Annotated in this window: 51 protein-coding genes (2 of these 51 only partly in view); 17 read left to right on the top strand and 34 right to left on the bottom strand. The window is 61.8% G+C overall.

Going from position 1 to position 57,671, the window contains the following annotated elements:
* Both hflC and BM321_RS11915 read right to left on the bottom strand, forming a co-directional pair.
* A protein-coding gene (gene hflC, locus BM321_RS11920; protein ID WP_092442655.1) for a protease modulator HflC crosses the window boundary here: on the bottom strand, positions 1-711 show its 5' portion. It extends 330 nt beyond the left edge of the window; 711 of the gene's 1,041 nt are visible here — the first part of the coding sequence; its start codon is at positions 709-711; the stop codon falls past the left edge of the window.
* The gene (locus BM321_RS11915; protein WP_092442654.1) at positions 708-2,669 is read right to left on the bottom strand and encodes a protease modulator HflK; all 1,962 of its coding nucleotides are present in this window, start codon (positions 2,667-2,669) and stop codon (positions 708-710) included. The genes hflC and BM321_RS11915 overlap by 4 nt, the downstream gene beginning before the upstream one ends.
* Positions 2,670-2,890: 221 nt before the next feature.
* On the opposite strand from BM321_RS11915, the gene lpdA reads away from it, so the two are divergent.
* Positions 2,891-4,291 (top strand): dihydrolipoyl dehydrogenase, encoded by a 1,401-nt coding sequence (lpdA, locus tag BM321_RS11910; protein WP_092442653.1) that lies wholly within the window; start codon positions 2,891-2,893, stop codon positions 4,289-4,291.
* A gap of 138 nt (positions 4,292-4,429) precedes the next feature.
* On the opposite strand, the gene BM321_RS11905 is transcribed toward lpdA, so the two are convergent.
* The 7 genes from BM321_RS11905 to BM321_RS11875 form a co-directional block, all read right to left on the bottom strand.
* A complete protein-coding gene (locus BM321_RS11905) occupies positions 4,430-6,580 on the bottom strand; it encodes a hypothetical protein (RefSeq protein ID WP_092442652.1) in 2,151 nt (716 codons plus the stop codon).
* On the bottom strand, positions 6,567-7,760 hold the full coding sequence (locus tag BM321_RS11900; RefSeq protein WP_092442651.1) for a DUF3142 domain-containing protein: 1,194 nt from the start codon (positions 7,758-7,760) through the stop codon (positions 6,567-6,569). Before BM321_RS11900 ends, BM321_RS11905 begins: the two co-directional genes overlap by 14 nt.
* A 161-nt stretch (positions 7,761-7,921) precedes the next feature.
* On the bottom strand, positions 7,922-8,734 hold the full coding sequence (locus BM321_RS11895; RefSeq protein ID WP_072407604.1) for a class I SAM-dependent methyltransferase: 813 nt from the start codon (positions 8,732-8,734) through the stop codon (positions 7,922-7,924).
* Entirely contained in the window at positions 8,728-9,882 is a 1,155-nt protein-coding gene (locus BM321_RS11890) for an acyltransferase family protein (RefSeq protein WP_092442650.1), read from the bottom strand. The genes BM321_RS11895 and BM321_RS11890 overlap by 7 nt, the downstream gene beginning before the upstream one ends.
* Positions 9,879-10,748 carry a class I SAM-dependent methyltransferase gene (locus BM321_RS11885; RefSeq protein ID WP_092442649.1) on the bottom strand — a complete coding sequence of 290 codons (870 nt, stop codon included), beginning with the start codon at positions 10,746-10,748 and terminating at the stop codon, positions 9,879-9,881. The genes BM321_RS11890 and BM321_RS11885 overlap by 4 nt, the downstream gene beginning before the upstream one ends.
* On the bottom strand, positions 10,745-12,037 hold the full coding sequence (locus tag BM321_RS11880) for a glycosyltransferase (RefSeq protein WP_092442648.1): 1,293 nt from the start codon (positions 12,035-12,037) through the stop codon (positions 10,745-10,747). Before BM321_RS11880 ends, BM321_RS11885 begins: the two co-directional genes overlap by 4 nt.
* Complete coding sequence (locus tag BM321_RS11875; RefSeq protein WP_092442647.1) at positions 12,031-13,650, bottom strand: glycosyltransferase; 1,620 nt, start codon at positions 13,648-13,650, stop codon at positions 12,031-12,033. The genes BM321_RS11880 and BM321_RS11875 overlap by 7 nt, the downstream gene beginning before the upstream one ends.
* Positions 13,651-14,074: 424 nt before the next feature.
* Between BM321_RS11875 and BM321_RS11870 the strand changes: the two genes are divergently transcribed.
* The 8 genes from BM321_RS11870 to BM321_RS11835 are packed head-to-tail and all read left to right on the top strand — an operon-like array spanning position 14,075 to position 23,078.
* Positions 14,075-14,989 carry a GDP-mannose 4,6-dehydratase gene (locus BM321_RS11870; protein ID WP_092442646.1) on the top strand — a complete coding sequence of 305 codons (915 nt, stop codon included), beginning with the start codon at positions 14,075-14,077 and terminating at the stop codon, positions 14,987-14,989.
* On the top strand, positions 14,986-15,954 hold the full coding sequence (gene gmd, locus BM321_RS11865; RefSeq protein ID WP_092330857.1) for a GDP-mannose 4,6-dehydratase: 969 nt from the start codon (positions 14,986-14,988) through the stop codon (positions 15,952-15,954). The genes BM321_RS11870 and gmd overlap by 4 nt, the downstream gene beginning before the upstream one ends.
* Positions 15,955-15,957: 3 nt before the next feature.
* Complete coding sequence (locus BM321_RS11860) at positions 15,958-17,400, top strand: mannose-1-phosphate guanylyltransferase/mannose-6-phosphate isomerase (protein WP_092442645.1); 1,443 nt, start codon at positions 15,958-15,960, stop codon at positions 17,398-17,400.
* Positions 17,400-18,197, top strand: coding sequence for an ABC transporter permease (locus BM321_RS11855; RefSeq protein ID WP_092200260.1), 798 nt, complete (start codon positions 17,400-17,402; stop codon positions 18,195-18,197). Before BM321_RS11860 ends, BM321_RS11855 begins: the two co-directional genes overlap by 1 nt.
* Positions 18,197-19,462: an ABC transporter ATP-binding protein gene (locus BM321_RS11850; RefSeq protein ID WP_092442644.1), complete on the top strand. Its 1,266-nt coding sequence runs from the start codon at positions 18,197-18,199 to the stop codon at positions 19,460-19,462. Before BM321_RS11855 ends, BM321_RS11850 begins: the two co-directional genes overlap by 1 nt.
* On the top strand, positions 19,459-20,826 hold the full coding sequence (locus tag BM321_RS11845) for a glycosyltransferase family 4 protein (protein ID WP_092442643.1): 1,368 nt from the start codon (positions 19,459-19,461) through the stop codon (positions 20,824-20,826). Before BM321_RS11850 ends, BM321_RS11845 begins: the two co-directional genes overlap by 4 nt.
* Entirely contained in the window at positions 20,817-21,947 is a 1,131-nt protein-coding gene (locus tag BM321_RS11840; protein WP_092442642.1) for a glycosyltransferase family 4 protein, read from the top strand. Before BM321_RS11845 ends, BM321_RS11840 begins: the two co-directional genes overlap by 10 nt.
* Positions 21,948-23,078: a glycosyltransferase family 4 protein gene (locus BM321_RS11835; protein ID WP_092442641.1), complete on the top strand. Its 1,131-nt coding sequence runs from the start codon at positions 21,948-21,950 to the stop codon at positions 23,076-23,078.
* Positions 23,079-23,229: 151 nt separating this feature from the next.
* Here BM321_RS11835 and BM321_RS11830 read toward each other — a convergent pair whose 3' ends face one another.
* Together BM321_RS11830 and BM321_RS11825 are read right to left on the bottom strand one after the other, a co-directional pair.
* Positions 23,230-23,856 carry a glutathione S-transferase family protein gene (locus BM321_RS11830; RefSeq protein WP_092442640.1) on the bottom strand — a complete coding sequence of 209 codons (627 nt, stop codon included), beginning with the start codon at positions 23,854-23,856 and terminating at the stop codon, positions 23,230-23,232.
* Positions 23,857-23,981: 125 nt separating this feature from the next.
* Positions 23,982-24,884, bottom strand: coding sequence for a LysR family transcriptional regulator (locus BM321_RS11825; protein ID WP_092442639.1), 903 nt, complete (start codon positions 24,882-24,884; stop codon positions 23,982-23,984).
* Positions 24,885-25,220: 336 nt separating this feature from the next.
* On the opposite strand from BM321_RS11825, the gene BM321_RS11820 reads away from it, so the two are divergent.
* On the top strand, positions 25,221-27,434 hold the full coding sequence (locus tag BM321_RS11820; protein WP_175534919.1) for an LTA synthase family protein: 2,214 nt from the start codon (positions 25,221-25,223) through the stop codon (positions 27,432-27,434).
* A gap of 54 nt (positions 27,435-27,488) precedes the next feature.
* Here BM321_RS11820 and BM321_RS11815 read toward each other — a convergent pair whose 3' ends face one another.
* A complete protein-coding gene (locus tag BM321_RS11815) occupies positions 27,489-28,478 on the bottom strand; it encodes an aspartate-semialdehyde dehydrogenase (protein ID WP_092442637.1) in 990 nt (329 codons plus the stop codon).
* A gap of 131 nt (positions 28,479-28,609) precedes the next feature.
* Here BM321_RS11815 and ftrA point away from each other — a divergent pair, with 131 nt between their 5' ends.
* Positions 28,610-29,635, top strand: coding sequence for a transcriptional regulator FtrA (gene ftrA / locus BM321_RS11810; RefSeq protein ID WP_092442636.1), 1,026 nt, complete (start codon positions 28,610-28,612; stop codon positions 29,633-29,635).
* On the opposite strand, the gene nudK is transcribed toward ftrA, so the two are convergent.
* From nudK to BM321_RS11790, 4 genes are read right to left on the bottom strand one after another with little or no spacing between them, the layout of a single operon-like run.
* Positions 29,592-30,188 carry a GDP-mannose pyrophosphatase NudK gene (gene nudK, locus BM321_RS11805; protein ID WP_092330828.1) on the bottom strand — a complete coding sequence of 199 codons (597 nt, stop codon included), beginning with the start codon at positions 30,186-30,188 and terminating at the stop codon, positions 29,592-29,594. The two genes, ftrA and nudK, sit on opposite strands and share 44 nt — an antisense overlap.
* A 42-nt stretch (positions 30,189-30,230) precedes the next feature.
* The gene (gene nadE, locus BM321_RS11800; protein ID WP_092442635.1) at positions 30,231-31,064 is read right to left on the bottom strand and encodes an ammonia-dependent NAD(+) synthetase; all 834 of its coding nucleotides are present in this window, start codon (positions 31,062-31,064) and stop codon (positions 30,231-30,233) included.
* 1 nt (position 31,065) lies between these two features.
* The gene (gene pncB / locus BM321_RS11795; RefSeq protein ID WP_092442634.1) at positions 31,066-32,295 is read right to left on the bottom strand and encodes a nicotinate phosphoribosyltransferase; all 1,230 of its coding nucleotides are present in this window, start codon (positions 32,293-32,295) and stop codon (positions 31,066-31,068) included.
* 9 nt (positions 32,296-32,304) lie between these two features.
* A complete protein-coding gene (locus BM321_RS11790) occupies positions 32,305-32,952 on the bottom strand; it encodes a nicotinamidase (protein ID WP_092330821.1) in 648 nt (215 codons plus the stop codon).
* Positions 32,953-33,134: 182 nt separating this feature from the next.
* On the opposite strand from BM321_RS11790, the gene BM321_RS11785 reads away from it, so the two are divergent.
* Together BM321_RS11785 and BM321_RS11780 are read left to right on the top strand one after the other, a co-directional pair.
* A complete protein-coding gene (locus BM321_RS11785; RefSeq protein ID WP_092442633.1) occupies positions 33,135-33,692 on the top strand; it encodes an adenylyltransferase/cytidyltransferase family protein in 558 nt (185 codons plus the stop codon).
* Entirely contained in the window at positions 33,682-34,389 is a 708-nt protein-coding gene (locus BM321_RS11780) for an NUDIX hydrolase (RefSeq protein ID WP_072407643.1), read from the top strand. Before BM321_RS11785 ends, BM321_RS11780 begins: the two co-directional genes overlap by 11 nt.
* Before the next feature lie 282 nt (positions 34,390-34,671).
* Here BM321_RS11780 and BM321_RS11775 read toward each other — a convergent pair whose 3' ends face one another.
* The 5 genes from BM321_RS11775 to BM321_RS11755 all read right to left on the bottom strand — a co-directional run bounded on the left by BM321_RS11775 (position 34,672) and on the right by BM321_RS11755 (position 39,481).
* Entirely contained in the window at positions 34,672-35,979 is a 1,308-nt protein-coding gene (locus BM321_RS11775) for an MFS transporter (protein WP_092168137.1), read from the bottom strand.
* A 144-nt stretch (positions 35,980-36,123) separates the two neighbouring features.
* Positions 36,124-36,747 (bottom strand): N-carbamoylsarcosine amidohydrolase, encoded by a 624-nt coding sequence (locus BM321_RS11770; RefSeq protein ID WP_092442632.1) that lies wholly within the window; start codon positions 36,745-36,747, stop codon positions 36,124-36,126.
* 11 nt (positions 36,748-36,758) lie between these two features.
* Entirely contained in the window at positions 36,759-37,511 is a 753-nt protein-coding gene (locus BM321_RS11765) for a maleate cis-trans isomerase family protein (RefSeq protein WP_092442631.1), read from the bottom strand.
* A 15-nt stretch (positions 37,512-37,526) separates the two neighbouring features.
* On the bottom strand, positions 37,527-38,336 hold the full coding sequence (locus tag BM321_RS11760) for an alpha/beta fold hydrolase (protein ID WP_092442630.1): 810 nt from the start codon (positions 38,334-38,336) through the stop codon (positions 37,527-37,529).
* Positions 38,333-39,481 (bottom strand): FAD-dependent monooxygenase, encoded by a 1,149-nt coding sequence (locus tag BM321_RS11755; protein WP_092442629.1) that lies wholly within the window; start codon positions 39,479-39,481, stop codon positions 38,333-38,335. The genes BM321_RS11760 and BM321_RS11755 overlap by 4 nt, the downstream gene beginning before the upstream one ends.
* 313 nt (positions 39,482-39,794) lie before the next feature.
* On the opposite strand from BM321_RS11755, the gene BM321_RS11750 reads away from it, so the two are divergent.
* The 4 genes from BM321_RS11750 to BM321_RS11735 all read left to right on the top strand — a co-directional run bounded on the left by BM321_RS11750 (position 39,795) and on the right by BM321_RS11735 (position 45,562).
* Positions 39,795-40,847 (top strand): 2,5-dihydroxypyridine 5,6-dioxygenase, encoded by a 1,053-nt coding sequence (locus tag BM321_RS11750; protein WP_092442628.1) that lies wholly within the window; start codon positions 39,795-39,797, stop codon positions 40,845-40,847.
* A gap of 101 nt (positions 40,848-40,948) precedes the next feature.
* The gene (locus BM321_RS11745) at positions 40,949-41,389 is read left to right on the top strand and encodes a MarR family winged helix-turn-helix transcriptional regulator (protein ID WP_092330798.1); all 441 of its coding nucleotides are present in this window, start codon (positions 40,949-40,951) and stop codon (positions 41,387-41,389) included.
* Positions 41,390-41,496: 107 nt separating this feature from the next.
* Complete coding sequence (locus BM321_RS11740) at positions 41,497-42,006, top strand: (2Fe-2S)-binding protein (RefSeq protein WP_092442627.1); 510 nt, start codon at positions 41,497-41,499, stop codon at positions 42,004-42,006.
* Positions 41,999-45,562: a molybdopterin cofactor-binding domain-containing protein gene (locus tag BM321_RS11735; RefSeq protein ID WP_092442626.1), complete on the top strand. Its 3,564-nt coding sequence runs from the start codon at positions 41,999-42,001 to the stop codon at positions 45,560-45,562. Before BM321_RS11740 ends, BM321_RS11735 begins: the two co-directional genes overlap by 8 nt.
* 6 nt (positions 45,563-45,568) lie before the next feature.
* Here BM321_RS11735 and BM321_RS11730 read toward each other — a convergent pair whose 3' ends face one another.
* The 13 genes from BM321_RS11730 to BM321_RS11670 form a co-directional block, all read right to left on the bottom strand.
* The gene (locus BM321_RS11730) at positions 45,569-46,210 is read right to left on the bottom strand and encodes a TetR family transcriptional regulator (protein WP_092442625.1); all 642 of its coding nucleotides are present in this window, start codon (positions 46,208-46,210) and stop codon (positions 45,569-45,571) included.
* Between the two features lie 229 nt (positions 46,211-46,439).
* Positions 46,440-48,272: a glutamine--fructose-6-phosphate transaminase (isomerizing) gene (glmS, locus tag BM321_RS11725; protein ID WP_092442624.1), complete on the bottom strand. Its 1,833-nt coding sequence runs from the start codon at positions 48,270-48,272 to the stop codon at positions 46,440-46,442.
* A 1-nt stretch (position 48,273) separates the two neighbouring features.
* The gene (locus tag BM321_RS11720; RefSeq protein ID WP_060739917.1) at positions 48,274-49,050 is read right to left on the bottom strand and encodes a DeoR/GlpR family DNA-binding transcription regulator; all 777 of its coding nucleotides are present in this window, start codon (positions 49,048-49,050) and stop codon (positions 48,274-48,276) included.
* A 205-nt stretch (positions 49,051-49,255) separates the two neighbouring features.
* Entirely contained in the window at positions 49,256-50,623 is a 1,368-nt protein-coding gene (gene glmU / locus BM321_RS11715; protein WP_092442623.1) for a bifunctional UDP-N-acetylglucosamine diphosphorylase/glucosamine-1-phosphate N-acetyltransferase GlmU, read from the bottom strand.
* 115 nt (positions 50,624-50,738) lie between these two features.
* A complete protein-coding gene (locus BM321_RS11710; protein ID WP_072407653.1) occupies positions 50,739-51,164 on the bottom strand; it encodes a F0F1 ATP synthase subunit epsilon in 426 nt (141 codons plus the stop codon).
* A gap of 45 nt (positions 51,165-51,209) precedes the next feature.
* On the bottom strand, positions 51,210-52,586 hold the full coding sequence (gene atpD, locus BM321_RS11705) for a F0F1 ATP synthase subunit beta (protein ID WP_003187186.1): 1,377 nt from the start codon (positions 52,584-52,586) through the stop codon (positions 51,210-51,212).
* A gap of 27 nt (positions 52,587-52,613) precedes the next feature.
* Positions 52,614-53,474 (bottom strand): F0F1 ATP synthase subunit gamma, encoded by an 861-nt coding sequence (gene atpG, locus BM321_RS11700; protein WP_072343713.1) that lies wholly within the window; start codon positions 53,472-53,474, stop codon positions 52,614-52,616.
* 50 nt (positions 53,475-53,524) lie between these two features.
* Positions 53,525-55,069, bottom strand: a complete 1,545-nt coding sequence (gene atpA / locus BM321_RS11695; protein ID WP_053126819.1) for a F0F1 ATP synthase subunit alpha — start codon at positions 55,067-55,069, stop codon at positions 53,525-53,527.
* 21 nt (positions 55,070-55,090) lie between these two features.
* Positions 55,091-55,627, bottom strand: coding sequence for a F0F1 ATP synthase subunit delta (locus BM321_RS11690; protein ID WP_060739913.1), 537 nt, complete (start codon positions 55,625-55,627; stop codon positions 55,091-55,093).
* A gap of 12 nt (positions 55,628-55,639) precedes the next feature.
* Complete coding sequence (locus BM321_RS11685; protein ID WP_047230097.1) at positions 55,640-56,110, bottom strand: F0F1 ATP synthase subunit B; 471 nt, start codon at positions 56,108-56,110, stop codon at positions 55,640-55,642.
* A gap of 58 nt (positions 56,111-56,168) precedes the next feature.
* A complete protein-coding gene (atpE, locus tag BM321_RS11680) occupies positions 56,169-56,426 on the bottom strand; it encodes a F0F1 ATP synthase subunit C (RefSeq protein ID WP_003097235.1) in 258 nt (85 codons plus the stop codon).
* A 131-nt stretch (positions 56,427-56,557) separates the two neighbouring features.
* Entirely contained in the window at positions 56,558-57,427 is an 870-nt protein-coding gene (gene atpB / locus BM321_RS11675; RefSeq protein WP_039593180.1) for a F0F1 ATP synthase subunit A, read from the bottom strand.
* A gap of 16 nt (positions 57,428-57,443) precedes the next feature.
* Positions 57,444-57,671, bottom strand: the 3' portion of a protein-coding gene (locus BM321_RS11670) for a F0F1 ATP synthase subunit I (protein WP_053126821.1). Its footprint extends 180 nt past the window's final position; only the last 228 of its 408 coding nucleotides appear in the window; its start codon lies beyond the right edge, outside the window; its stop codon occupies positions 57,444-57,446.

Here is a 57,671-nt window from a genome sequence, read left to right as displayed (position 1 = left end):
GCGCTCGGCCCGCATGCGGTCTACCGTTGCAGTCAATGTTACCGAGGGCAACGTCAGGCGTTCGATACCGACTTGCAACACTCGCACACCGTAAGTGGTGAGCAACTGTTGATCGATCTGCTGACGCAACTGCGCTTCGAAATCGGCGATACGCACTTGGCTGGCATCGGTGTTGACCAGGTTCGCCAGGTCAAAACTGGCGGCCGTGGTTTCCAGCGCGGAGCCGACAAATGTGCGGATCTGCCGCGCAGCTTCGTCCGGTTGGTTCTGCACCGCGCGCATGAAACGCTGCACGTTGTCCGGGTCACCCTGGACCTGCCAGGCCACGTAGGCCTGGACAATGATCCGCAGTCCATCGCGGGTACCGACATCCTGCAGGCCGCTGGACGTGGTGCGCAATCGCAGGTCCACCGGGATCGCCGCCTCGAACGGCGCCGGCCAGCGCCACCCCAGGCCAGGTTGCAGCAGCACCCGGGCCGGGTTGCCGAAACGGGTAATGACCGTGGCCTCCCCCGACCGCACTTGCACCAGGCTCGCGGCCGCGACGGCAAATGCCACCAACAACACCGCCCAGCCCATCCGCCGCCAAGGAAACGGACCGGCTTGCTCCGGGTCGCCGTGATGGTGGTGATGATGACCATGGTGATGACCGGCATGGCCGTGATCGTGACCGGCGTGGTCGTGGTGACCGTGTGAAGAGGACTGGCTCAATGGGCAGCTCCTGGCGGGACAGGGTTACGCGGCGACGCGGGGTCGGCCGGCAGCGTGAAGGTTCGCAAGTCGATGGTCGGCGCGTTGCTGCTACCGCCCAGGCGATGATCGAGAATCAGCAACTGGGCATTGCCGAGGCCCTGGCTCAGTTGGCTCAAATAATGTTCCAGCACAAAAGCGTGCCCCGCCGTGGCGTAGGCTTTGCGGTCGGCGTTGAAACGCAAATCGGCAGCCTGGGCGGTCGCGTTGATTTCCCGCGCAGTGGCACTGGCCCGGTCATGGGCGATGCTGGCTTGCAATTGCGCCTGGTTGGTCTGTTCCGCCGCCGCGCCACGCTCCCGGGCGATCAATGCCTGGGCGCCGATCTGCGCGGCCTGCACGCCGTGGTAAGCATTGGCCGCTCCGGCCGGCGGATGAATCGCCTCCACCACCGTCGCCAGGATTTCCACACCGCTGTCGAGGGATTGCAGATCAGCCTGGACAGCGCGCCCGATTTCGTCGGCCAGGCTCACGCGGTCGGCGCCCAACAAACCATCCAACGTACGCGAAGCAAACTCATGCACCAGGATGCGGCTGGCGGTGCTGCGGATCAGCGTCGGCACATCGGCGCTGTTGTAAGTCGCCGCCAGCGCCGCGGCATCCGTCAGGCCGATGCGATAGACAAAGCGCACATCCATGTTGACGATCTGGAAACTCTGCTGGTCGACACGACGGCTGGCAATGACCTGGGATTTGTCGTTCACATGACTGGCGTCCCACAACCGATTGGCAATGGCCGGTGCCGGTCCCTCCGCCGGTTCAGCTTCGACCTCTGTACGACTCGGCGCGACGCTGGTCGCCAGTTCATGCACAACGCCATTCTCGACGCTGAGCACCCTGCCCCACGGCCAAGGCAACGCGACATGCAAGCCGGGACCGAACACCTCTACCGGTTTACCGAAGCGCTCATAGATGCCGCGCCCCTGCAGCGGCACTTCGTGCACGCCAGTCAACAACCAGCCCACCAGCGCCACTGACGCCAACACCGGCAAAAAAGCCCGACGCATGTAGCTGAAGGCCCAGATCTGGCGCAGGTCGATGCCAAAACGGTTATGCAGTTCATGCTGCAAGGCCAGCAACGGTTGTGGCGGCCAGCGCAGCAGGTCGGCGATGACACTGCGGCCCAGCAGCGTCGGCTCCAGGGCGTCCCGGCGCGGGATGAACAACGATAGCACCGCGCGCAGCAACAACTCCGCCGCCACCAGCCCCGGCAACAGCCCCATCAGCACCGCCAGGCGCACCGGCCAGATGGACGTTTCTGCAGCGAACAGCAAGCACAAGGCGCCAAGCACCAGCACGATGATCGCCACCCGGGTCAGTTGCGCCAGCGCTGACGCTTCTGGCCATTCCACGGGGGGCTGCTGGGCCAATTGCCGCTCGAACACCAATAACCCGAACGCCAACAACAACGACAACACCGCCCCCACACTGGCCGAAGTACCAAGGGCGGCAGCCGGCAATTGCAAGTCCCAGGCGTGCTCCAGGCCCAGCAATACCAGCACGGCCCAACCGCCCAGCCACAACGCAGGCGCACCGATCTGCCTGAGCAGGCCGACCGAACCGGCACCGATGCGGTCCAGCAGCCGCTCATACCAACCCAAGTTATCAACAGGCTCGTTTTCCGTCGGCAGGTTATCCACAGCGGGCAACAACGCTCTGCTGCGCCATTGCGTCACCCACCAAGCGGATTGCAAGCCCGCCACCAGCACCACCAGTCCCGCGCTTTGGCTGACCAGCAAGACTGGCCACAGCGATTGCGGCGAAAACACGCCGATAAAAAACGCCAGGACCAGACCCAATCCCGCCACGCTTCCCAAGGCGCAGGCGATCAGCTTCAAGCGGCGCCCTTGAAACGACGCGCGCTGGAAACGCGGCCATTCGGCCACCTGTGCCCCCTCGATATCTAGATCGACTTGCATACCACCCCAGCTTTCGTGGCGATCAAAATCCGGGCCTGTGGGCAGACGCCACCGCCGCTTCGTTATAGGCCGTTACCTTATAACGATTACTGTGAAATTTCCGTTTTGAATTCTTCATGACAAGGCCCACGCCGACCTCTTGACTTAAGCCTTGACCGGAATCTCTGGAAACGCTCATATTACGACCATAATTTTTTATCAGACCAAGCGGGAGAATAGCGATGAGCAACTACGACGTGGTCATTCTGGGCGGTGGGCCCGGTGGGTATAACGCGGCGATTCGGGCCGGGCAGTTAGGGTTGAAGGCCGCCTGTGTCGAAGGTCGAGCCACCCTGGGCGGCACCTGCCTGAACGTCGGCTGCATGCCCTCCAAGGCCTTGCTGCACGCTTCGGAACTGTACGAAGCGGCCACGGGCACGGAGTTCGCCAACTTGGGCATTGAAGTCAGCCCTACCCTCAATCTTGCGCAAATGATGAAGCAGAAAGACGAAAGCGTGACGGGCCTGACCAAGGGCATCGAGTTTCTGTTTCGCAAGAACAAGGTCGACTGGATCAAAGGCTGGGGCCACATCGACGGGCCGGGCAAGGTGACCGTCACTGGTGCCGATGGCAGCAAGACCGAACTCACCGCCAAGGACATCGTCATCGCCACCGGCTCGGAACCCATGCCGCTGCCAGGCGTGACCATCGACAACCAGCGCATCCTCGACTCCACCGGCGCCTTGTCCCTGGGTGAGGTGCCCCGGCATCTGGTGGTGATCGGCGCGGGCGTCATCGGCCTCGAGCTGGGCTCGGTCTGGCGGCGCCTGGGCGCCCAGGTGACCGTGGTGGAATACCTCGATCGCATCTGCCCGGGCGTGGACGGCGAGGCCGGCAAGACCTTGCAACGGGCCTTGGCTAAACAAGGTATCCAGTTCAAGTTGAGTTCGAAGGTCACCGGTGCCACGACCTCGGCCAGCGGTGTGCAATTGCAGGTCGAACCGGCGGCGGGCGGCGAAGCACAGGCCCTGGACGCCGATTACGTGCTGGTCGCCATCGGTCGGCGGCCCTACACACAAGGGCTGGGGCTGGAGAGCGTCGGGTTGAGCACCGATAAACGCGGCATGCTCGCCAACCAGCATCACCGCACCGAAGCACCCGGCGTCTGGGTGATCGGCGACGTGACGGCCGGACCGATGCTGGCCCACAAGGCCGAAGACGAAGCCATGGCCTGCATCGAACAGATCGCCGGCAAGGCCGCCGAGGTCAACTATGCGCTGATCCCCAGCGTCATCTACACCCGTCCGGAACTGGCCAGCGTCGGCCAGACCGAGGAGCAGCTCAAGGCCGAAGGCCGCGCCTACAAGGTCGGCAAGTTTCCATTCACGGCCAACAGCCGGGCCAAGATCAACCACGAGACCGAAGGGTTTGCCAAGGTCCTGGCCGATGAGCGCACCGATGAAATCCTTGGCGTGCACCTGGTGGGGCCGAGCGTCAGTGAGATGATCGGGGAGTACTGCGTGGCCATGGAGTTCAGCGCCTCGGCCGAGGACATCGCCCTGATCTGCCACCCGCACCCTACCCGTTCAGAGGCGTTGCGCCAGGCGGCCATGAATGTGGAGGGAATGGCGACGCAGATGTAGGAACAACACTCGATCCACGGGCGATAACACCCGGCCCTGTGGGAGCGAGCTTGCTCGCGATGCGGTCACCATAGGCACTTGTAGTGCCTGCAATGCCGCTATCGCGAGCAAGCTCGCGCCCACAATGGGTGCTTCACCTCAGGAGGCTGATATCCGGGCCTTGCGCCGCCGACGACTGATCAACCCCAACCCCACCGCCACCACCAGCACGACCCCGCCCACTTCCAGCCCAGCCTTGTAAGGCCGCAGCGCCGAGCGGATCGGGTCCAGGGCCTGGGTCACGTAGCGTTTGTTCGCCTTGCCGAAGTCCGGCTCCTGGCATTGATGACCAAAATCCTCAGCCCAAGCCACGTACGGGCCTTCCTTCACATAGCGCTGGTACAACGCGCTTTGCTCTTCAAGGCTGGAGTTGTACCCCACCGCCTTGCACAGCACCGCCGCAAACGCCTGGCTGGTATGGGGCAGGTAATCCGCCGCCTGGCTCGCCAGCGCCGTGGCGACAAACCGATAGTGATAACGCACATCCGGCTGCGCGACGCTGGCCTGCTGGCGTTGCACTTCACCTTCGGCCACCAGTGGCCCGACGTTCAACTCGACCGGTTCCAGGCTGTAATTGCCGCCCAGGCTGGCGTAATCCGGCGCCATCTCATAGCCGAGCAGTTCCATACCCCATTTGCGCGCCATCCACGACGCTTGGAAATACGCCTCGGCCCGCCGGGTTGGCCACCACTTGGACTCGGCGTCCTGACGCAACTGCCCATAGGCACGGGCCTTGTTCTGCAGGTCCGGGTTATCGAAATAAGCCGGCGCCTCATCAAAGCGCCCTTCCCTCAGCAAACGCCTGCCCAGCAGATTGCGCAAGCTCGCGGCCACCGGCAGCGGCACGTAGTTGTCCCGGTCCTCTTGGCTCAACGCCGGTGGCGCCGGGACTTGAGCGTCGACGTACTGCTTGAGCTCATCCACTGTGAGCACCCGCTCGGCGACGGCGGCAGCGTCATACCAATAGTTGCTCTGGCCGCGATAGAGCTGATCGAAGGCTTGCAGGTAATCACCGCGCTGCAAGGCCAGGATCGCGCTTTCCCCTTCGACCCGGCACTTGGGTTGCACCGACTCGTAATTCCAATCCGGTGTGCGCCGGCTGCCCCAGGATTCATCGTTCGGAAACGCCTGGGCAGCCTTGGCATAGGCCGCCGCCGCGGCCACCTTGTCGCCGTCGCGCAAGGCCAACTTGGCGCGCACCCACCAGGCCAGGCCTGTGTCGGGAGCCTTTTGCACAAACGCCTGGGCGTTGGCGTAATCGCCGTGCTGGTAACTCACCGCCGCCAAACGGTCAGCATCGTCCAGGTTGTCCCGGGCGTTGGTCTGCAACAGTTTGACCAACCTTTTCTCACCCGAAGGTTCTTCATCGTCCCACCAGCCAACGCGGCTGAGCAGGTAGGCGGTGACCAGTCGCTGCACCGCTTTGGTCTTGAGCAGCTCGCCCAAGCGTTCATCCGACTCGACGCTCAGACCTTGTGCCAATTGCAGCAACGAGCTGTAACCGACCGGGGACCCTTGCAGGTTCTGGATCGCGTACAAGCCGATGGCGCTCTCCCAGTCGTCGGCGGTGTAGGCCACCCGGGCTTCTTCGCCAAGACTGGCGATGCCCAGTTCCAGCGGATCGCTGAAGCCGGCGATGCTCATTTCCCGGGCCTGGCGAAACGCCGCTCGCGCCTGATCCTGCAAGGCCACAGGGTCGCCGCTGCCCGCCTCGGTGCTCACGGCAAACAATGCCCGCCCAAGGGAATACGCAGCCCAGGTGCTGCGCAACCGTCGCTGGTCGGCCGGTAACGCCAGCAATTGCTGGAACGCTTCCACGGCGCGCTGATGCTCACCGACGTTAAAAGCCGTCGCGCCGAGCGCATACAGGCGCAGCTCATCGGGCAGGTTGGCCGCCTCGGCCGCCACCTGGTCGATATCGGTCAGCGCCCGCAGGCGCTCCACCACCGCTTGTTGCGGCGGGGTCAGGCCAATCTGCTCGGCCTGGTTGCGTTGTTCAACGTAGGAAGGCAGGTCGTCATAGTTGTAGTCCGGGTTGCGCGTCGCCTCGGTGGCCGGCTTGAGCCCGGCAATCGCCTGGCCGAGGCGGCTGACCTCGAAGCGAAAGCTGCCTTCGGGCAACTCCGCCAGGGTCTGGGCGCGGTTATCCAGCAGGCGCATCGGGAAATCCGGCCCGCAGGCCAACGCCGGGCCCAGCGGCAGGCACAGGCTCAGGCACAGCAGGTGACGAGGCCACTTACGGGTAAACATTGAAACCTCCTTGGTCGATTTTCGTACAGTGCGCCCAACCGATTGCTCGTTGGCTACCAGCCGCCAAGCGGCCTTCCTGAATGCGGGTGAAGGTAAGCAGTCCGGGAGTTTGTTGCAACGTGTAACCGGCCAAGGCATCGACGCCGTCACACGCCCCGACCGCCAATGTCAGGCGCTGGGGCCAGGGGCGGTCGAGATTGCCCTGGTTGACCAGGCGGATATCGTACAAACCGCCCTGCTCCTCCCACTGCAATGCCAGGCGACTGTCCAGGTGATCGCCCCGGGCGACGGCACCGAGCGTGGTCAGGCTCCACGCTCGCCGGTCGCCGGCCAGCGGCAGGCGAAACCAGATCAGCCCCGCGAGATGTTTCGGCGGATCAGCCCGCAAATCCGCCGCAAGCCCGGCCACTTGTTGCGGATCGGCCAGCAACTCCCGACGCTCGCCGCCGCGATCGATCGGCACTTCGCTCTCCACCACCGGCACGCCGCTCTCCTGGGTCAACAGCGCCACGCCGTAGGCTGGCAGGGCCAGATAAAACGGCCGCGTGGTGACCTCGCTCCAGCGTTGTGCCCAGTGCCGGGCCTGTTTAGGATCGAACAGCCCTTGCCGTGGATCGCTCACCGCGTGGACCTGCAGCACGCTGCTGTCCACCACGTCCAACAATCCCGGCAATGCGGGGCTGTCGAGCCAGGCCGGTAGTGCCGTGATGCTGAGCCGCAGGTTGGCCGGCAGGCTGTGCCGCAGTTGGCCGAGGAAGTTTCCATACGCCGGCAGCCGTGCATTGCCAGCATCGTGGTCGATCTCAACGCCCACCGGGGTCAGGCCTTGGGCTTGCCAATCGCCCAGCACTTGCTGGATTTGCGCAATGACCTCGCCCTGGTCCAAGGCCTTGAGCTGGCCGTCCAGGCGAATCACGGCGATCAGTGGACGGCCGTCCGCCTTGAGCAGGCCCGGGTCGATCCGCGCACGGCGCCAGCCCGCCCCGGGAAAAGCCTGCAACGCCAGCACCCGCAGCGTGGAAAAATCGCCCCGGCTTTGGCGCAGCGCCGGCTCATGAGCCTTTGTCCATTGGCGCTGCCAGATATACAACTGTTGATCCAGGGCTGGGAGTGGCGGTTGTTCGCAGCCCGCCAAAAGCAACACGGCGAGGGCCAGGGAGAGCCGGAAAAAAACAGTCATGAAGCCTTACCGCGCGCAAAAGATGTGCAGATTAACGCCGAGCGCGTCATTGTGGCAGCGAGCTTGCTCGCGATAGCGGTGGGTCAGTCAATCTATAGGCGGCTGAACCAACGCTATCGCGAGCAAGCTCGCTCCCACAGGGTTGAGGCCTACCCACGTCATCAAGGCTTACGCGCAATAATCACCTGACTCTTGGCCACCACCGCGTCCAGCGCCTGCTTGATCTGCGCCCCGCGCGGTGAGTTCAGCACCGCTTGCCAGGTGTCGGCCCAGTGATTGAGCAACGGGTGATCGGCGTTGCTGAAGTCGACCTTGGCCTCCCAGAACAACAGCATCCACATCGACCAATAGAACCCGTATTGGCTGTGGCTCAACACCTCCAGCCCGGCCTCGCTGACCATCGCCTTGAACTGCTCTTCACTGATGATGCGAATGTGATTGGGCTTGCGGAAGTACTCCGGCGCGGCGATGTCTTTTTGCAGGTCTTCGGAGCTGGGGTGCGGCACGCTCAGCAGGTACAGCGCGCCGGGCTGGCCGACCCGCACCAGTTCGGCGAGGAACTGCGCCGGGTCGTCGACGTGCTCGATGACTTCGGTGGACACCACCCGGGTGGCCGTGGCATCGGCAATGGGCAGCGGGTTGCAGTCGGTCACATGGCACTCGACGCCGCGCGCCGGGGTGTCGCTCAAGCGCTGGCGCGTGGCTTCGACCTTGGCCGCGTCGATGTCGGCGATGATGATCTTCGCCCCACGCATTCCGCAAAAATGCACGTTGCCGCCGTCGCCGCACCCCACGTCCAGCAACGTGTCCTCAGGCGTCACAGGGAAACCCGTGAACAGTTCGCCGGTTTGCTGGTTGAACCAGCCGCTGAGCATCGCATCGTGCAACCCGAGCATATACGGGTCGACTTTCTCGGCCACCGGTTCGGCGGGCGCGGGCGTGCCCGTGGTGAGTTTCTTCAAAAGGCTCAGCATGACGGGGCTCCAGAAACAGGAAGGACGGTTCGGGCGGCGGACAAGCGTTCAACCAACCGGGCGCCACGATTGCGCATGGGCATTTCGACCCAGCGGTAGTTGAGTTCGCTCAACAGCCCGATCAGCAACAACGCACACGCCAGGGCCGGCCAGGGATGACTTGCCGGGTCCGGCGAGCCCAAGGGGGCGAAACGAAACCACAACTCGCGCAGCAGGAAAAACACCGGGATGTGGATCAGGTAGATCCCATAGGAACGACTGCCCACCCAGGTCAGCGCCGTTTTCAGCCGACCGCGGGGCAACAAGTAATCCCGATCGTAAGAGGCCACCCAGACCAGCACGGCGCTGAGCACCGCAATGACCCCGAGACGGTAGAACGCCAAATTGAAGTGCTCGGTCGCGATCCAGGCCATCACGCCACCAAGGCCCAGCACCAGTAGCACACCCAGGGGCGGGTGGCGCAGCCACGTGGGCTCGAAGCGCCAGTAGCTGGGCCGCAGGCTCCAGATCGACAACAACACACCCAGCGCCAAGGCATCGGTACGGATCACCGACAGCCACAGGCCCCGCCAGGTGAAAAACTGCACGAGCACCACCGCCAGCAACACCCACACCAAATAGCGACGCGAGACGAACACCAACAGCGGCAGAATCAAATAGAACTGTTCTTCCAACGACAGCGTCCAGTACACGAAGCTCGCGCCGTATTCATACTGCATGAACGCATCGGCAAAACGCAGGTTGGCGAATTGCAGGAAACCGGCCAGGGTCGCCTGCAGGTTGGCCTGCACGCTGCCGAACGCGCCGGAGCGGTTCAGGAAGAACACCGCGAACAACACCAGCAGCAGCCAGAGCCAGGCCGACGGCAACAGGCGAAACGCCCGGCGAATCCAGAACTCCCGGGTGACGGCCCAGAATTGCCGGGGGCTGTCGCAGCGACGCAATTGCGGAATCAGGCTGCGCCCGATGACGAACCCGGATATCGCGAAAAACAGGTCCACGCCCCACCACAGCTGGAAACTGTCGGCCAGGGCCGCCAGGCGCGGCCATCCGCCAGGAAACGGCATGCCCTGCAGGTGATGGAACAGCACGCCGATCACCGCGACGGCGCGCAGCAATTCGATGTCCAGGATCCGCTTGCCGCTCATGAAGTACTCCCGGAAGAAAGATCGGGTTTACGCGCGATGATGACCTGGCTCTTGGGCATGAACCGGTCCAGCACCTGCTTGATCACCAGGCCGTCGGCTTGCGTCAACAAGTCCTGCCAGAGGCTCGCCCAACGCTCCATCAACGGCGGATACGGTGCCTGGATACGGTCGCGCACGGCACCCTCGAGGTCCCGGCCCGCCGCTCGTTCGCTGGCCCAGAAGAAAATCATGCCCATGACCCAGAAAAACCCGCTGGCCTGGCGATGCTCGATCACCAGCCCGGCGTCCTCCACCAGCGCGGCGAATCGTTCGGCACTGAAAATCTGCACATGGTTGGGCGCTTGAAAATAGCCCGGCGGCGCGATGCCTTGCTGCAAATGCTCGCCCACCGAGGCCGGCACGCTGAGCAGATACTGCGCCCCGGGGCGGCCCATGCGCACCAGCTCGGCCATGAACGGCTCGGGCTCATGGATATGCTCGAGCACTTCCATGCAGACGATCTTGTTCGCACAGCCATCGGCCAAGGGCAGCGGCAGGCTGTTGCTGACCAACCCCAGGAACGGCGCGGCAGCCTGGGCTTCGACTTGGCGAGCCAGGTCGCGCACCTTGTCCTGTTCGCTGTCGGTAAAGATCACGGACGCGCCCTGACGCATGGCAAACAGCGTCGCCACACCTTCGCCGCAGCCCACATCCAGCAAGGTATCGCCGGCCGTGATGGCAAAGCCCTTGAGCAATTCGCCGGTTTCACTGCGAAACCAGCCGTCGAGCATCGCGTCGTACAGGCCGGCATCCCGGGGCGAAACGGCCACCGGTGGCACTGGCGGAGGCGCCACTGGCCTGCGCCCGGCCAACCATCGCCGGATCATGGCTGCGCCGCGTTCCGGCGACGCTCGGACAGTTGTTCGAAAAATGCCCGCAAACGCTGCTCGGCGTTGGCCTGGCTGCAGAATTTCTCCAGGCTGCGCACGGCATGGGCCGACATGCGGCGATAACGCTCGGGGTCATTTTTAGCCACGTCGTAGCTGGCGCGGTAGGCCGAGCACAGCGAGTCCCAATCGGTGACATAACGCAGGGTCCGGTAAGCCGCACGCGGGTCGTGGGGCCAGGCGGTCAGTTCCTCGGTCGAATCCACCACGAAGGCATTGTCGTGATCGATGTAGTCGGCCATCGCCGTGTTCAACGGCGCAATCGCCGGACGGCCGCAGGACATGAACTCCATCAACGGCAGGCACTGCCCTTCGCCATAGGAACTGTTGACCACGTACCGGGTGGCTTCCACCAGCCGTTCGTAGTCCGCGTCCGCCAGGTAACCGTGAATCAGCACGATGCGGCAGCGGTACGACTGGTTTTTGTAGACGTGGTGGAGCATGTCGGTGAGCGCGGCGGTGACATCGTGGTGAGTCAGCTTGAGCACCAGGGTGGCGTCAGGAACATCGCGAAACGTCGCGCAAAATGCGCTGATCATGTCCTTCCAGTTCTTGCGCCCGTCGTAGGGGTTGAACACCGAGGTATAGATCACGCCGTCCAGCAGTAACTCGCAATCCCCGGCCGGGCCGTCCAGCACCAGCGGCGTGCCGGCCTGATGCACCGGTGGGCCATAAGGCCGCAGGTCGGTGGTGCGACTGTCGATCAGCAGGCCACGCAATTGCAGGCGCATGTGATCCACGGTCGGCCGCTGGGCCAGCACCGCGCCACGGGCGGCGAAGCGGTCCCATACCGGCGCGGCGACAGCGGCGATGGGAAAGTCCGCGCCCATCACCTCACGAACGGTGTTGACGGTGAAGCTGGAATGGGTGATCGCCATGCCGGTTGCGCCCAAGACCACTCGCCAGTCGTGCCGGGCCTCGCCCTGCCAGCTTTCGGTAGGGATGGTGCTGAATTCCCAGGCAAACACCGGAATCGTCGGGCAAGCGTAGTGGGCAGCGGTGCGATGAGGCGGTGAAAACGACAGGAATACGCAATCCTCGCCACGCCCCAGGCAGTCGGCGTACAGCTGATCGACCTCTTCGTCAGGCCGGGTCACTTCGACCACCCGCCCCAACCGCTCCAGCACCGGGCGAAACTCCTTGAGCACGAAGTAATAGCTGTACTCGGGCTTGCCGAGGTTTTCCAGAATGTTGCTCTGGTTGGTTTCCGAATAAATGATGATCAACATGAGGCGGTACCTGCCTGGACCGCCAGCGGCAGCCCTTCGTCACAGCCTGGCTCAGCCAGGAAATCCGCCAGGCGCTGCTGCACCGGGGCGAACGCGCAATAGCGGCGCATCCGCTCGTTCGCGGCAGCGGCCATGGCCTGGTAGGCCAGCGGCTGGTGCTTGGCCATGGCGTAGCTCTGCTGGTAGGCGAGTTTCAATGAACCCCAGTCGGGTCGATGGCGCAGGGTGCGATACAAAATGCGCGAGTCTTCCGGCCAGATGGTCGGTTCGCGACTGGACTTGACGATGAAGGCCACCTCGGCGTCGATGTAATCGCGCATCGCTGTGTGGTCCGGCGCGATGACGGGGCGTGCACAGGACATGAACTCCATCAACGGCAGGCACAGGCCCTCGCAGCGGGACGCATTGACGTAGAAACTCGCGGCGCCATACAGCCGGGCGAACTGTTCGTCCTCGAGGTAACCGTGCATCACCACCACCCGGCAACTGAACGGCGACAGCTGGGACAGCAGCGTCAACAGCTCGACGTAGTAGGTCGACAAGTCGTTCTGGGTCATCTTCAGCACCAGCGTGGCGTCCTCGACGTCACGCAGGGCCCAACAGAATGCGGTGACCAACTGATGCCAGTTCTTGCGCCCATCATCGGGGTTGAACACGCTGACGTACACCACGCCGCTGACTTCGGTTTCCACCACTTGGTGGGTGTCCGGCAGCACGGCCTGGGGATGGGCCGGTGCCGCCGGTTCAGGGGTAGGCTCTGGAGCGGGCTCGACGGCCACCGGCAGCGGTGCCGTCCCCCTCAGGATCCTGCTGGTGGCAACGCGCACCGGCACGGGTATCAGGTCGCGGACCGCCTCGCGATACCAGCACAGCAGGTTGTGTTTGCACAGCCACACGGGCCCCTGCTCGCGCTTGCCGGTGAAGGCGCGGATGACTTCGCGCAGGTAATGGCGAGAAATGAATGCGCGCCGCCGCCAAGACAGAGGGGGTGGCTCCATGATCGGTTCCGGTTCCGGTTCCGGTTCCGGCACTTCTTCGAGGATCGGCGCGATCAAGCCATCGGCCGACAGCCCTAGGGGCCGGCTGTCGATGATGCAGCCCTTGATCTGCAAGGTCGTTCCCGGGTTGATCGGCAGGCTCGGGTATTGCTCACGAACCGCCGCGAAACGCTCCCACAGCGGCGTGGGCAATACCAGCACCGGGAAATCCTCGCCCAAGGTCCGGCGGATCGCCTCGGCCGTATGGCTGGACAGGGTAATCACCCGGCCATGACGGGCCAGCGTGCGACTCCAGTCATGCCGCAGGTCGTCGTCCCAGTGCTCGGCCGGGATCGAATCGAACTCCCAGGCCACCACGCAGACCATCGGGCAAAGCAGGTCCAGCGGCGTCTTGTGCGGGGGTGAAAACGAAAGGAACAAGCAGTCCTGCCCGGCCTGCTGCAAGGTTTGATACAGCGGATCGACCTCGGCGACCGACGACACCACATGCACCGGCCCCAGGCTTTCCAGCACAGGACGATAGGCCTTGAGCACGAAGTAATAGCTGTACTCAGGGCGGCCGAGGCTCTGGGTGATGGAGTGATCGTTTACGTCCGAGTAAAGAATGAAATTCATGGCATCCCATCATGGCGCCGCCGTCCCGGCGGCCCACTTCATGACGGTCGAGTCACGCATCGCGCCGGCCCGGGGGCCGCCACGCATCGTTCATCTCGCTACCCGTCTCGTTCTTGTTTTTTTATGGTCCCGCCCCTGGGTTCATCTCGAAGATCGAAACCAGGGACAGCGTGACGAGGGGCATTCTAAACACATCCGCCGAGGGTTCGTGAACCGCCCGGCAAGAATAAACCCGCTATAAATATGAGAACTGACCGGTCACGATTTGCGCGGTTGAAATTGCTGCGAAATTGGCACAGATTGGCAACCAAACAACTACAACAAACGCTTCTCTAGGCTAATCGTTGAGTGACTTTTCCCCGATCTTACGGAAATTTCCCACTCAGTCCGCAATAGACGAAGCAACCGTCAAGGGGGCTGGAGCTTGAAAAAACGTCTGTTCGTTACGGGCCTCAGCGGTTTCGTTGGACGTCACCTCAAATCTCGACTGAACGGTCATGATTCGGCGTGGCAGGTGATGCCTGTCGCCGCACGCTACGACCTGATGGAGGCCAAGACCCTGGAGGGCCTCTGGCCCGAGGTTCCCGACGCCGTGATCCACCTGGCCGGGCAAACCTTTGTGCCTGAAGCCTTTCGCGATCCGGCGCGCACCCTGCACATCAACCTGCTGGGCACCTTGAACCTGCTCCAGGCCCTCAAGGCCCGGGGTTTCACCGGCACATTCCTGTATGTCAGCTCCGGTGATGTCTATGGCCAGGTCGGCGAAGACCGGCTGCCGATTACCGAGCTGCAACCGCCCGCCCCGCGCAACCCGTATGCCGTGAGCAAGCTGTCGGCCGAACTGCTGAGCCTGCAGTGGGGCATGAGCGAAGGCTGGCCGGTGCTGGTGGCCCGCCCGTTCAATCACATCGGTGCCGGCCAGAAGGACAGCTTCGTCATTGCCAGCGCCGCCCGGCAGATCAGCCGGATCAAGCTGGGCCTGCAACCGTCCCGGCTGCAAGTGGGCGATATCGACGTCACCCGCGACTTCCTCGATGTCGCCGATGTGATTTCGGCCTACCTGACCCTGCTGGAAAAAGGCGCCCCGGGGCAGGTCTACAACATCTGCTCGGGTCGCGAGCAAAGCATTCGCAGCCTGATCGAACAATTGGGCGATCTCGCCCAGGTCGATGTGCAACTGATCCAGGACCCTGCGCGTCTTCGCCGTGCAGAACAGCGTCGCGTCTGTGGTAGCCCAGCCAAGCTACGACAGGCCACCGGATGGACGCCCGAAACAACAACACAACAATCCTTGCGGGCGATCCTGTCCGACTGGGAGATACGGGTACGACAAGAATGAAAAGTGCATTGATCACGGGGATCACCGGCCAGGACGGCGCGTATCTGGCCAAATTGCTGCTAGACAAGGGTTACAAAGTCCACGGCCTGGTGGCGCGACGCAGCAGCGACTCGCGCTGGCGGCTGCGAGAGATGGGCATCGAACAGGACATCGTTTACCTGGACGGTGACATGGCCGATGCCTGCTCGGTGCAACGGGCGGTGATCAAGTCGGCACCGGACGAGGTGTATAACCTGGCCGCGCAAAGTTTCGTCGCGGCCTCCTGGGACCAGCCGGTGACCACCGGGATCGTCGACGGGCTGGGGGTTACCCACCTGCTCGAAGCCATTCGCCAGTTCAGTGTGCAGACCCGCTTCTACCAGGCCTCCACCAGCGAAATGTTCGGCCTGATCCAGGCCGAGCAACAGGACGAGCACACCCCGTTCTATCCACGCAGCCCCTATGGCGTGGCGAAACTGTACGGCCACTGGATCACCGTCAACTATCGGGAAAGCTTCGGCCTGCATGCCAGCAGCGGCATCCTGTTCAACCATGAATCACCGCTGCGCGGCATCGAGTTCGTGACTCGCAAGGTCACCGATGCCGCTGCGCGCATCAAGCAGGGCAGGCAGCAGGAATTGCGCCTGGGCAATATCGACGCCAAGCGCGACTGGGGCTTTGCCGGCGACTACGTCGAGGCCATGTGGCTCATGTTGCAGCAGGACAGCCCCGACGATTACGTGGTGGCCACCGGCGTCACCACCACCGTGCGCGAGATGTGCAAGATTGCCTTCGAACACGTGGGCTTGGACTACCGTGACTTCGTCAAGATCGACCCGGCGTTTTTCCGCCCGGCCGAAGTCGAGGTGTTGCTCGGCAACCCGGCCAAGGCACAACGCGTCCTGGGCTGGAAGCCTCGGACCGACCTCGACACCCTGATCCGCATGATGATGGATGCGGACATGAAACGCGTCGCCAAGGAGTAGGCCATGCTCATTCCCGTGATTCTCTCCGGCGGTGCCGGGACGAGGTTGTGGCCGGTGTCCCGCGAGGGCCATCCCAAGCCCTTCATGCTCTTGCCCGACGGCCAGTCGCTGCTGAGCAAGACCTACCGGCGTGCGGCGGGGTTGTTCGACGGCCGGGGCGATATCGTTACCGTCACCAACCGCGAGTACTACTTCCAGAGCCGCGATCATTATCAAAGCGCCCACCTGGAGCGCTATCGCGGTCACTTCGTACTTGAACCCACGGGCCGCAACACCGCGCCGGCCATTGCCACGGCCACCCTCGCGGTACAGGCCTTGCACGGCGACGAGGCGATCCTGGTGGTCATGCCTGCCGATCACTTGATCAAGGACGAGGCGGCTTTCAAGGCATCCGTTGAGCACGCCGTGGAGCTGGCCAAAAACGGCCATCTGGTGACCTTCGGCGTGCTGCCCTCGGCGCCGGAAACCGGCTTCGGCTACATCGAACGGGGCCAGCCCCTGGATACCAAGGGCGCGGCCAAGGTCGTGCGCTTTGTCGAAAAGCCCGACTTGCAGACCGCCACCCAGTACCTGGAAAGTGGGCGTTTCCTGTGGAACTCGGGGATGTTCTGCTTCTCGGTCAAGACCCTGTTGGCGGAGCTGCACGCCCACGCCCCCGAGCTGCTGGAACAGGCGCGCGTCTGTGTCACAGCCAGCACGGCGGTGGAAACCTCAGGTTGTGTTCAGCAGGAATTGTCCCCGGCGCATTTCACCGAAATGCCGGACATCTCCATCGACTACGCCCTGATGGAGCGCTCAGCCAATGTCGTGGTGATCCCGGCCGCCTTCGACTGGAGCGACATCGGTTCCTGGAGCGCCATCGCCAGCCTGGTACCCGCCGACGGGCAAAACAACCGCACCACCGGCGAAGCCCTGTTCATCGACAGCCAGAACAACTTCGTTCAGAGCGACAGCCGCCTGGTGGCCGCCCTGGGCGTGGAAAACCTGATCATCATCGACACCGCCGACGCCGTGCTGGTGGCCCATGCCGACCGCGCCCAGGATGTTCGTCGCGTCGCCCGGCAACTCAAGGACAAGGACCACGAAGCCTATCGCCTGCATCGCACGGTCAGCCGTCCATGGGGCAGCTATACCGTCCTCGAAGAAGGTCCACGTTTCAAGATCAAGCGCATCGTGGTCAAGCCTGGCGCATCGCTGTCGCTGCAAATGCACCATCACCGCAACGAACACTGGGTAGTGGTCGAAGGCATGGCCAAGGTCACCAATAACGGTTCGGGCTCGCACCTGGTCGCCAAGAACGAATCGACCTTCATTCCCGCCGGCCACAAGCATCGCCTGGAAAACCCTGGTGTCATCGACCTGGTCATCATCGAGGTCCAGAGCGGCGAATACCTCGGGGAAGACGACATCGTCCGCTTCGAAGACCACTACGGCAGGGCCGTCTGATGCTGTTGGCCTTGCAACGCTCACTGTGGAGCTACCGCGGCTTCGTCCTGGGCAGCGTCAAGCGCGAGTTTCAGGCTCGCTATCGCAACTCGTTGTTCGGCGCGTTGTGGACGGTGCTCAACCCGTTGTCGATGATCCTCGTCTATACGGTGATTTTTTCCCACATCATGCGTGCCCGCCTGCCCGGGGTCGAAGATGGCATGGCCTACAGCGTCTACCTCTGTGCCGGGCTGCTGACCTGGGGGTTGTTCGCGGAAATCACCACCCGCAGCCAGGGCATGTTCCTGGAAAACGCCAACCTGCTAAAAAAGATCAGCTTCCCGCGGATCTGCCTGCCGGTGATCGTGCTGTTCAACGCGGGGATCAACTTCGCGATCATCCTCGGGCTCTTTCTCGGTTTCCTGCTGATCACCGGGCGCTGGCCAGGCATGACCTTGCTGGCCCTGGTGCCGCTGCTGGCCCTGCAAGTGATGTTCGCCGCCGGGCTGGGCATGCTGCTGGGGATTCTCAATGTGTTTTTCCGCGATGTCGGGCAGTTGTTCGGCATTTGCCTGCAATTCTGGTTCTGGCTCACGCCGATCGTTTACCCGATGACGATCCTGCCGCCATCGATCCAGCGACTGCTCGCCTTCAACCCCATGACCGCCCTGATGCAGAGCTACCAGAACCTGTTTCTCTACAACCAGTGGCCGGTCTGGAGTTCGCTGGTGCCGTTGCTGGTGGTGGCCCTGTTGTTGTGTGCCTTGGGCCTGCGCATGTTTCGCCGGCGCGGCGGTGAAATGGTGGATGAACTCTGATGGGACATTTGCGCGTCACCGGCCTGGGCAAGGCCTACAAGCAGTATCCAAACCGCTGGAGCCGGCTGTTCGAGTGGTTGGTCCCCTTTTCTCGCCAGCGCCATCAACTGCACTGGATCCTGCAAGGTGTGGACTTCGAGATTCAGCCCGGGGAAGCCGTCGGCATCGTCGGGGTCAACGGTGCCGGCAAAAGCACGTTGCTCAAGATGATCACCGGCACCACCCAACCCACCTGCGGCCACATCCACTTGCAAGGCCGCGTCGCCGCGTTGCTGGAATTGGGCATGGGCTTTCATCCAGACTTCACCGGCCGCCAGAATGCGTTCATGGCCGGTCAGTTGCTGGGGATGCACGTGGAAGAAATCGAAGCGTTGATGCCCGAAATCGAGGGGTTCGCCGAAATCGGCGAGGCCATCGACCAGCCGGTACGCACCTACTCCAGCGGCATGCAGATGCGCCTGGCGTTCAGCGTTGCCACCGCCCGACGCCCGGACATCCTGATCGTCGACGAAGCGCTGTCGGTGGGCGATGCCTACTTCCAGCACAAGAGCTTCGAGCGCATCCGCAGTTTCCGCAAGGCCGGCACCACGCTGCTGATCGTGTCCCACGATCGCTCGGCGATCCAGTCGATCTGCGACACCGCCATCCTGCTCGAACACGGGCGCATAGCCATGCGCGGCAAGCCGGAAGAGGTGATGGATTACTACAACGCGATGCTGGCCCAGCGCGAGGGCCAGGTGGTTCGCCAGGAGATGCTCGCCAACGGCCAGATACGCACGATTTCCGGCACCGGCGAGGCCGGTATCGTCGATGTGCAATTGCTCAACAGCCAGGGCCAGTCGGTGGAAGTCGCCGAGATCGGCCAGCCGATGGTGTTGCAAGTGCGGGTTGAAATCCGCCAGGACATCGAGCGGCTGGTGCTGGGCTTTTTGATCAAGGACCGCCTTGGCCAGCCCATGTACGGCATCAATACCCATCGCCAGGACAAAGCCGTGACCGACCTCAAGGCCGGCGAACAGATCACCTTCCGTTTCAGTTTTGACATGCGCCTGGGCAAGGGCAATTACTCCGTCGCGCTCAGCCTGTCGCGACTGGACTCGCACCTGGACCGTAATTTCGAATGGCGCGACTACGGGCTGGTGTTTCACGTCATCAATAATCGCCAGGAGGATTTCGTCGGCTGCTCCTGGCTCCAGGCCCGGACCAGTATCCAGCGTTCGAGCCAGATTGCCGTCGAGGCGTTGCCGCAAAAGGAGTTGCCATGAGCCGTTTGCTGGTGGATTGCACCTACGTATACGACCACCCGAATGACAACTCCGGCATTCAGCGAGTGGTGCGCAACGTCATTCGCGAATTGCCGGCCAAGGACCAGGACCGCGAATGCATTCCCGTGGTGATGCTGCAGGGCAAGCTGTATGAAGTGATAAGCCTAGCCCCCCTGCCCACGAATGGATGGGATCTGGCCGGCCTGCGAGCACGCTTGGTCCAGTTCGCCAATCTGTTCTGGCTCAGGCAGCGGACCCTCGAACGGCGACGCCCCTTCAGCCATTCGGTCTGGGCACGTCGCTTCTTGTACGTTGCTTGCCGACTGTTCGCCCTGGGGTGCCTGAGCCTCCCCATTCGAATCCTCGATCGCCTGCTCAAACGCAAGCCTGCCCCGGCGCGCAGCGTACCGCTGGCACATCGAGCCGGCGATCAACTGGTGTTGCTGGACTCTTCCTGGCACTCAGGTTTCTTTCCCCTGGCCGAACAGCTCAAGCGTGATGGCGTCGGGATCATCTCGGTGATCTATGACCTGATTCCCTTGACCCATCCACAATTCTGCGATGCCGGACTGGTCAAGGTGTTCAACCATTGGTTCGACTGGATCGCCCGCACCGCCGACGGCTACATCGCCATCTCCACCACCATCCGCGACCAGCTTCGCCAGGAAATGGTCCGGCGTATTGGCGAGCAACAGGTGCGCGAGCGCTGGTTCGACTATTTCCACTTGGGCAGCGAACTGGACCTGATCGACACCACTGACGCCGTCGACCCGAACTTGCTGCGGCTGTTCAAGCGCCCTGAGCCGGTGTTCCTGATGGTCAGCACCATCGAACCGCGGAAAAACCATGCCTACCTGATCGATGCGTTCGAGCGGGCCTGGGCCGCCGGTTCACAAGCACGGTTATGCATCGTCGGGAAAATCGGCTGGAAATGCGAAGCCCTGATCGAACGTATCCAGCGTCATCCACAGCTCGACAGCCGCCTGTTCATGTTCAACAACCTGGCGGACCAAAGCCTGGAACACGCCTATCGGCACTCCACCGCGCTGGTGTTCCCGTCCTACGTGGAGGGCTTCGGCCTGCCGTTGGTGGAGGCCATGCAACGCGGCTTGCCGGCGATGGGCAGCGACATCCCGGTGTTTCGGGAAATCGGCGGTGACTTCATGGTCTACTTCGATCTCGACGATCCCCAAAGCCTGGCGAACCTGGTCATCGACATGGAACACACCGGGGTATTCCCGGCCAGGCGCAACCTGGATCAATGGCAATGGCTGAGCTGGCGCCAAGCCAGTGCGCAACTGGTAGAAAGAATCGAGGGCCACGTTAACGAAGTCATCGTCGACCGGGAAACAGCATGCGGATAGCCCTCAACGCACGCATTCTCCAGGCGCCACGCACCGGCATCGGCCACTACGTAGCGGAACTGGCGACGGCCTTGACCCAGGAGCCGGATGTACAGTTGTCACTGTTCCACGGTTGGGGCTGGAGCCCGCAATTGCCGCCAACAGCCAAGCCTGGCTATTCAAGGCTGAGCCCATTGCTGCGACGGGTTCCGGGCGCCTATCAGGCGCGGCGCTGGCTGGAGCAGAAACGCTTCGATCAGGGCCGTTCAAAGGCTATCGACCTTTATCATGAGCCCAGCCTTTGGCCGCTGGCCTTCGAAGGGCCGACGGTGATCACCCTCCATGACCTTACGCACCTGCGCTACCCCGAGACGCAACCACCGGCACGCCTGAAGGAAATCGAGCGACGACTCAGCCGCGCGGTGGAACAGGCGCAGCTGATCCTGACCGACTCGCAGTTCATCGCCGATGAAGCCCAGCAATATTTCGGCCTGACCGCCGAGCGCCTGAGGGTCGCGCCGCTGGGGGTCGCGGCACGTTTCCACCCGCGCGAACCGGAAGCGATCGACGCCGTGCTCAAGGCCCATGGCCTGGAGCATGGCCGATACTTTCTCTGCGTCGGCACCCTGGAGCCACGCAAGAACCTGTCATTGGCCCTGCGCGCCCATGCCGGGCTCCCTGAATCCCTGCGTCAGGCTTTTCCTTTGTTCATTGTAGGAATGAGCGGATGGCAACAGGCGCAGCTCAATGATGAGTTGAAACGCGCCCTGGCTGGCGGTCATGTTTGTCTGGCGGGTTACCTGCCTGACGAACAGGTCGCCCAATTGTTGGCGGGGGCACGGGCACTGGTGTTCCCGTCGTACTACGAAGGCTTTGGCCTGCCGGTGCTTGAAGCCATGGCCAGTGGTACGCCGGTGATGACCACCCGCTGCTCGGCGATGCCGGAAGTGGCCGGGCCAGCCGGTATCTACTGCGAACCCGACGATCCGCACGGCATGCGCGACGCCATGGAGCGGTTGATTGAGGATCGCCTGCACTGGCAGGCGTGTCGGGAAGCGGGATTGCAACAAGCGGCGCTGTTTTCCTGGGAACGCTGTGCAAAGGTCACTGCCCACGCGTATCGCCAGGTCTTGGGAGGTTGAATGCGAGTCCTGCACTTCTACAAAACCTATTTGCCTGATTCCATGGGTGGCATCGAACAGGTGATTTTTCAACTCTGCGACAGCACTGATCGGCTGAGCATCGATAACACCGTGTTGGCCCTGAGCGGGCAGCCATCACCAGAACCGATCCAGCTCCGACAGCATGTCGTCCACCAAGCCCGAATGGACTTCCAACTGGCGTCCACCGGTTTCTCCTACAGCGTTTTCAAGAAATTCCGTGAGTTGGCCGCCGAAGCGGATGTGATCAACTACCACTTCCCCTGGCCGTTCATGGACCTGGTGCACTTTTGCAGTGCCGTGAAAAAACCTTACGTCGTGACCTACCATTCTGACATCGTTCGCCAACGACACCTGCTCAAGCTCTACCGGCCGCTGATGCGACGCTTCCTGGGCGGCGCTGACCGTATCGTCGCGGCCTCGCCGAACTATGTTCACACCAGCGATGTGCTCAAGGAATACAGCGCCAAGACCCGGATCATCACCTACGGCCTGAACAAGACCAGTTATCCACAGCCTGACGCCGAGCGCATGGCGCAGTGGAAGGCAAAACTGGGCGAGCGCTTCTTTTTGTTCGTGGGGGTGATGCGTTATTACAAAGGCCTGCACATCCTGCTCGACGCCCTCAAAAGCGTGGATTACCCAGTGGTCATCGTGGGCGCCGGCCCGCTGGAAAAACAACTGCATGCCCAGGCCGCGGCACTGGGCCTGCGCAACCTGCACTTCCTCGGGCGTCTGGGGGACGAAGACAAGGTTGCATTGCTGGAACTGAGTTATGCCATCGTGTTTCCTTCGCACCTGCGCTCCGAAGCCTTTGGCATCTCCCTGCTCGAAGGCGCGATGTTCGGCAAACCGATGATCTCCAGCGAAATCGGCACCGGCACCAGCTACATCAACACCCACGGCGAAACCGGCCTGGTGGTGCCACCCAGTAACCCCGAGGCTTTCCGCGAGGCGATGCGCACCCTGTGGGAAAACCCGGCTCAGGCCCAGGCAATGGGCATCAAGGCCGAAGCCCGTTACCGCCAATTGTTCACCTCCGAAGAGATGGGCCAAAAGTGGGTGCAGTTGTACGAGGAACTGCTGGAGGAAAAGGCGCTTTCCTACGCCTGATCCCAACTCACGATAGAGCAAAGAAATCTCTGCCGTGTGGGAGCAAAGCTTGCTCGCGAAACAGGCACCTCGATCTCTGAAAGACCGCAGTGCCTTCATCGCGGCAAGCCTTGCTCCGACAGTGAAGATCCCCCTCACCACCGGGTCTGTTTCAGGCGTGCTTTTGCAACCCGGCAACCGTACGCGGCATGCCCACGAACCCGGGCAAGGCTTCGATCCGCGCCAGCCAGGCCCGCACATGGGCGTAGTCCTGCAGCGACACATTGCCTTCCGGTGCGTGGGCGATGTAGCTGTAGCCGGCGATGTCCGCGACGGTCGCCGTATCACCCGCCAGAAAATCACGACGGCTCAATTCCTGATCAATGACTTTCAACACAGCGTGGGAACGGGCAATCACATCCTCGGCGTTGTAGGCCGCGCCAAACACCGTGATCAATCGCGCCGTGGCCGGCCCCGCATGGATCGGCCCGGCCGCCGCCGACAACCAACGCTGCACCCGCGCGGCGCCGACTGGATCGGTGGGCAGCCAGTGGCCCTTGCCATATTTGTGCGCCAGGTACACCAGGATCGCGTTGGAATCCGCCAGCACCACGCCGTCATCGTCAATGACCGGTACCTGGCCAAACGCATTGAGCGCGAGGAAGTCCGCTTGTTTGTGCGCGCCCTTGGCCAAGTCGACGAAGACCTCTTCGACCGGTAGCCCGAGCAACGAAAGCATCAATTGAACGCGATGGGAATGGCCGGACAGCGGGAAGTGATAGTGCTTGATAGGGTTCATGGTCGACTCCGCAGGAAGTGACGCCATCAGCACAACGGCGTCGATGGAGTCATCTTCCGCTCCGGACCAAAACAAGAGAATCACCCAGAAATGCAATCCATTATTTCAACCAGAGAAACAATGCTTCAGCCGCTCAAGGCCGGATGTTCGCGCAATGCACTGACGACAAAATCGACAAAACTGCGGACCCGCGCCGGCGCATTGCGTCCGCCCTGGTACACCACATGGATCGGCAGAGGCGGCAATTCGAAATCGGCCAGGACGATTTCCAGTTCGCCGGCGGCCACGTTGCCCGCCACTTGGTAAGACAGGACTCGCGTCATTCCCAACCCCTGGCAAGCGGCGGTGATCGCCGCCTGGTTGGCCGTCACCACCAGCCGAGGCACGGGCCGGACGGCCAACGCTTGGCCTGAGTCGATGAAGGTCCAGCTTTTGACCTGGCCAATGGCCGACGACGCGACCACGGGCATTCGCTCCAGGTCATCCGGATGCCGGGGCCGCCCGTGACGTGCGAAGAAGTCCGGGGAGCCGCACACCACTCGTCGTACTTCGCCGACCCGCACCGCGTGCAGGTTGCTGTCCGGCAGCTCGCCAATGCGCAGGGCAACGTCGATGCCCTCCTCCACCAGGCTGACCGTGCGGTCCAACAACAAAGCGTTGATGCTGACCTCAGGGAACCGATGCAGGTAATCCACCAGCAGCGGCGTGACAAACGACTGACCGAACAGCACCGGCGCGGTGATCGTCAATTGCCCACGGGGCTGGACATGGCTGCCGGCCGCCGAATCCTCGGCTTCCTGCAAATCGCTCAGGATCCGCCGACAGTCCTCGAGAAAGCGCTGACCGGCTTCGCTCAGGTACACATTGCGGGTGGTGCGTACCAGCAATGGCGTGCCGATGCGTTGCTCCAACCCTGCCACCGCCCGCGTGACGCTGGCCGCCGACAGGCCCAGGCGCCGCGCCGCCGCCGAAAACCCCGACTCCTGGGCCACGGCGAGAAAAACCTGCATTTCCTGGAACCTGTCCATCCATCCCCCGATGAGAAATCCTGATACAAGTTTTTCCGCGCACCTCAAAAGCAGCGCTGCGCCGCCATTGTAGAGACCTGCGCCAGTGAACCACAGCCTAGCGCAGCCGGACACCGGGACATTGGCCCGACCCGCGGCGATAGCCCTTGGTACCATCCCGCCTCATGACAGTTTCATGACCGAAGGAAGAACCTTCTGTGGGAGCGAGCTTGCTCGCGATGGCGTCAGTCAGTCACACGCCATATGGACTGACACACCGCTATCGCGAGCAAGCTCGCTCCCACAGAGTGGGTGTGTCGTTCAATGGATTGGCTTCAACTGAAAGGCCCGTTTCTCGTGAATATCATTTATCGCGCTTCAACCCACCCCCGCGCCGCCCTCATCACCCTGATCGGCTGCGTATTACTCGTTCCCATGGGCCTGCGTCTCGCCCTGGGCTGGTCCGATCCGCTGGGCTATCTCTCGGACCTGGGTATCGGCGGGTTGCTGATCGTGCTGCTTCATCGCCGTCCCGGGTGGCTGGCGTTCCCGGTATTACTGGCCTGGAGCGCATTGACGCTGACCAGCATCGAATTGGTCAGTGCGGTAGGGCGGATGCCCAATCCTTCGGACATTCATTACCTGACCGACCCGCAGTTCGTTGAAAACTCCACCAGCGGCGGCTTCGCCCATCCGTGGCTGGCCGCGGTCCAGTTGGCCGCGCTGGCGCTCTGGCTGATGGCCCAATGGACCAGTCGCCCACACCCGGCACCACGCTTGCCTCGTCACGCCTGGGCCGTGCCCGTGTTGCTCCTGCTGAGCCATGGCGCGCTGCAAGCCTGGCGTCCCAGTGAAGCGGACCAATGGAACGTGTTCAACCTGCCTCACCAACTCGTCACCGCAGGTATCGCCGCCGGGCAGGACCAAGCCCGGCAATGGCTCGACGGCGATGCCGTGGACCCCGCCCCGCCCATGGCGGGGCTGACCCGCCTGGACCTCGATGGCAACAGGCTGCTGGCCGAACCGGGGCGTGCGCGCAATGTCCTGGTCATCGCCCTGGAGGGCATTCCCGGCGCCTACGTGAGTGCCAATCGCCAGGCCTTGAACAGCCGCTATCAGGAAAACCTGATGCCCAATCTCAGCGCCTGGGCCGAGCGTGGCATGAACACTCCCGATTACGTCCTGCACAGCCACCAGACCATTCGTGGCTTGTACGCGATGCTGTGTGGCGACTACGACAAGCTCGACGACGGCACACCCAAAGGCGTCGAAATGCTCAACCAGACCCAGCGCAACCAGGCCTGCCTGCCGGCCCAGTTGCGCCAGAACGGCTTTTCCACGCATTTCCTCCAGGGCGCGGGCCTGCGGTTCATGGCCAAGGACCGGATCATGCCGCACATCGGCTTTGACACGACCCTGGGCATGGAGTGGTTCACCCGGCCTGCCTACCTGGAGTTTCCCTGGGGCAAGGACGACAAGACGTTCTTCGAAGGGGCGCTGGATTACGTCGGACAACTGCAGCAGGCGGACAAACCGTGGATGCTGACCCTGCTGACCGTGGGCACCCACCAACCCTACTCGGCCCCGGATGACTACCTGCAACGCTACGACACCGCCAAGCAGGCGGCGGTGGGTTACCTGGACGATGCGCTGGACAACTTCCTGTCAGGCCTTGAGCGCCAGGGCATCCTCGACAACACCCTGGTGGTTATCACCTCGGACGAATCCCATGGCATCGACGATGTGCGGCTGGCCTCGTCCTGGGGGTTCAACCTGACGCTGGCGCCGGAACCGTTGCCCCGGATCAAGTCAGGCACCTACGGGCACGTGGACCTGACCGCCTCGATCCTCGACTACTTCGGCTTCACGGTGCCCACGTCGATATCCGGACGCTCGATGTTCAGGGACTACCCGACGGGCCGGGAAATCATGTCGTTCACCAATGGCAAGCTGCGCTACCACGACGGCAAGGGCACGTTTACCGAATGCGATTTCCTCCAGCATTGCCGTTACTACAGCAGCGAAGGTTTCATCGCCGACCGCGCCACCTATGGCGGGCAATACAGCGGCCAGCGCGCCCGATTGATCAGCGCCCGAGCCACCGCTCTGGACCAGACCCTGTTGCGCACGCCCCTGAACCAGCACTATCAGTTCGGCAGCGCCGATAAGATCCCGCTACCGGCCCAGGTTACCAACGACTGGACCGACAATCTGATCGGTGCCCAATACCTGGAAATGCCCAAGGGTTCGCAAACCCGCGTCAGCCTGACCATCCGCGCGGTGGAGGCAGACCATGCCGCCTACATCTCCCTCAAGGCCAAGGAGTTCGAACAGGATGTGCCAATGGACCTGCCGACGGATGTGGCGGTGACACCCGACCAACCGCTGGTGATGAACATCAGCTTCGACAACCCACAGCAGCGCAAGGCGTTCTCCTTCCATCTGCTCGGTCATGGGGTGGGCGCGATCGAGATCAGCGACTTCAGCGTCGTGACCGAACTGCCGGACCAGACGGACCAGCCACAATACCTGGACGATATGCAGGAAGACCGCGAGACCCAATCCAGTTGAACAAAAAACGCGCAGCCATGGCTGCGCGTTCCAAATGTTCGGGCCCGGGCTTGATCAAGACTTGATCAATTGCATGATTTCGAATGCGTTCAATGCCGCCCCCCGCAGTAACTGATCGCCGCTGATGAACAGGTCCAGCCCGTGCTCGCCGTAGATCAGGTTGTAGCGAATCCGCCCGACTTCCACCGCATGCTTGTAGGTGGACGTCATGGGCATCGGATAAGCGCCGAACTCGGGCTCATCCACCACTTCAACCCCCGGTGCGCTGCGTAACAGCTCGCGCACCTGCTCCAGCGACTGGATGGGAGTGTTGAACCGCAGGCTCAGGCTCTCGGCATGGGAACGCAAGGTCGGCACCCGGACCGCGGTCGTACTGATCGCCAACGTCGGTTCATCGAGCACCTTGCGCAATTCCCAGACCACTTTCATTTCTTCACGGGTGTAGCCATTGGCTTCGAACGAGTCGACCTGGGGAATCACATTGAAGGCCAGGTTATGGGCGAAGTACTCGCTGTCATCGCGGTCGCCATAATCACTGAAGGACTTGGCCTTCTCTCGCAGCTCCAGCATCGCCGGCTGCCCCGCACCGCTGGCCGCCTGATAAGTGGAAATGATCGCGCGCTCCAACCCGAAGGCCTGATGCAGCGGCCCCAGCACCATCAGCGCAATGGCCGAGGAGCAATTGGGGTTGGCGATCAGTTTTTCGCCCTTGTAACGCTGACCGTTGATGGGCGGCACCAGGAGCGGAATCGCCGGGTGATAACGGAAGGCCGAGGAGTTATCGATGACGTAGGCGTTTTCAGCCAGACGCTCGCCATACTCCAGGGCGAAGGCCCCGGAGACACACAGGAAGACGATATCGCACGAGGCGCAACCCTCGACCGAAAAGGCTTCGATCAGGTGCTCGGCCCGACCCACCTTCAAGCGCTTGCCCGCCGAACGGCTAGAGGCCATGCAGACCACTTTGTAATCGGTATTTTCAAGCAATTGCAGCATGGTCATGCCCACTGCACCGGTGCAGCCCACCACGGCGACTTTCTTCATTTCACGTCCCTTATCCACCTTTGCAAAGGCTTAACCGTCTTGTTTTTCCTGATTGCCTGCGATCGATTGTAGGGAGACGGGCCCGTCCGCTACAGTGCAGCGCAAGACAACAAACGGTGGAATCACGCCAAATGCACGCTCACCCCGGAACCGTGGCGATCCTCGTTTATGAAGGCCTGTGCGTATTCGAGTTTGGTATCGCCCTGGAGATCTTCGGCCTGCCTCGTCCGGAGCTGAATGTAGCGTGGTATGACCATCAAATCGTCGCCGTCGATCCAGGACCGATGCATGCGCTGGGCGGCCTTCGGATCGCCGTCGACGCGGGGCTCGAAGCACTGGACAGCGCGCGAACCATCGTCATCCCCGGCTGGCGCAACCACCATGCAGCGCCCCCTGAAGCGCTGTTACAAGCACTGCGCCGCGCCCACGCCCGCGGCGCACGCCTGCTGTCGATCTGCTCGGGGGTATTTGCCCTGGCAGCCACCGGGCTGCTCGACGGCAAGAGCGCGACCACCCATTGGCAATTCTGCGCAGAACTGGCCGAGCGATTCCCGCTGATCAAGGTCGACCCGAACGTGTTGTATGTCGATTCCGGGCCATTGATCACCTCAGCCGGCAGCGCAGCGGGCATCGACGCCTGCCTGCACCTGATTGCCCGGGACTTCGGCACGCATATCGCCAACTCCGTGGCCCGTCGCCTGGTCATGGCGCCGCAACGGACCGGGGGCCAGGCCCAGTTCATCGTCGCTCCCGTGAGCAAGTCGCCACGCAACGAACTGACCCGCATCCTGCAGTGGCTTCGCGAGCATCTGGATCAGCCCCTGAGCGTCGGCGACATGGCCGCGCGCGTAGCCATGAGCGAGCGCACCTTCCTGCGGCGCTTCGTCGAAACCACCGGCCTGCCGCCCAAGACCTGGCTGCAGCAAGAGCGCTTGAACCGGGCACGGGAGCTGCTGGAAAGCACCGACCAGAGCATGGCCGGCATCGCCCAGGCCTGCGGCTATCGGTCGGTGGAGAGTTTCCGGGCGGCGTTCCGGAACGCTGTCGGTTTGCCGCCCACCGCCTATCGCGAAAGATTCGGCAGCGGTGCGGTCCGCCCACAGCAAGCCTGGGCTAATCCAGCAATCGATGCAGCTTGGCGTACTGCAACAACATGATGGTCTTGCCGTCGCAGATCTCCCCGCTCTCGATCATGCCCAAGGCCTGGTCGAGGGACAGCTCCAGCACTTCGATCTCTTCGCCCTCGGCTTCAAGGCCACCGCCTTCGTGCTGTTTGTCTTCGTCGAAATATTCGCCGACGAAAAAATGCACCCGCTCAGTCACCGAGCCCGGGCTCATGAAGGCGTCGAACACCTTGCGCACGTCCTGGACGATGTAGCCCGTTTCCTCCTGGGTTTCCTTGCGGATGCAGGTGTGCGGGTCGTCGTTGTCCAACAGGCCGGCGCAGGTTTCTATCAACAGGTCATCGTGCCCGTTGACGAAGGCCGGGAAGCGGAACTGCCGGGTCAACACCACCGTTTGCTTGGCCTTGCTATACAGCAGGATGGTGGCGCCGTTGCCCCGGTCATAGGTCTCGCGCGTCAGTTCGCGCCATTGGCCGTTGCGGCCGAGGTAGTCATAGGTGGTCTTGCGCAGCACGTACCAATCGTCCGAGAGGACTTCGACGTGCTTGATGCGTACGCGATCCTTGATGCTGATTGCCTGTGTCATTTACCCACTCCGTTCAAAGCCAAAGGTCCCATTAGAACCCTATTACAACGATGCAGGGACGCGTGGCAATGCGCGTTTGTGGGCTGTCTTGAGGTAGGCGCGTTCAATGATCTGGCGCGCCTGGGGCGACACCTCTTCGCCCATCAGGTACGCATCGATTTCCTCGTAGCTGCAGCCATACGCCACTTCATCCAACTTGCCGGGCGCCAGGTCTTCCAGGTCCGCGGTCGGCGCCTTGCGCACCAGGTGCGCGGGGGCGCCCATCGCGTCGGCCAACAACCTCACCTGGGTCTTCGTCAGCCCGGACAACGGTGCCAGGTCGCACGCGCCGTCGCCGAACTTGGTGAAAAATCCCATCACCGCCTCTGCCCCATGATCGGTGCCCACCACCAACCCGTTGCTCAGATTGGCAATGGCGTATTGCGCCAGCATCCGTGCCCGGGCCTTGGCGTTGCCTTTGGCAAAGTCGGTGAGTTCGGCCGAAGGCTGCAAGCCATCGATGGCGATACTGCCCATCAGCCCGTCGACGCACGCGGCGATGTTGCTGGTGGTGATCACGTCCGGCCGGATGAAGTCCAGGGAAGCCTGGGCGTCCTGCTCATCGGCCTGGGCCTTGTACGGCAGCCGGACGGCGATAAACCGCGCCGCGTAGTCTTCACCCCGCAGTTGCTCCACCGCCAACTGGCAGAGGCGGCCGGCAGTGAGGGAGTCGACGCCGCCACTGATCCCCAGGACCAGGGACTGGCAACCCGACTCGCGCAAGATCTGCTTTATGAACTCGACGCGGCGGGCAATCTCGGTTGCTTCGCCGCCCCGTGTGAGTCGGCGGTCGATGCCCAGTTCCCGGGCAATGCTCTCTTGCTGAAACGAAGTCATATCAAGCTCCCAACTGCGGATTGATCAGGGTGACGTTGAACACTTGAGCGGCGTACCGCAGAAACGAGGCATCCTCGCAGACGTTCTTGATCGGATCGTCGGAGAACTTCACCACCGGCTCGCCATGGACCCGCACCAGTTTCATGACGATGCTCAGCGGTTCGACACCGTCGACATCGCAAGCCAGGCTGGTGCCCATGCCAAACCCGAATTTGGCCTTGCCACGAACATGCCGCAGGATCGGCAGGCACTTTTCGAAGTTGAGGCCATCGGAGAACATCAGGTCCTTGGTGCGTGGGTCGACACCGAGTTCCTGATAGCGCCCCAGCACCTTGTCGGCCCAGACGATCGGGTCACCGGAATCCTGGCGCAGGCCGTCATAGAGCTTGGCGAAGTACAGGTCGAAATCCTTGAGGAAAAAGTCGGTGCTGATGCAGTCCGTCAGGGCGATACCAAGCCGGCCGCGGTACTCGTGTACCCAGTTTTCCAACGCCGCGTTCTGGCTCTCGCGCAAGCGCCCGAGTTGCTGGTGCACCATCAGCCACTGGTGGGCCATTGTGCCAATCAGGGGCAGATCGAACTCGTACGCCAGGTGAGCGTTACTGGTGCCGACAAAGACCCCAGGAAAATCGCTGCGCATCACATTCACCACTTCACGCTGGGCCCTGAACGACAGCCGCCGCCGGGTGGAGAAGTCTGAAACGCGAAACTCGGCGAGTTCTTCACGACTGGCATTTTTCTCCAGCCATTCGAACTTCTGGTACAGCTTGCGGGTGACGTCGGCCAACTCGACCTCGGGGTATTTCTCGCGGTTGCGCAATTCGCTGACCATCGCCAATACCGGTTGCTCGAACATGATGCAATGCAGCATCGGCCCACGGACGCGGATGTGCAGTTGGCCATCGACTTCCGAAACGTGGATGTAGCGCAAATTGAAGCGAAACAGGCCGAGAAACTGTTCGAAGTCCGGGGTCAGGTACTCACGGAAACGCTTGTTGAACAGAAACCGCTGCTCTCCTTCGCGCAACTGCAACCCGGCGAGCTTTTCCAGCTCGACACGAATGTCCGGAATCAGGTGACCGAGCCGCTCCTTGGAACGCACGATGAACTGGTATTCCACCTCGACATTCGGGTGCTGGTGCAAGACCGCCTGCATCATGGTGAAGGTGTAGTAGTCGGTATCCAGAAGACTCTGGATGGTGCCGCTGCTTGAATCGAATGCACTGTCCATGTCTTTTCCTTATGCGTTTGCCAGGCGAATGGTTTCTTCGCGGGTCGCGGCAACCGAGATCCCCGCTTGCTGCATGTCTTGGATGGCCTGAACGGCGCCCTCCTCACTGATGGCCCGGCAAGCCGGGAGGTGAATGATCACCTTGAAGCCGGCGGCGGCCAGTTGCAGAGCGGTGGTCTTGACGCAGAAATCCAGCGCCAGCCCGCCGACAATGACCTGCTCGACACCCAGGCCCCTCAGGTATTCGATCACCCCGGTGGACAGCTTGCCGTGCAGGTCGTGGTAGCAGGCGCCGTACGGGTGCAAATCCGGCTCGACACCCTTCCAGACGAAATAGTCGTAGTCGTAGGGGGTCGGCAGTTGATCCAGCAAGGCAAAACCTTCGGTACCAGGGACACAGTGGCTGACCCAGGTGATGTCGGCGTGCTCAAGCCCGGTGGGCACGAACATCTGTGCGTGATCGGCGACCACCCACGGGGCCAGGGGCGAATGAGCGTCCTTGCTGCCGATACGGAGGCTGGCCAAGGACGCGATGAAGTTCAGCTCACCGGCAATCTGGTCCCCCCCTGGCACCGGCAGCTCATCGGGGCATAGCGGCGTGAAGCTCTTTTGCGCATCGACATCGAAGGAAGCGGTTTTCCGGGTCAGGCTGTTCATGCTGGGTTTCTCCTCTTTATGGCCACGAGAGTACACAAGGTGTACTTTCATAACAAGCCACTCGTAGAAAATATTTTTGATGTGCCATTTATACCCGATTCGAGTGGTTCGACAGAAAGCAGGTTTTTACAAAAAAGATTTTACTGATAGAGTACATGTCATGTACTAACAGAGAATGAGCCATGTTCGAGATAGCCCTTTATGGCGGCGCCTTCAATCCACCTCACGCCGGTCATGCCCAGGTGATGATCGAGGCCTCGTGCCAGGCCAGGCGCGTGCTGGTGGTCCCAAGCTTGCGGCATCCCTACGGCAAGCAAATGGTCGACTATGAGGTGCGCCTGAACTGGCTGGAAGCGATCGTCGAAAACGTTCAGCCGCTGTGCCGCGCCGAAGTGCGTGCAAGCCGGGTGGAGCAGGTCGTGGCACGCGGCGTTGAAGGCGCGATCTACAGCTACACCCTCCTCGCCCACCTCGCCGACAGCCTGGCCCTGGACGGCAAGCGGATCGCGCTGGTGGTGGGCCAGGATGTCGCGGATCAGCTACCGACCTTCTATCGCGGGCAGGAACTGCTGGAGCGTTTTTCCATCCTTCGCGTGGAGGAAAAGATCCACGTGCGCAGCACCGTGGTTCGCGAACGACTGGCCTTGGGCGAGCCGCTTCCCAGCGACTGGATGGCGCCCGGCATGAACCCGTTAAACTATGACCTTTACGCTACCCACGGAAATCGACATGCCCACTAGCACAGCCCCCGCCCGCGGTTACCTGCACACCATCGACCTCTGTGTGCTGCGCTTCTGCCGGGAGACCCAGGCGCTGGAAATCCTCCTGAACCGACGGGAAGCCGAGCCGTTCGCCGGCCATTGGGCGCTGCCCGGGATCGTGGTCAATGGCGGTGTCGAAGATCTCACGCTGAACGACGCCGTAGAGCGCCTGCGTAGCTCGAGCAAAGTGGGCATGCCGCTGGCCTGGATCGAACAAGTCGGCACCGTCGGCGACGCGTTCCGCGATCCGCGCTGCTGGTCATCCTCGACGTTCTACCTGGCGATTGTCAGCGAGGCGGTCCAACTCGCCGAACACCAGGGGTTTTTCCCCCTCAAGGATGTCGCCGACGCCTCGATCAAACTCCCTTTCGACCACAACAGCCTGGTGGCGGCGGTCCAGGAACGGTTGTTGTCCAAAGCCCTCTACAGCAGCCTGCCGCTGATGTTCCTGGGCCCGGAATTCAGCGCGCCGGAAGCGGTGAGCATTTTCTCCGTAGTGCTCGACCGCCCGGTGCTCAAGACCAGCATGCGCCAGCGTTTACTGAAGATGACCGAGGCGGGTTATTTGCAGGAAACCGGCCGCAAGAAAAGCGGCGACGGCGGCCGCCCGCAACGCACGGTGGAAAACCTCAAGCCGGCCAGCGTTTATCTTTTCGATCGTTGTTTTCTCGAGTAAGGCTTAGCGGGCCAGCGCAAATGCTGGCGCCATTCGCTGCTGCTCCCTGAAACCGACTCCTTACAAGAGAACGTGAAAGTATTTTTTCATATTCAAGAAATAAATCGAAAAATACCTTCTCGTCCAAATTCTGGTTTCTCAGGAATCTGTGCAGATGGCTGGACGAATGATCGGGCTTAGCAGTGCTAAACCCGAACAGATTTATGAAGTAGGATCGAAGCCGAGCTTGAAATCCTGGCACCAAAGCCCGCGCGATCAACAGCACGTCCGGAACAAAGGCTTTTAGCGGTTCACCACTTTCGCTGGCAGCGCGATCACCAGCAAAGAGCTAAGCAACAGGCATCCGGCAAAGATGCACATAGCGATCTGCGGGCTATGAAAATGATCCATGACCACGCCCATCAGCGAATTGCTGACCAGCCCAGCGATGTTGGCCACTGAACAAGCCAAAGCAAAGCCGGTAGCCGCTGCGGTTCCCTTGAGAAAGGTGGCCGGCAGGCTGAAGAACACAGGTACTGCGCCAATGATCGTCAGCGAGGCAACGGAAAACAGCAGCACCGTAACAGCGACGTTCTGGGTGAAAAAAGTGCTCAGGAACATCGCCGCAGCGCCAATGATGAATGGAACGATAATGTGCCAGCGACGCTCGCGATGCTTATCGGAGCTTGCGCCGATGGCGAGCATACCGATCAGCCCCGCAAGACTTGGGATGGCAACCAGCAAGCCTATCTGGCTAGGGTTGGTGACACCCGCGGTCTTTATGAAACTCGGCATCCAGAAGCCCATGGCATAGGCACTTAATAGGATCGAGAAGTCGATACCGCCGAGCATCCAGACTTTAAGGTTGAAGAAACCTTCACGAAACGAATGCCCGCCTTTGTTCTCACTGTTGTCCAGACGCAACACGCCTTCGAGCTCGGTCTTTTCAGCCTCGCTGAGCCACTTGGCCTCACGAATGTTGTTGGGCAGGACGAAGAAGCACAAAAAGCCCAATACGACTGTGGGAATCGCTTCAATGAGGAACAGCCACTGCCAGCCAGCGAAGCCGCCGACGTTGTTGAAGTTGCCCATGATCCAGCCTGACAGCGGGCTGCCGACCAGAGTCGACAAAGGCAAACCGATCATGAACAGGGCAATGATGCGGCTGCGCCGATACGACGGGAACCACTGGCTCAGGTAATACAGCACGCCCGGCAGAAAACCCGCTTCGGCAGCCCCGAGCAGAAACCGCAGGGTGTAGAACTGCCACTCGTTGGAGACAAACATCGTCAGGCCGGAGAGCAATCCCCAACTGATCATGATCCGCGCAATCCATAGACGCGCGCCCACTTTTTCCAGGACCAGGTTGCTGGGCACTTCAAACAGGATGTAACCGACGAAAAACAGCCCTGCTCCCAGACCGAAGACGGTTTCACTCATGTGGAGCGAGTCAAGCATCTGTAATTTCGCGAAGCCGACGTTTATACGGTCCAAATAGGACGCTAAGTAGCAGAAGCACAGGAACGGGATGATGCGCCAGACGATCTTGCGATAGGTGTCCGAATGACTGAGGTCTATCGCACCGGGGGCTTGTGTATTGCTGAGTGACATGATGCTACTCCTGATTCTGCCGCAGCAGCGGCGCGCAATGGCATATGTTTGAATCGGTAGTCAGGAAGTCGAGGCTCTAGCGGCCCTGTCTATTATCGGAACCCGTCTCTTTTTGGACGGCTGTTACGCTTGGGGTCACTCGATCTATCGGTGCAAGTAATCAATGGCTTCGGCTTTAGCGACAACGTCACCATATTTGTTGTCGATATCGAACAGATTTGCCTCGTGCGGCACCTGGTGTCGGTCGCCTACGCATTCACGTACGACTATGCCGCGCAAACCATGCTGTACGGCGTCCACCGCAGTAGCGCGCACGCAACCGCTAGTGGAACAGCCAGCCATGATCAAGGTATCGATGCCCAATGCCTGCAGCATGGGTGCCAGGCTGGTACCGAAGAAGGCGCTGGCGTACTGCTTGGTCAGCACCACTTCGCTCGGCAGCGGCAGCACTTCAGGGCAGAAGGCCGCCAGGGGGTTGCCCTCGACCATGTCCTTCATCACCGGCGCCTTCTTCACCCACATGCCGCCGTCGGCGAAATGCCCGGGGTGGTAGCGGATGTTGGTGTGGATCACCGGAATGCCCTTGGCCCGCGCGGCGGCCAGCAGCTCGACGCTATGGGCAACGGCCTCGACCACCCCCGGCGCGTACAGTGGCGCGCCTTCGGTGGTGTAGCCTTGCATGAAGTCGATCAGCAGCAGCGCGGGGCGTTGGCCGAAGCCGACGCGGTTGCCCCAGACGCCGGCGTAGTTGTCCTCTGCGGTGGTCATGGCGGAACTCCTCAGTACGCGCCGGACAGCAAGGCACCGGCGCCGGGCACGATCGGCTCCAATTGCAGGGCCTTGAGCATGGCATAGGTGGTGGCGATGGCGGCGGTGAGCACCGGCTTGCCGGTTTGCGCCTCGACCTTGGCGACGGCACCCAGGGAAGGCATCTGCACGCAGGCCGAGAGCACGATGACATCGATGTCGGTCAGGTCGAGGCCTGCGACGATGCCCGGCAGGTTAGCCGGGTCATGACGGGCCACTTCAAGGTTGTCCGGAATTTCCAGGGCATGCCACACCTTGACCTCGATGCCTTCGTGCTGGATGTAGTCGACGACCAGTTCGGTCAGCGGCTTCATGTACGGCGCCACAAGGGCGATACGCTTGGCGCCCAGCACCTTGAGGCCATCGACCAGGGCGCCGGCGCTGGTGATCACCTTGGCCTGAGAGTCGTTGTCCATCACCACCTGGCCCAGGCGCTGCTGGGATTCACGGTGGTAGCCGCGACCCATGGCCATGATCGCCACCAGGCAGGCATAGCCCAACACGTCGACGCGGGCGTCGGACAACTCCAGAGCGCAGCGGTCGGACTGGGCGTCCATGGCCGCCAGCTCTTCCTTCTTCACGTGCTTCATGCGCATACGAGCCGAGTGGTAGGTGAAGCGCTCGGGGCGGATCGACTGGCGCGCAGTGAGCATCGCCGGTATCTCGGTTTCCATGGTGGTATTGGAGCTCGGCACTATCTGGCCGATACGGTAGAGCTTAGTCATGTCGTGTCTCCGGAATCAGCTGAGGGGGCGGCCAAGGAAGGTGCCGAAGGCGGCGAAGAAGCCTTCGAAATCGTCCCAGGGAATCATGTGTCCGGCGTCTTTCACGTGCACGGTCTGGATCGACGGCTGCAGGCCGCGAATCTCGGCTTCGTCTTCGGCACCAATCACGCCGCCCTTGCCGGCGATCATCAGCAAGGTGGGCAGGTGGTTGCGAGGGAAGTCCTGATGGATATCCACCTCGTGGAAATCGGTGTACGCCTTGAGGATTGCCGGCGCGTAACAGGTGTGCAGCCATTCGGCACGCAGGGCCCGTTGCTCTTGGGTCCAGGTCGGGCAGAACGCGAGCATGTCGTCGGCGCTCATACCGTGTTCGGCCTGGCGGATCGAGTCGACGTACCACGGCAGCTTGCCCGGGTACTCGCGGCGGCCGGGGCCGGACACCGGCGGGTCGATCAGCGCGAGCCGGCTGAAGGGCGCGTCGGGGTGGCGGGTGGCGGCGCGCAGAATGAAGCGCGCGCCCATGGAGTGGCCCACCAGCAGACAATCCTGGAGCCCCAGGGCCTGGGCGAAGGCGACGATGTCATCGGCGCAGGCGTCGGTGCCATAGTCCAGGTTGGGCCCGGTGGAAGACAGGCCGCGGCCGCGGGCGTCGAGAACATAAGTGTCGAAGTGCTCGGCCAGGCGCTCGGCCACGAACCCCCAGGTGATAGCCGGGCTGGTGATCCCCGGAATCAGCAACAGCGGCTGCCCCTTGCCGCCATAGCGCAGGTAGTGCTGGCGGATACCGTTGGCTTGCACGTTGGCACCATAGAGAAGGTTGCTCACGCTGCGTTCTCCGATTTCAGCGGATGGTCGAACAACTCGTAACCGAATACCCACGAGGGGTCTTCCTGGGTGCGCAGCCAGGTGTTGGCGTTGGACACCGCCTGCACACGGGAGGCGCGCTCCTTGCGGTTGGCCTCGTACAGGCGGAAACCGGTGGCGTAGTCGTTGAGGCCGGTTTCCATCAGGCAGCGGGCGAGCATGGCGCCGTCTTCGATGGCCATGGCCGCGCCCTGGGCCATGTGCGGTTTCATCGGATGGCAAGCGTCACCCAGTAGCACCATGCGGCCCCTGCTCCAAACCGGCAGCGGCTGGCGGTTGAGCAGTGGCCACTTGGTGATGCTCTCGGCGTTCTCGATCAGCGCCTGCACGCTCGGGTGGTAGCCCTTGAAAGCGTCGAACATGGCCTCGCGGCTACAGTCGACGAAGCTGGCATGACCCCCTTCCCATTCGGCCTGGGGCACGCCGCTGACAAAGTAGTACTCGTCGCGCTTGGCGGTGGTGTAGTAGACCATCAGGTGGCGGTCGCCCGACCACCACTTCACGCAGTCTTCGAAATTGAAATCGTACTTGGCGAGCTTGTGCGCCGGGATCAGCGCGCGGTGGCCAACCCAACCGCTGTAGGTGGGTGCTTCGGCGCCTAGCAGGTGCTCGCGGACCCGGGAGTTGATGCCGTCGGCGCCGATCACGATGTCGGCGCGGGCCTGGGTGCCGTCGGCGAATTTCAGCAGCACGTCGCTGCCGCTTTCATCGAGGCTGGTCAGGTGTTTGTTGAAGTGCACCGAGCCGGGCTTGACGGCGGTCATCTGCAGGGCATGTAGGTCGCCGCGGTGCACGGTGATGTAGGCCGCGCCGTATTCCTTGCGGGCGAAATCGCCCAGTGGGATGCGCGACATGTATTCGCCATCCTGGTCGCGGCTTAGCCAGAAGTCCGGGTGCGAGCCCATGGCTTCGACCTGCTTCTCGATACCCTGGCGGCGGAAAATCTTCAGCACATTAGGGCCCATGTGGATCCCGGCACCCAAGCGCGAGAATTGCGGCGCCTGTTCGTAGAGATCGACTTCGAAGCCTGCCTGTTGCAGCGAAGCGGCGGCTGCCACGCCACCCAGGCCAGCGCCGACGATAGCGATTCGTTGTGTTGCCCCCATGGGACGTGTCTCCTCGATGACCGATCTCAAAAGCGCGGGACCGGAACGCATTTACAGTGTATGCACTATTTATTTTTCCTGTGAAGAGCCTATCCAAAAATATTTAAAAAATTTCACCTTGTGAATAAGCGCTGATTATCCCAATAAAATATAGGCTGTATACGATTTAAAGTAATTGGCTCGCCCTTTGCTGAGCCGCCTGAATAGTGTCGGCGCTTGCAAATATACAGTGCACACATTACAAATACGCACCATCACGAAGCGCTGCGCGCCATCGCGGTGCATATTTCCAATTCAGCGAAGGAGAGAGGCAATGGCTGTCAGCGACGGTGAACTGACCCAGATGTTCGAGCACGTGCTCAAGCTTTCGAAAGTGGATGCCACCCAGAGTGTGGCCATTCTCAAGGCCCATTATTCCAACCCGCGCACCGTGCGCGCGGCAATGGAGGCCGCCCAGCGCCTGGGCGCCAAGGTCTACGCCGTGGAGCTGCCGGCTTTCAACGCGCCGGTGGCCATGGGTAATGACATGACCGCCTACTGCGGCGACACCGCACTCACCGGCAACCTCGCGGCCCAGCGCGCGCTGGAGGCAGCCGACCTGATCATCGACACCATGATGCTGCTGCACTCGCCCGAGCAGGAGCAGATTCTCAAGACCGGCACGCGCATGCTACTGGCCGTGGAGCCCCCGGAAGTACTGGCGCGCATGCTGCCCACCGAGGCCGACAAAGCCCGCGTGATGGCCGCCGAAGCGGTGCTAAAGCAGGCCCGCACCATGACCGTACGTTCCCCCGCCGGCAGCGAATTTCGCGCCGCGCTGGGCCAATACCCGGCCGTGACCGAATACGGTTACGCCGACGCCCCGGGCCGCTGGGACCACTGGCCCAGCGGCTTTCTGTTCACCTGGCCGAACGAGGAAACCGCCGAAGGCACCCTGGTATTGGACGTAGGCGATATCTTGCTGCCGTTCAAGACCTACTGCCGCGAGCGCATTACCCTGGAGATCGAAAAGGGCTTCATCACCCAGATCCACGGCGGTTTCGAAGCCGAGTACCTGCGCGAGTACATGAAGTACTTCAACGACCCCGAGGTGTACGGTATCTCCCATATCGGCTGGGGCCTGCAGCCTCGCGCGCAGTGGACCGCCATGGGCTTGCACGACAAGAACGACGGCATGTGCATGGACGCCCGCGCGTTCTATGGCAACTTCCTGTTCTCCACCGGCCCCAACACCGAGGTAGGCGGCAAGCGCAAGACGCCGTGCCATATGGACATCCCATTGCGCAACTGCGATATCTACCTGGATGACCAGGCCGTGGTACTGGCTGGTGACGTAGTCGCCCCGGCCGACTCCATCGCCCGTTGACCTGCATCGCTGGCGCCTGTGACGCAAGGTCCGGGCGCGCGGCGGTGGTGAACTTTGAGTTATCGTATGTATTTTCCAGCTGCTGCGGACCCGTCCTGCCCATGAGTTCCCCCGATTCTTCCTACGCTTTCACCGAACAGGTGGGGCACTTGCTGCGCAAGGCTTACCAGCGCCATATGGCGATCTTCCAGCAGAACGTTGGCGAGTCGCAGCTCACGGCGGTGCAGTTCATTACCCTGTGCGCGGTGCGCGACAACGGCCCCAGCTCGCTGACCGAGCTGGTGGCGCTGACCGCCGTCGACCAGGCCACCATCCGCGGCATCGTCGAGCGCCTCAAGGCTCGCGAACTGATCGAGCTGGGCCACGACGCCAAAGACCGGCGCAAGGTAATCGTGCACCTGTCCGAGGCCGGCCGCATGGCGGTAAAACAGACCGAACCCTGCGCCCGGCAGATCAGCGAGCTGACCTTGAGCAACCTCAACCCCGGCGAGCGGGTGGCAATGCTGTTCCTGCTGCGCAAAATGATCGACGACCCGACCTGACTTACCTGCTTTGCCATACCTGGCGCGAGGCTCCGCGCGCCAGCCAGGCAATTGGCACCGTTCTTGCCTTTTGATGTAGTAAGTACTACACGAAAATAGAGAGCGGCATGAACAAACCTCTTTCTTCCACCGCCACGGTCAGCGTCAACTGCATCGTCAACGGCCAGCCGGTGACCTGCAGCGCCATGGCCGACACGCCCTTGCTACTGGTGCTGCGCAACGACCTGCACCTCAATGGTCCCAAGTTCGGCTGCGGCCTGGGCGAATGCGGAGCGTGCACGGTGATCGTCGACGCAAAGGCCGCGCGTTCCTGCGTGCTGCCCTTGAGCGGGGTGGCGAATCGTAACGTCACCACCCTCGAAGGCCTCGGTGACCGTCACCACCCGCACCCGGTGCAGCAAGCCTTTATCGATGCCCAGGCGGCCCAGTGCGGGTATTGCCTGAACGGCATGATCATGACCACCAAGGCCTTGCTCGACCGCAACCCCGACCCTAGCGAAGAACAGATCCGCCGCGCACTGTCGGCGAACCTGTGCCGTTGCGGTACGCACTTGGAAATCCTTGCTGCGGTGCGTCGCGCCGCCCAGCTATACCGTGAGGGCCACAGCAATGACTGACCAACCCGTTCCCACCCAGGCCGAACTGCTGGCGCGCGAGGGCGTACTGCTGGTGGTCGACCGGATCCAGCCACCGCCCGGCCTGGCGCCCAAGGGCAAGACTCCAGTCGTCAAGCCCAAGGAACTGGGGTTGTTCATCGCCCTGTGCGACAACGGCGAATACTACGCCTTCAACGGCCACGTCGACCTGGGCACCGGCATCCAGACCTCTCTGGGGCAGATCGTCGCCGAAGAACTCGACCTGCGCATGGACCAACTGCGTGTGGTACTGGGCGATACCGCCCGCACGCCGAACCAGGGCGCAACCATTGCCAGCGCGACCTTGCAGATCTCTGCGATACCGCTGCGCAATGCCGCCGCCGAAGCACGTCGCTGGTTACTGGCCGCCGCCGCCAAGCGTTGTGGCAGCGATGACCTGCGCATCGAGGCCGGTGTGGTGCATGGCCGCGATGGCCAGGCGCTGAGTTTCGCCGAATTGATCCAGGGCCAGCGCATCGAGCTGAGCATCAGCGGCACTGCGCCCCTGAAGCCGCTGGACGATTACAAACTGGTGGGGCAAAGTTCGGCGCGCGTCGATATTCCGGCCAAGGCCACCGGCGAACTGACGTTCGTGCAAGACATGCGCGTGCCCGACATGCTCCACGGGCGGGTCGTACGTCCGCCTTATGACGGCTACGATACCGGTGTGTTCGTCGGCACCAGCTTGATCGCCGTGGATGAAAGCTCCATCGCCCATCTCCCCGGCATCGTCCGCGTGGTGGTGATCGGCGACTTCATCGGTGTGGTCGCCGAGCGTGAAGAACAAGCGATCAAAGCCGCCCGCGAGCTCAAGGTGCAATGGCGGCCCTGGCAGCAGCATTTACCAAACCTCGACAATATCGAACAGGCGTTGCGCGACAACCCGTCCATTGAACGGGTCGTGCACGACACCGGCGGCGTCGATGCGGCATTGGCCAGTGCCGCGACGCGGCTGACCCGCCGCTACCTGTGGCCCTACCAACTGCACGGCTCCATCGGCCCGGCCTGCGCGGTGGCCGACTATCAACCGCAGGCCACCCGCATCTGGTCCGGCACACAGAACCCCCATGCCCTGCGCGCCGACCTCGCCTGGCTGCTGGAGTGCGATGAAACCAGCATCGAGATCATCCGCATGGAAGCCGCCGGTTGCTATGGGCGCAACTGCGCCGACGACGTATGCGCCGATGCCGTGCTGCTGTCCCGCGCGGTCGGCAAACCGGTGCGCGTGCAACTGACTCGCGAGCAAGAGCACGCCTGGGAACCGAAAGGCACTGCGCAACTGATGGACGTCGACGGCGGCATCGATGCTGCCGGCGACCTGGCCGTGTACGACTTTCGCACCCGCTACCCGTCCAACGGCGCGCCCACCCTGGCGCTGCTGCTTACCGGCCGCGTCGAGCCGGTGCCGGTGGCCTACGAGATGGGCGACCGTACCGCTGTGCCCCATTACAGCTACCCCGAGCTGCGGGTGAGCATCGAAGACATGGCGCCCATCGTGCGCGCCTCCTGGCTGCGCGGCGTATCAGCGCTGCCCAATGTATTCGCACATGAATCCTATATCGACGAACTGGCTCACGAAGCCGGCATCGACCCGGTGGAATACCGCCTGCGCTACCTGCCCGACGAACGCGCCGCCGAACTGGTGCGTGCCACTGCCGAGCGCGCGCAATGGACACCGCACACCCAGCCTGGGCAAACGCCCAGCGAAGATGGCGTGCTGCGTGGCCGCGGCTTCGCCTATGCGCGCTACATCCACAGCAAATTCCCCGGTTTCGGCGCCGCCTGGGCCGCCTGGGTAGCCGACGTGGCCATCGACAAGCACACCGGCGAAGTCGCTGTGACCCGCGTGGTGGTCGGCCATGACGCCGGCATGATGGTCAACCCGGCCGGGGTACAACACCAGATTCACGGCAATGTGATGCAGTCCACCAGCCGCGTGCTCAAGGAACAGGTGACCTTCGAAGAATCGCGGGTGGCCAGCAAGGAGTGGGGTGGCTATCCGATTCTGACTTTCCCGCAGGTGCCCGAAGTCGATGTATTGATGATGCCGCGCCAGAGCGAGCCGCCGCTGGGCGCCGGGGAATCGGCCTCGGTGCCGAGCGCGGCGGCCATCGCCAACGCCGTGTTCGACGCCACCGGCATCCGCTTTCGTGAACTGCCGATCACCGCCGAGCGGGTGCTGGCCGCGCTCAAGGCCGCCGAGCCTCAAGACCCACTCGGGCTGCCTTATGCCGCCCCGGTGAAAAGCAAGAAGCGCAAATGGCTGTTCGGCGGTCTGGCCGGGCTGTTCGGTACGGCCCTGGGCCTGGGGATCAGCGCCATGCCATGGCGCGCGGAAATCGCCGCGGTCACGCCGCCACCGGCCGGTACCTGGAGCACCGCCACCCTCGAGCGCGGCCGGCAATTGGCCGCCGCCGGGGATTGCGCCGTGTGCCACACCGCCCACGATGGCGTGACCAACGCCGGCGGCCTGGCCATGGACACGCCGTTCGGCACCTTGTACAGCAGCAACATCACACCTGACGCGCAGACAGGCATCGGCAACTGGTCCTTCGCCGCCTTCGACCGCGCCATGCGCAAGGGCATCAGCCGCGATGGCCGGCATCTGTACCCGGCATTTCCCTACACGGCCTTTCGCAACATCAAGGAAGCCGACATGCAGGCGCTGTACGCCTACCTGATGTCGCAACCGGCAGTACCGAGCACGCCACCGGCCAACCAGATGCGCTTCCCGTTCAATGTGCGCGCGCTGATGGCGGGCTGGAACACGCTGTTCCTCAAGCAGGGTGAATACCAGGACGACCCGACCCGCAGCGCCCAGTGGAACCGCGGAAATTATCTGGTCAATGGCCTCGGCCACTGCGCTGCCTGCCACTCGCCGCGCAACTTGATGGGCGCGGAACAGGGCGGGGCGAAGTTTCTTTCCGGGGCGATGGTTGATGGCTGGGAGGCGCCGGCACTGACCGGCCTGTCCAAGGCGCCTACGCCCTGGACCGAAGACCAGCTATTCACCTACATGCGCACCGGTTTCAGCGCCGAGCACGGCGTGGCGGCCGGGCCCATGGGGCCGGTGGTCAGCGAGTTGTCGACCTTGCCGGACGATGATCTGCGGGCGATCGCCCATTACCTCGGCACCCTCGAAGGTAAGCCCGCCACCCGGGCGCAGCAGGCAGTCGCCAGCGCACCGAGTACGGCCAACCTGGCCAATGGCCGACGGGTGTTCGAAGGCGCCTGCGCCGGTTGCCACAGCGCCCTGGACGGCGGCCCCGAGCTGTTCGGCGTGAGCCCCTCCATGGCCACCAATACCAACGTGCACAGCGACCGCCCCGACAACCTGATCAAGGTCATTCTGCACGGCATCGGCAACCCCGCGGTGAGCGAGCTGGGCTATATGCCGGCCTTCAAGGACAGCCTCTCGAACACCCAAGTCAGTGACTTGGTGGCCTACCTGCGCAGCAACTTCGCCGCCGACAAGGCGCCATGGCCGCCCCTGGCCAAGCAGGTCGCGTGGCTGCGTGCCAACCCTGGCAGCCACTGAGCCCTGTCAGCCAACGGCCAGCCCGCGCAGTACCTGGTCGCGGGCGTAGTCCAGCCAGCGGTCGCGGGCGCTTTTGCTGTCCAGATCGACACCCAGGAAGGCACCCAGGGTGTGCAGGTTGGAGTTGTAGAAGTAGCACAGCGAGGCAATCAGCAGGTAGGTATGGAGCACGTCCACGTCGGCCCGAAACACCCCCTTCGCTTGCCCCGCCTGGATGATCGGCGCCAGGGTATTGAGCGCCGCGCCTGACAGCACCAAAAGGTGGGGCGATTTGCGCGAGTGCTTGCCTTTGTGCAGGTTTTCGCTGTTGAGGATGCTGATGAATTCGGGATGGCGCCCGTAGTAGTCCCACACGAACCCAAGCAGTTGCTGCACCGCCGCGACCGGCTGTTCGAGGTCGAAGCGCTGGCGGCTCTCGGCTTCGTTGAAGTCGGCGTAGATGCCCTCCAGCACGCGGATGAACAACTGCTCCTTGCTCTTGAAGTAGTAATAAATCATGCGGTCGTTGGATTTCGCCAGCCGCGAGATTTTCTCGATGCGCCCGCCCGAGTAGCCGTCCTGGCTGAATACTTTGGTGGCGGCCTTGAGGATACGTGCGCGGGTTTCTTCGGCTTGTTGGCTGCGCAACCCGGAATTGGGAGTGGCCATGAGGATCCTGTGGCGGAGAGTGCTGGGGCAATGATACGCCATGAATCTGTGCGGTAAGAGCAGAGGTGATAATGCAGCAACTTGATCGGCAGGCGATCCGCCGGGCGCTGGCCCGTCTATGGGACGGGCAGCCGATCTGGTCTGGCTCTGGTCAATGCCTGCGGGGGACGCATCGGTGCCCCGCAGGAGCTTCTGATCGCCGATGTCCACCTGGCCCTTGGTAGACGACTCACTCCACCGTCACAGACTTCGCCAAGTTACGCGGCTGGTCCACATCAGTCCCCTTGAGCACCGCGACGTAGTACGACAGCAGCTGCAGCGGAATGGTGTAGAGGATCGGCGACAGGATGTCGTGGATGTGCGGCATGTGCACCACGTGGGTGCCTTCACCGTTGGTCATGCCGGCTTGCTCGTCTGCAAAGACAATCAATTGGCCGCCGCGGGCGCGCACTTCCTGCAGGTTGGACTTGAGCTTTTCCAGCAGTTCGTTGTTCGGCGCCACGGTGACCACCGGCATGTCGTTATCCACAAGCGCCAGCGGGCCGTGCTTGAGTTCACCGGCCGGGTAGGCCTCGGCGTGGATGTAGGAGATTTCCTTGAGCTTCAAGGCCCCTTCCATCGCCACCGGGAATTGCGCGCCGCGCCCGAGGAACAGGGTGTGGTTCTTCTCGGCGAACAGTTCGGCGATTTTTTCCACCGTGCTGTCCATGGCCAAGGCTTCGCCCAGGCGGGCCGGCAGGCGGCGCAATTCTTCCACCAGTTTGGCCTCGACGCCCTCGCCCAACGTGCCGCGAACCTGGCCCAGGGACAGGGTCAGCAGCAACAGGCCCACCAGTTGCGTGGTGAACGCCTTGGTCGAAGCCACACCAATCTCACGGCCGGCCTGGGTCAGCAGGGTCAGGTCGGACTCGCGCACCAGCGAGCTGATGCCGACGTTGCAGATCGCCAGGCTGGCGAGGAAGCCCAGTTCCTTGGCGTTGCGCAGGGCCGCGAGGGTGTCGGCGGTTTCCCCGGACTGGGAAATGGTGACGAACAAGGTGTCCGGCTGCACCACCACCTTGCGGTAACGGAACTCACTGGCCACTTCGACTTGGCACGGAATACCGGCCAGTTCTTCGAGCCAGTAACGGGCGACCATCCCGGCGTGATAACTGGTGCCGCAGGCAACGATTTGCACGTTACGCACCTTGGCGAACAGTTCGGCCGCCTGTGGGCCGAACGCCTGGACCAGCACCTGGTTCTGGCTGATGCGACCTTCCAGGGTGCGCTGCACCACGGCCGGTTGTTCGTGGATTTCCTTGAGCATGAAGTGGCGGAACTCGCCCTTGTCGGCGGCTTCGGCACCGTCGCGGTACTGGACGGTCTCGCGCTCCACGGCTTTGCCGTCGATGTCCCAGATTTGCACGCTGTCGCGGCGAATCTCGGCGATATCGCCTTCTTCCAGGTACATGAAGCGGTCGGTGACCTGACGCAGCGCCAACTGATCGGAAGCCAGGAAGTTTTCCCCCAGGCCCAGGCCGATCACCAACGGGCTGCCGCTGCGGGCCGCGACCAGGCGATCAGGTTGTTTCGCGCTGATGACCGCCAGGCCATAAGCACCGTGCAGTTCCTTGACAGTGGCCTTGAGGGCCACGGTCAGGTCCGCCAGGTCCTTGAGCTTGTGGTTGAGCAGATGGGCGATGACTTCAGTGTCGGTGTCCGAAGTGAACACATAACCGAGCGCCTTGAGCTGTTCACGCAGGGCTTCGTGATTTTCGATGATGCCGTTGTGCACCACCGCCAGATCGCCGGAGAAATGTGGGTGGGCGTTACGCTCGCACGGCGCGCCATGGGTGGCCCAACGGGTGTGGGCGATACCCAGGCGACCGAGCAGCGGCTCGGCTTCCAGCGCCTGCTCCAGCTCGCTGACCTTGCCCGGACGACGCAGGCGCTCGAGCTTCTCGTCGTTGGTGAAAACCGCCACACCGGCGCTGTCGTAGCCGCGGTATTCCAGGCGCTTGAGGCCTTCGAGCAAGATTGCTGTGATGTTGCGTTCAGCAACGGCGCCGACAATTCCACACATGCTATTTCTCCTGGCTGACAGGCGCGCAGATCACGGTGATGCCGCGGGCCTGAATCTGATCGCGGGCCTCTACGGGCAGGCGATCATCGGTAATGAGGGTATGGACGCTGCTCCACGGCAGCTCCAGGTTGGGGATCTTGCGGCCGATCTTGTCGGCCTCCACCATTACGATCACTTCCCGGGCAACCTCGGCCATCACGCGGCTCAAGCCCAGCAGTTCGTTGAAGGTGGTGGTACCTCGAACCAGATCGATGCCGTCGGCGCCGATGAACAACTGGTCGAAGTCGTAGGAACGCAGAACCTGCTCGGCCACCTGGCCCTGGAACGACTCGGAGTGAGGATCCCAGGTGCCGCCGGTCATCAACAGCACCGGCTCGTGCTCCAGTTCGCTCAAGGCATTGGCGACGTGCAGGGAATTGGTCATCACCACCAAGCCTGGCTGTTGGCCGAGTTGGGGGATCATGGCGGCGGTGGTGCTGCCGCTGTCGATGATGATCCGCGCGTGTTCGCGGATCCGCTTCACGGCGGCCCGGGCAATGGCGAGTTTGTACTTGGAGACGGTTTGCCCGTTATCGGCCACCAACTCCTGCGGCATCGGCACCGCGCCACCGTAGCGACGCAGTAGCAGGCCATTGGTTTCCAGGGCGGCGAGATCCTTGCGAATCGTAACCTCCGAGGTTTCGAAACGCTTGGCCAGCTCATCCACGCTGACCTCGCCCTGCTCTTGGAGCAAAGCAAGAATGTTGTGACGGCGCTGTGGCGTGTTGCGTTTCGACATGGCGGCTTAAGTTTCGATTCGAAAGATAACGTAAGCAATCAAAACCTATTGCGGCGATATCGTCAAGGCGCCCGGAGAAAAATTCAGAAATCATGAGATCAATGTGGGAGCGGGCTTGCTCGCGAAGGGGTCGAATCAGACCGTACAGCGTGAACTGACACGACGCTTTCGCGAGCAAGCCCGCTCCCACAGGGTTGTGGATAACTTAGCTTTTGTTGATTTTTACCGGCCGCTTCCAACCGTCGATATTGCGCTGTCGGGCACGCGCCACAGCGAGTTGGGACTTATCCACATCCTGATTGATAGTCGAACCTGCGGCTGTGTTTGAACCATCTGCGATAGTCACCGGCGCCACCAGTGAGTTGTTGGAGCCGATGAATACGTCCTCACCCACAACGGTTTTCCACTTGTTGGCGCCATCGTAGTTGCAGGTGATGGTGCCGGCGCCAATGTTGGTGCGGGCGCCGACTTCAGCATCACCCAGGTAGGTCAGGTGACCGGCCTTGGCATCTTCGCCCAAATGAGCGTTCTTGAGTTCGACGAAGTTACCCACATGGGCACGGGCTTCCAGCACGGAGCCTGGACGCAACCGCGCAAACGGACCGGCGTCGCTGCCTTCACCCATGACCGCGCCATCGAGATGGCTGTTGGCCTTGATCACCACGCCTTTGCGCAGGGTGCTGTCCTTGATCACGCAGTTCGGGCCGATGACCACGTCGTCTTCGATGACGACCTTGCCTTCTAGGATGACGTTGATATCGATGACTACGTCGCGACCCACGCTGACTTCACCGCGCACATCGAAACGGGACGGATCGCGCAGGGTCACGCCTTGGGCCATCAGGCGGCGGGCGGCGCGCAATTGATAGTGGCGCTCCAGCTCGGCCAGTTGCCGGCGATCGTTGGCGCCCTGCACTTCCATGGCGTCCAGCGGTTGCTCGGTAGCCACCACCAGCCCATCAGCGACCGCCATGGCAATCACATCGGTCAGGTAGTACTCACCCTGGGCATTGTTGTTCGACAGACGACTCATCCAGTCGCCCAGGCGCTCGGCCGGTACAGCCAGGATCCCGGTGTTGCCCTCGGTGATCGCGCGCTGGGCTTCGTTGGCGTCCTTTTGCTCGACAATCGCCGTCACCTGGCCGTCGGCATTGCGCACAATGCGACCGTAACCGGTGGGGTCATCCAGCTCGACGGTCAGCAGGCCCAATTGCTGTGGGGCGACGTGCTTGAGCAGGCGCTGCAAGGTCTCGACTTCGATCAGCGGCACATCGCCGTAGAGAATCAACACTGTTTTGGCCGTGATGAACGGCACGGCCTGGGCCACGGCATGGCCAGTACCCAGTTGTTTGTCCTGCAGCACGAAATTCAGGTCATCCGCCGCCAGGCGTTCGCGTACCGCATCGGCACCGTGGCCGATGACCACATGAATGCGCTGTGGATCAAGTTGCCGCGCGCTGTGGATAACATGACCGAGCATGGAATTGCCGGCGACCGGGTGCAGGACCTTGGGCAACGCCGAACGCATGCGGGTGCCTTGGCCGGCCGCGAGGATAACGATTTCAAGAGACATGACTGGCTACCAATCCTGGGTGGTCAGCGGCTGCGACCAGGTAATGAATAGGGGGAAAAGAAAAAAGGGTAGCCGAGGCTACCCTTTTTAATCAATCGCACAGAAAGCAGACGGCTTAGCCGCCGAACTTCTTGCGGATCTGCTGGACGGTACGCAGCTGGGCTGCGGCCTCGGCCAGACGTGCGGCAGCAGAACCGTAGTCGAAGTCTGCGCCTTTTTCGTTCAGAGCCTTCTCGGCAGCCTTGACGGCTTCCTGAGCGGAGGCTTCGTCCAGGTCGGCAGCACGTTGCACAGTGTCGGCAAGGACCTTGACCATGTTCGGCTGAACCTCGAGGAAACCACCGGAGATGTAGAACACCTCCCTTTCCCCGCCCTGCTTGGTCAGAGTAATCGGACCTGGCTTCAAGCTGGTGATCAGCGGTGCGTGACCCAGGGCGATACCAAGATCACCCAGCTCACCGTGCGCAACCACAAACTCGACCAGACCGGAGAAGATTTCCCCTTCCGCACTGACGATATCGCAATGGACTGTCATAGCCATCTGATTGCCTCAACCTAAATTAGCGCCCGTTGCCGGGCGCCGGGATTACAGTTTCTTGGCTTTCTCGATCGCTTCTTCGATGCCGCCGACCATGTAGAACGCTTGTTCTGGCAGGTGGTCGTAGTCACCGTTGAGGATGCCTTTGAAGCCAGCAATGGTGTCTTTCAGGGAAACGTATTTACCCGAAGCACCGGTGAAGACTTCAGCCACGAAGAACGGCTGCGACAAGAAGCGCTGGATCTTACGAGCACGGTTTACCAACTGCTTGTCGGCTTCCGACAGCTCGTCCATACCCAGGATCGCGATGATGTCCTTCAGTTCCTTGTAACGCTGCAGCACGTACTGGACGCCGCGAGCGGTGTCGTAGTGCTCCTGGCCGATCACGTTCGGGTCCAGTTGGCGCGAAGTCGAGTCCAGTGGGTCTACCGCTGGGTAGATACCCAGGGAAGCGATGTCACGGGACAGAACGACGGTGGCGTCCAAGTGGGCGAAGGTGGTCGCTGGCGACGGGTCGGTCAAGTCGTCCGCTGGTACGTATACCGCTTGGATCGAGGTGATCGAGCCTTGCTTGGTGGAAGTGATGCGCTCTTGCAGCACGCCCATCTCTTCAGCCAGGGTCGGCTGGTAACCTACTGCCGAAGGCATACGGCCCAGCAGTGCGGATACTTCGGTACCGGCCAGGGTGTAACGGTAGATGTTGTCGACGAACAGCAGAACGTCGTTACCTTCGTCACGGAACTTCTCGGCCATGGTCAGGCCGGTCAGGGCTACGCGCAGACGGTTTCCCGGCGGCTCGTTCATCTGGCCATAGACCAGTGCCACTTTGTCCAGAACGTTGGAATCCTTCATCTCGTGGTAGAAGTCGTTACCCTCACGAGTACGCTCACCCACACCGGCGAACACGGAATAACCGCTGTGCTCGATGGCGATGTTACGGATCAGTTCCATCATGTTTACGGTCTTGCCTACACCGGCACCACCGAACAGACCGACTTTACCGCCCTTGGCGAACGGGCAAACCAGGTCGATAACCTTGATGCCGGTTTCCAGCAGTTCGTTGCCACCGGCCTGTTCAGCGAAGGTTGGCGCAGGACGGTGAATGCCCCAGCGTTCTTCGGTGTCGATCGGGCCAGCCTCGTCGATCGGGTTGCCCAGTACGTCCATGATCCGGCCCAGGGTCGCTTTACCGACCGGTACGGAGATGGCTGCGCCAGTGTTGTTGACGTCCAGACCGCGCTTCAAGCCCTCGGTGGAGCCCATCGCAATGGTACGAACCACGCCGTCGCCCAGCTGCTGCTGAACTTCCAGGGTGGTTTCGGCGCCTTGAACCTTCAAGGCGTCGTAGATGCTCGGTACGCTGTCGCGTGGGAATTCCACGTCGATAACGGCGCCGATGATTTGAACGATACGTCCGCTACTCATAGCTGGATCCTCTGAATATTTGAACCGTTAAACCGCGGCAGCGCCGCCGACGATTTCCGAGATCTCTTGGGTGATCGCAGCCTGACGCGCCTTGTTGTAGATCAGCTGCAAATCGCTGATCAAATCACCGGCGTTGTCGGTAGCGTTCTTCATCGCGATCATCCGCGCCGCTTGTTCAGCTGCGTTGTTCTCGACCACCGCCTGGTAGACCTGCGACTCCACGTAGCGGACCATCAAGCCGTCGAGCAGCTCCTTGGCATCCGGTTCGTAGAGATAGTCCCAGTGGTGCTTGAGTTCCTGTTCCGGGGTCGCCACCAGTGGAATCAACTGCTCCACGGTCGGCTGTTGCGTCATGGTGTTGATGAACTTGTTGGATACCACGGACAGGCGGTCGATCCGGCCTTCCAGGTAAGCATCCAGCATCACCTTGACGCTGCCGATCAGGTCATTGATCGACGGTTCTTCACCCAGGTGGCTGATAGCAGCGACGACGTTACCGCCGAAGTTGCGGAAGAAAGCCGCACCCTTGCTACCGACCACGCACAGATCGATCTCGACGCCTTGTTCGCGGTTTACCGCCATGTCCTTGACCAGGGCCTTGAACAGGTTGGTGTTCAAGCCACCGCACAGACCACGGTCACTGCTCACCACAACGTAACCGACGCGCTTGACGGCGCGTTCGATCATGAACGGGTGGCGGTATTCCGGGTTGGCGTTGGCCAGATGACCAATCACCTGGCGGATGCGCTCCGCATAAGGACGGCTAGCAGCCATGCGCATTTGTGCCTTGCGCATTTTGCTGACCGCCACTTTTTCCATGGCGCTGGTAATCTTTTGCGTGCTTTTGATGCTCGCAATCTTACTGCGAATCTCTTTTGCGCCTGCCATGTAACACCTATCAGGTTAGCAAGCGGGAGCCTTGCGGCTCCCGCTGCGGCTTACCAGGTTTGGGTGGCCTTGAACTTCTCGATACCGGCCTTGAGGCCAGCGTCGATTTCGTCATTGAAGTCACCTTTAACGTTGATCTTGGCCATCAAATCGGCGTGATCGCGGTTGAAGAAAGCGATCAGCGCTTGTTCGAAGCTGCCGATCTTGGCGATTTCAATGTCAGTCAGGAACCCACGCTCAGCGGCATACAGCGACAGCGCCATGTCAGCGATCGACATTGGTGCGTATTGCTTCTGCTTCATCAGCTCGGTAACGCGCTGACCATGCTCAAGTTGCTTACGGGTCGCTTCGTCCAGGTCAGAAGCGAACTGGGCGAATGCCGCCAGTTCACGGTACTGGGCCAGGGCGGTACGGATACCACCGGACAGCTTCTTGATGATCTTGGTCTGAGCGGCACCACCCACACGGGATACCGAAACACCGGCGTTCACAGCAGGACGGATGCCCGAGTTGAACATGGCCGATTCCAGGAAGATCTGACCGTCGGTGATGGAAATCACGTTGGTCGGAACGAACGCGGAAACGTCGCCAGCCTGGGTTTCGATGATCGGCAGCGCGGTCAGGGAACCGGTCTTGCCAGTCACTGCGCCGTTGGTGAACTTCTCTACGTACTCTTCCGAAACGCGGGATGCGCGCTCCAGCAGACGGGAGTGGAGATAGAACACGTCGCCTGGGTAGGCTTCACGGCCTGGTGGACGGCGCAGCAGCAGGGAAATCTGGCGGTAGGCCACTGCTTGCTTGGACAGATCGTCATAAACGATCAGCGCGTCTTCACCGCGGTCGCGGAAGTATTCGCCCATGGTGCAACCGGAGTACGGTGCCAGGAACTGCAGTGCGGCCGATTCGGAAGCACTGGCGGCAACGATGATGGTGTTAGCCAGTGCACCGTTTTCTTCCAGCTTGCGAACCACGTTGGCGATGGTCGATTGCTTCTGACCGATGGCCACATAGACGCAGAAGATGCCGCTGTTTTTCTGGTTGATGATCGCGTCGATCGCCAGAGCGGTCTTACCGATCTGACGGTCGCCGATGATCAGCTCACGCTGGCCACGGCCGACAGGGATCATGGCATCGACAGCCTTGTAGCCAGTCTGTACAGGCTGGTCTACCGACTTACGCCAGATCACGCCTGGAGCAACTTTCTCGACCGCGTCGGTCTCGGTGTTGTTCAGCGGACCTTTGCCGTCAACAGGGTTACCCAGTGCGTCGACAACGCGACCCAGCAGTTCCTTACCTACCGGAACTTCGAGGATGCGGCCGGTGCACTTGGCGCTCATGCCTTCAGCCAGCGTCGTGTATGCGCCCAGTACCACGGCACCTACAGAGTCTTGCTCCAGGTTGAGGGCCATACCGTAGACGCCGCCCGGAAACTCGATCATCTCGCCGTACATGACGTCGGCCAGACCGTGAATCCGCACGATGCCATCAGATACGCTGACGACAGTGCCTTCGTTACGGGCTTGGGAGGTCACATCGAGCTTGTCGATGCGGCCCTTGATAATTTCACTTATTTCGGAAGGATTGAGTTGCTGCATTGCTCTGCTGCCCCTTCAAACTCAAGATTTCAATGCTTCGGCAAGTTTCGCGATTTTGCCGCGAATCGAGCCATCGATAACCAGGTCGCCGGCGCGGATGACAACGCCCCCAATCAGGGACTTGTCTTCCTCGACTTGCAGGCGCACTTCCCGGTTGAGTCGTGCACTGAGAACCTTGGCGAGTTTGTCTTGCTGTTCTTGGTTCAATGCAAAAGCACTGGTGACTTCCACGTCTACCGATTTCTCTTGCTCGGCCTTGTACAGGTCGAAAAGAGCGGCGATCTCCGGCAGAAGCGGGAGACGGTCGTTTTCGGCAACGACATGGATGAAATTCTGTGCCTTGGCATCGAACTTGTCGCCGCACACGTCAATGAACGTGGCGGCCTTTTCTGCGCTCGTCAGTCGCGGGGCCTTGAGCACGCGCTGCATGGTGCCGTCTTGCGACACCGCTGCTGCCAGGCCGAGCATGGCTGACCAATTGGCCAGTTGCTGGTGGGCCTGAGCGTGCTCGAAGGCCGCCTTAGCGTAAGGTCGGGCCAACGTGGTCAGTTCTGCCATGATCGCCCTCGCTTAGATTTCAGCAGCCAGTTTGTTTACCAGCTCTGCGTGCGCGTTTTGATCGATTGTGGCACCCAGGATCTTCGAAGCACCGCCAACGGCCAGAGCACCCACTTGGGCACGCAGCGCGTCTTTGACACTGTTGAGTTCCTGTTCGATCTCGGCTTGAGCCTGAGCCTTCACACGGTCAGCTTCGACGCGAGCCTGTTCACGGGCTTCGTCGACAATCTGGGTACCGCGTTTCTTGGCTTGCTCGATGATTTCAGCTGCCTGAGCTTTCGCTTCGCGCAGTTGCTGACCCACTTTCTCATGGGCCAACTCCAGGTCGCGAGCTGCACGGCTGGCAGCGTCCAGACCATCAGCGATCTTCTTTTGACGTTCGTGCAATGCCGCAATGACCGGAGGCCATACGAACTTCATGCAGAACAGTACAAAAATCAGGAACGCAACGGACTGGCCAATCAGGGTCGCATTAATGTTCACGCCAACACCTCGCAGTTACGTTGTCCATCACACCAATCTACTCGAGACATCCGAGTAATTAGCCAGCGATTTGACCAACGAACGGGTTCGCAAAGGTGAAGAACAGCGCGATACCAACACCGATCATGGTCACGGCGTCGAGCAGACCGGCCACGATGAACATTTTGACTTGCAGCATTGGAACCATTTCTGGCTGACGCGCTGCGCCTTCCAGGAACTTGCCGCCCAACAGGCCGAAACCAATTGCGGTACCCAGTGCGCCCAGGCCGATCAACAGTGCAACAGCGATAGCGGTTAGACCAACTACAGTTTCCATCTTTCCTCCCGACTTTTACGTCGTATGGTTTAGGTTTTTTAGATTAAAGCGGTAAAACAAATCGTTTCTCAGCCCGGTTCGGGCTCCTTCCCGTTTGATCGGGAAGGACATCAGACTAGTCGAGACTGGCCTTAATGGTTTTCTTCGTGCGCCATCGACAGGTAGACGATGGTCAGCATCATGAAGATGAACGCCTGCAGGGTGATGATCAGGATGTGGAACACTGCCCACGCCCACTGCAGAACTACACCCAGGCCGCTGAGCCAGAGCAGGCCGCTGCCGAACATCACAGCGATCAGGATGAACACCAGTTCGCCGGCATACATGTTGCCGAACAGACGCAGTGCCAGAGAAATCGGCTTGGCGATCAGGGTCACGAATTCCAGCAGGAAGTTCACCGGAATCAGCAGGGCCTGAACGAGGATGTTCTTGCTGCCGAACGGGTGCAGGGTCAGTTCGCCGATGAAGCCGCCGATGCCCTTGACCTTGATGCTATAGAAAATGATCAGTGCGAAAACCGAGAACGCCATGCCTAGGGTCGCGTTCGGGTCGGTGGTCGACACGGCGCGGAAGGGGATGTGTGCATCGCCGGAGATCAGGATGGCCAGCTGAGGAATCCAGTCGACCGGTACCAGGTCGATGGCGTTCATCAGGAACACCCAGACGAAGATGGTCAGTGCCAGCGGCGCGATCACCGGGCTGCGGCCATGGAAGCTGTCTTTCACGCTGCCATCGACGAATTCGACCAGTACTTCAACGAAGTTCTGCAGTGCACCTGGCTGACCGGAGGTCGCCTTCTTGGCCGCCATGCGGAAAAGAAGAACGAAAATCAGGCCCAGTGCGACCGACCAGCCGAGGGTATCGACGTGGAAAGCCCAGAAGCCCATTTCCTTGGCTTCTGCTGCGGTGTGGGCGAAGCCCCAGCCGCCGTTGGGTAGCTGACCGAAGGTCAGGTTCTGCAAGTGGTGCTGGATATAGCCCGAAGCGGTTGTCTCTGCCATGGTTGCCTCAAACGCCCTAAGGTCTCGAAAGTCTTGTTCTCATTAGCAGGGGAGCGAACCAGCTGACCAGTTGGGTCAGCACGAAGACGCCGAATACAGCCAGCGGCGCCAATGGCTTCACACCTGCGAACGTCAGTGCAAACAGCACTGCCGTCAAAATCAGTTTCCCCGCCTCGCCGGCATAAAAAGACCGGACGATAGCCTGGGCTGCTCGGGCGCCGGAAAACCGAAAGGCCCTGTGAGC

Source organism: Pseudomonas sp. NFIX10 (genome assembly GCF_900111955.1).
Lineage (GTDB): Bacteria > Pseudomonadota > Gammaproteobacteria > Pseudomonadales > Pseudomonadaceae > Aquipseudomonas > Aquipseudomonas fluorescens_AA.
This window is presented reverse-complemented; position numbering and strand designations above follow the sequence as displayed.

What these genes read in the sequence shown, in the direction of transcription:
- BM321_RS11915 (WP_092442654.1), bottom strand. Translation starts at nt 2,669, where the DNA reads ATGCAAGTCGATCTAGATATCGAGGGGGCACAGGTGGCCGAATGGCCG.
- lpdA (WP_092442653.1), top strand. Translation starts at nt 2,891, where the DNA reads ATGAGCAACTACGACGTGGTCATTCTGGGCGGTGGGCCCGGTGGGTAT.
- BM321_RS11905 (WP_092442652.1), bottom strand. Translation starts at nt 6,580, where the DNA reads ATGTTTACCCGTAAGTGGCCTCGTCACCTGCTGTGCCTGAGCCTGTGC.
- BM321_RS11900 (WP_092442651.1), bottom strand. Translation starts at nt 7,760, where the DNA reads ATGACTGTTTTTTTCCGGCTCTCCCTGGCCCTCGCCGTGTTGCTTTTG.
- BM321_RS11895 (WP_072407604.1), bottom strand. Translation starts at nt 8,734, where the DNA reads ATGCTGAGCCTTTTGAAGAAACTCACCACGGGCACGCCCGCGCCCGCC.
- BM321_RS11890 (WP_092442650.1), bottom strand. Translation starts at nt 9,882, where the DNA reads ATGAGCGGCAAGCGGATCCTGGACATCGAATTGCTGCGCGCCGTCGCG.
- BM321_RS11885 (WP_092442649.1), bottom strand. Translation starts at nt 10,748, where the DNA reads ATGATCCGGCGATGGTTGGCCGGGCGCAGGCCAGTGGCGCCTCCGCCA.
- BM321_RS11880 (WP_092442648.1), bottom strand. Translation starts at nt 12,037, where the DNA reads ATGTTGATCATCATTTATTCGGAAACCAACCAGAGCAACATTCTGGAA.
- BM321_RS11875 (WP_092442647.1), bottom strand. Translation starts at nt 13,650, where the DNA reads ATGAATTTCATTCTTTACTCGGACGTAAACGATCACTCCATCACCCAG.
- gmd (WP_092330857.1), top strand. Translation starts at nt 14,986, where the DNA reads ATGAAAAGTGCATTGATCACGGGGATCACCGGCCAGGACGGCGCGTAT.
- BM321_RS11860 (WP_092442645.1), top strand. Translation starts at nt 15,958, where the DNA reads ATGCTCATTCCCGTGATTCTCTCCGGCGGTGCCGGGACGAGGTTGTGG.
- BM321_RS11855 (WP_092200260.1), top strand. Translation starts at nt 17,400, where the DNA reads ATGCTGTTGGCCTTGCAACGCTCACTGTGGAGCTACCGCGGCTTCGTC.
- BM321_RS11850 (WP_092442644.1), top strand. Translation starts at nt 18,197, where the DNA reads ATGGGACATTTGCGCGTCACCGGCCTGGGCAAGGCCTACAAGCAGTAT.
- BM321_RS11845 (WP_092442643.1), top strand. Translation starts at nt 19,459, where the DNA reads ATGAGCCGTTTGCTGGTGGATTGCACCTACGTATACGACCACCCGAAT.
- BM321_RS11840 (WP_092442642.1), top strand. Translation starts at nt 20,817, where the DNA reads ATGCGGATAGCCCTCAACGCACGCATTCTCCAGGCGCCACGCACCGGC.
- BM321_RS11835 (WP_092442641.1), top strand. Translation starts at nt 21,948, where the DNA reads ATGCGAGTCCTGCACTTCTACAAAACCTATTTGCCTGATTCCATGGGT.
- BM321_RS11830 (WP_092442640.1), bottom strand. Translation starts at nt 23,856, where the DNA reads ATGAACCCTATCAAGCACTATCACTTCCCGCTGTCCGGCCATTCCCAT.
- BM321_RS11825 (WP_092442639.1), bottom strand. Translation starts at nt 24,884, where the DNA reads ATGGACAGGTTCCAGGAAATGCAGGTTTTTCTCGCCGTGGCCCAGGAG.
- BM321_RS11815 (WP_092442637.1), bottom strand. Translation starts at nt 28,478, where the DNA reads ATGAAGAAAGTCGCCGTGGTGGGCTGCACCGGTGCAGTGGGCATGACC.
- ftrA (WP_092442636.1), top strand. Translation starts at nt 28,610, where the DNA reads ATGCACGCTCACCCCGGAACCGTGGCGATCCTCGTTTATGAAGGCCTG.
- nudK (WP_092330828.1), bottom strand. Translation starts at nt 30,188, where the DNA reads ATGACACAGGCAATCAGCATCAAGGATCGCGTACGCATCAAGCACGTC.
- nadE (WP_092442635.1), bottom strand. Translation starts at nt 31,064, where the DNA reads ATGACTTCGTTTCAGCAAGAGAGCATTGCCCGGGAACTGGGCATCGAC.
- pncB (WP_092442634.1), bottom strand. Translation starts at nt 32,295, where the DNA reads ATGGACAGTGCATTCGATTCAAGCAGCGGCACCATCCAGAGTCTTCTG.
- BM321_RS11790 (WP_092330821.1), bottom strand. Translation starts at nt 32,952, where the DNA reads ATGAACAGCCTGACCCGGAAAACCGCTTCCTTCGATGTCGATGCGCAA.
- BM321_RS11785 (WP_092442633.1), top strand. Translation starts at nt 33,135, where the DNA reads ATGTTCGAGATAGCCCTTTATGGCGGCGCCTTCAATCCACCTCACGCC.
- BM321_RS11780 (WP_072407643.1), top strand. Translation starts at nt 33,682, where the DNA reads ATGCCCACTAGCACAGCCCCCGCCCGCGGTTACCTGCACACCATCGAC.
- BM321_RS11775 (WP_092168137.1), bottom strand. Translation starts at nt 35,979, where the DNA reads ATGTCACTCAGCAATACACAAGCCCCCGGTGCGATAGACCTCAGTCAT.
- BM321_RS11770 (WP_092442632.1), bottom strand. Translation starts at nt 36,747, where the DNA reads ATGACCACCGCAGAGGACAACTACGCCGGCGTCTGGGGCAACCGCGTC.
- BM321_RS11765 (WP_092442631.1), bottom strand. Translation starts at nt 37,511, where the DNA reads ATGACTAAGCTCTACCGTATCGGCCAGATAGTGCCGAGCTCCAATACC.
- BM321_RS11755 (WP_092442629.1), bottom strand. Translation starts at nt 39,481, where the DNA reads ATGGGGGCAACACAACGAATCGCTATCGTCGGCGCTGGCCTGGGTGGC.
- BM321_RS11750 (WP_092442628.1), top strand. Translation starts at nt 39,795, where the DNA reads ATGGCTGTCAGCGACGGTGAACTGACCCAGATGTTCGAGCACGTGCTC.
- BM321_RS11745 (WP_092330798.1), top strand. Translation starts at nt 40,949, where the DNA reads ATGAGTTCCCCCGATTCTTCCTACGCTTTCACCGAACAGGTGGGGCAC.
- BM321_RS11740 (WP_092442627.1), top strand. Translation starts at nt 41,497, where the DNA reads ATGAACAAACCTCTTTCTTCCACCGCCACGGTCAGCGTCAACTGCATC.
- BM321_RS11735 (WP_092442626.1), top strand. Translation starts at nt 41,999, where the DNA reads ATGACTGACCAACCCGTTCCCACCCAGGCCGAACTGCTGGCGCGCGAG.
- BM321_RS11730 (WP_092442625.1), bottom strand. Translation starts at nt 46,210, where the DNA reads ATGGCCACTCCCAATTCCGGGTTGCGCAGCCAACAAGCCGAAGAAACC.
- glmS (WP_092442624.1), bottom strand. Translation starts at nt 48,272, where the DNA reads ATGTGTGGAATTGTCGGCGCCGTTGCTGAACGCAACATCACAGCAATC.
- BM321_RS11720 (WP_060739917.1), bottom strand. Translation starts at nt 49,050, where the DNA reads ATGTCGAAACGCAACACGCCACAGCGCCGTCACAACATTCTTGCTTTG.
- glmU (WP_092442623.1), bottom strand. Translation starts at nt 50,623, where the DNA reads ATGTCTCTTGAAATCGTTATCCTCGCGGCCGGCCAAGGCACCCGCATG.
- BM321_RS11710 (WP_072407653.1), bottom strand. Translation starts at nt 51,164, where the DNA reads ATGGCTATGACAGTCCATTGCGATATCGTCAGTGCGGAAGGGGAAATC.
- atpD (WP_003187186.1), bottom strand. Translation starts at nt 52,586, where the DNA reads ATGAGTAGCGGACGTATCGTTCAAATCATCGGCGCCGTTATCGACGTG.
- atpG (WP_072343713.1), bottom strand. Translation starts at nt 53,474, where the DNA reads ATGGCAGGCGCAAAAGAGATTCGCAGTAAGATTGCGAGCATCAAAAGC.
- atpA (WP_053126819.1), bottom strand. Translation starts at nt 55,069, where the DNA reads ATGCAGCAACTCAATCCTTCCGAAATAAGTGAAATTATCAAGGGCCGC.
- BM321_RS11690 (WP_060739913.1), bottom strand. Translation starts at nt 55,627, where the DNA reads ATGGCAGAACTGACCACGTTGGCCCGACCTTACGCTAAGGCGGCCTTC.
- atpE (WP_003097235.1), bottom strand. Translation starts at nt 56,426, where the DNA reads ATGGAAACTGTAGTTGGTCTAACCGCTATCGCTGTTGCACTGTTGATC.
- atpB (WP_039593180.1), bottom strand. Translation starts at nt 57,427, where the DNA reads ATGGCAGAGACAACCGCTTCGGGCTATATCCAGCACCACTTGCAGAAC.